The 57,671-nt window shown below is 53.7% G+C and carries 47 protein-coding genes (2 of these 47 cut by a window edge); 21 read left to right on the top strand and 26 right to left on the bottom strand.

The window, feature by feature from the left end:
• Positions 1-773, top strand: partial view of a response regulator gene (locus tag VE954_RS01495; protein WP_324948911.1) — the final stretch only. It extends 1,237 nt beyond the left edge of the window; only the last 773 of its 2,010 coding nucleotides appear in the window; its start codon lies off the left edge, out of view; the stop codon is at positions 771-773.
• Positions 774-808: 35 nt separating this feature from the next.
• Here the strand turns inward: VE954_RS01495 and upp are convergent, their stop codons facing one another.
• Both upp and thrS read right to left on the bottom strand, forming a co-directional pair.
• Positions 809-1,441, bottom strand: a complete 633-nt coding sequence (upp, locus tag VE954_RS01490; protein WP_324948909.1) for a uracil phosphoribosyltransferase — start codon at positions 1,439-1,441, stop codon at positions 809-811.
• Between the two features lie 19 nt (positions 1,442-1,460).
• Entirely contained in the window at positions 1,461-3,272 is a 1,812-nt protein-coding gene (thrS, locus tag VE954_RS01485) for a threonine--tRNA ligase (protein WP_324948907.1), read from the bottom strand.
• A gap of 363 nt (positions 3,273-3,635) precedes the next feature.
• Here thrS and VE954_RS01480 point away from each other — a divergent pair, with 363 nt between their 5' ends.
• The 6 genes from VE954_RS01480 (at position 3,636) to VE954_RS01455 (ending at position 9,870) form a co-directional block, all read left to right on the top strand.
• On the top strand, positions 3,636-4,766 hold the full coding sequence (locus tag VE954_RS01480; protein WP_324948905.1) for a hypothetical protein: 1,131 nt from the start codon (positions 3,636-3,638) through the stop codon (positions 4,764-4,766).
• A 79-nt stretch (positions 4,767-4,845) separates the two neighbouring features.
• A complete protein-coding gene (locus VE954_RS01475) occupies positions 4,846-5,925 on the top strand; it encodes a hypothetical protein (protein WP_324948904.1) in 1,080 nt (359 codons plus the stop codon).
• Positions 5,926-5,989: 64 nt separating this feature from the next.
• A complete protein-coding gene (locus tag VE954_RS01470) occupies positions 5,990-6,958 on the top strand; it encodes a universal stress protein (protein ID WP_324948903.1) in 969 nt (322 codons plus the stop codon).
• Positions 6,959-7,033: 75 nt separating this feature from the next.
• Entirely contained in the window at positions 7,034-8,311 is a 1,278-nt protein-coding gene (locus tag VE954_RS01465; protein ID WP_324948901.1) for an acetyl-CoA hydrolase/transferase family protein, read from the top strand.
• A 36-nt stretch (positions 8,312-8,347) separates the two neighbouring features.
• Positions 8,348-8,776, top strand: coding sequence for a response regulator (locus VE954_RS01460; protein WP_324948899.1), 429 nt, complete (start codon positions 8,348-8,350; stop codon positions 8,774-8,776).
• A 122-nt stretch (positions 8,777-8,898) separates the two neighbouring features.
• Positions 8,899-9,870: a universal stress protein gene (locus VE954_RS01455; protein WP_324948897.1), complete on the top strand. Its 972-nt coding sequence runs from the start codon at positions 8,899-8,901 to the stop codon at positions 9,868-9,870.
• On the opposite strand, the gene VE954_RS01450 is transcribed toward VE954_RS01455, so the two are convergent.
• Complete coding sequence (locus VE954_RS01450) at positions 9,867-11,003, bottom strand: hypothetical protein (protein WP_324948895.1); 1,137 nt, start codon at positions 11,001-11,003, stop codon at positions 9,867-9,869. The two genes, VE954_RS01455 and VE954_RS01450, sit on opposite strands and share 4 nt — an antisense overlap.
• Positions 11,004-11,214: 211 nt before the next feature.
• Between VE954_RS01450 and VE954_RS01445 the strand changes: the two genes are divergently transcribed.
• Together VE954_RS01445 and VE954_RS01440 are read left to right on the top strand one after the other, a co-directional pair.
• The gene (locus VE954_RS01445) at positions 11,215-13,488 is read left to right on the top strand and encodes a ChbG/HpnK family deacetylase (RefSeq protein ID WP_324948893.1); all 2,274 of its coding nucleotides are present in this window, start codon (positions 11,215-11,217) and stop codon (positions 13,486-13,488) included.
• 111 nt (positions 13,489-13,599) lie between these two features.
• A complete protein-coding gene (locus VE954_RS01440; protein ID WP_324948891.1) occupies positions 13,600-14,349 on the top strand; it encodes a DUF72 domain-containing protein in 750 nt (249 codons plus the stop codon).
• A 272-nt stretch (positions 14,350-14,621) separates the two neighbouring features.
• Here the strand turns inward: VE954_RS01440 and VE954_RS01435 are convergent, their stop codons facing one another.
• Positions 14,622-16,088: a hypothetical protein gene (locus VE954_RS01435; RefSeq protein WP_324948889.1), complete on the bottom strand. Its 1,467-nt coding sequence runs from the start codon at positions 16,086-16,088 to the stop codon at positions 14,622-14,624.
• A gap of 216 nt (positions 16,089-16,304) precedes the next feature.
• Here VE954_RS01435 and VE954_RS01430 point away from each other — a divergent pair, with 216 nt between their 5' ends.
• The 3 genes from VE954_RS01430 to VE954_RS01420 all read left to right on the top strand — a co-directional run bounded on the left by VE954_RS01430 (position 16,305) and on the right by VE954_RS01420 (position 19,217).
• Complete coding sequence (locus tag VE954_RS01430; RefSeq protein ID WP_324948887.1) at positions 16,305-17,195, top strand: SDR family oxidoreductase; 891 nt, start codon at positions 16,305-16,307, stop codon at positions 17,193-17,195.
• A 131-nt stretch (positions 17,196-17,326) separates the two neighbouring features.
• The gene (locus VE954_RS01425) at positions 17,327-17,968 is read left to right on the top strand and encodes a hypothetical protein (protein ID WP_324948886.1); all 642 of its coding nucleotides are present in this window, start codon (positions 17,327-17,329) and stop codon (positions 17,966-17,968) included.
• Positions 17,934-19,217 (top strand): phospholipid carrier-dependent glycosyltransferase, encoded by a 1,284-nt coding sequence (locus VE954_RS01420; protein WP_324948884.1) that lies wholly within the window; start codon positions 17,934-17,936, stop codon positions 19,215-19,217. The genes VE954_RS01425 and VE954_RS01420 overlap by 35 nt, the downstream gene beginning before the upstream one ends.
• On the opposite strand, the gene VE954_RS01415 is transcribed toward VE954_RS01420, so the two are convergent.
• Positions 19,218-19,679 (bottom strand): hypothetical protein, encoded by a 462-nt coding sequence (locus tag VE954_RS01415; protein WP_324948882.1) that lies wholly within the window; start codon positions 19,677-19,679, stop codon positions 19,218-19,220. It lies immediately after the preceding gene.
• Between the two features lie 353 nt (positions 19,680-20,032).
• Here VE954_RS01415 and VE954_RS01410 point away from each other — a divergent pair, with 353 nt between their 5' ends.
• Positions 20,033-21,394, top strand: a complete 1,362-nt coding sequence (locus tag VE954_RS01410; protein WP_324948880.1) for a glycoside hydrolase family 5 protein — start codon at positions 20,033-20,035, stop codon at positions 21,392-21,394.
• A gap of 35 nt (positions 21,395-21,429) precedes the next feature.
• Here VE954_RS01410 and VE954_RS01405 read toward each other — a convergent pair whose 3' ends face one another.
• The 4 genes from VE954_RS01405 to VE954_RS01390 all read right to left on the bottom strand — a co-directional run bounded on the left by VE954_RS01405 (position 21,430) and on the right by VE954_RS01390 (position 25,851).
• Positions 21,430-22,893 (bottom strand): aminoacyl-histidine dipeptidase, encoded by a 1,464-nt coding sequence (locus tag VE954_RS01405; RefSeq protein ID WP_324948878.1) that lies wholly within the window; start codon positions 22,891-22,893, stop codon positions 21,430-21,432.
• A 545-nt stretch (positions 22,894-23,438) separates the two neighbouring features.
• Positions 23,439-23,963: a hypothetical protein gene (locus tag VE954_RS01400; protein WP_324948876.1), complete on the bottom strand. Its 525-nt coding sequence runs from the start codon at positions 23,961-23,963 to the stop codon at positions 23,439-23,441.
• Positions 23,964-24,011: 48 nt separating this feature from the next.
• Positions 24,012-25,355, bottom strand: coding sequence for a hypothetical protein (locus VE954_RS01395; protein WP_324948874.1), 1,344 nt, complete (start codon positions 25,353-25,355; stop codon positions 24,012-24,014).
• 283 nt (positions 25,356-25,638) lie between these two features.
• A complete protein-coding gene (locus VE954_RS01390; protein WP_324948872.1) occupies positions 25,639-25,851 on the bottom strand; it encodes a hypothetical protein in 213 nt (70 codons plus the stop codon).
• A 130-nt stretch (positions 25,852-25,981) separates the two neighbouring features.
• Between VE954_RS01390 and VE954_RS01385 the strand changes: the two genes are divergently transcribed.
• Entirely contained in the window at positions 25,982-26,278 is a 297-nt protein-coding gene (locus tag VE954_RS01385; RefSeq protein ID WP_324948870.1) for a hypothetical protein, read from the top strand.
• A 226-nt stretch (positions 26,279-26,504) separates the two neighbouring features.
• On the opposite strand, the gene VE954_RS01380 is transcribed toward VE954_RS01385, so the two are convergent.
• Genes VE954_RS01380 through VE954_RS01370 form a run of 3 tightly spaced genes read right to left on the bottom strand, consistent with a single transcriptional unit; the run spans position 26,505 to position 29,945 of the window.
• Positions 26,505-27,209, bottom strand: coding sequence for a hypothetical protein (locus VE954_RS01380; protein WP_324948868.1), 705 nt, complete (start codon positions 27,207-27,209; stop codon positions 26,505-26,507).
• Positions 27,210-27,226: 17 nt separating this feature from the next.
• Positions 27,227-27,898: a TrkA family potassium uptake protein gene (locus VE954_RS01375; protein WP_324948866.1), complete on the bottom strand. Its 672-nt coding sequence runs from the start codon at positions 27,896-27,898 to the stop codon at positions 27,227-27,229.
• Between the two features lie 28 nt (positions 27,899-27,926).
• Positions 27,927-29,945, bottom strand: a complete 2,019-nt coding sequence (locus VE954_RS01370) for a TrkH family potassium uptake protein (protein ID WP_324948864.1) — start codon at positions 29,943-29,945, stop codon at positions 27,927-27,929.
• Between the two features lie 112 nt (positions 29,946-30,057).
• Between VE954_RS01370 and VE954_RS01365 the strand changes: the two genes are divergently transcribed.
• Complete coding sequence (locus tag VE954_RS01365) at positions 30,058-31,560, top strand: pyridoxal-dependent decarboxylase (protein WP_324948862.1); 1,503 nt, start codon at positions 30,058-30,060, stop codon at positions 31,558-31,560.
• 37 nt (positions 31,561-31,597) lie between these two features.
• Here VE954_RS01365 and leuB read toward each other — a convergent pair whose 3' ends face one another.
• The 10 genes from leuB to VE954_RS01315 form a co-directional block, all read right to left on the bottom strand.
• Complete coding sequence (gene leuB / locus VE954_RS01360) at positions 31,598-32,662, bottom strand: 3-isopropylmalate dehydrogenase (protein WP_324948860.1); 1,065 nt, start codon at positions 32,660-32,662, stop codon at positions 31,598-31,600.
• Complete coding sequence (gene leuD, locus VE954_RS01355; RefSeq protein WP_324948858.1) at positions 32,659-33,234, bottom strand: 3-isopropylmalate dehydratase small subunit; 576 nt, start codon at positions 33,232-33,234, stop codon at positions 32,659-32,661. Before leuD ends, leuB begins: the two co-directional genes overlap by 4 nt.
• 9 nt (positions 33,235-33,243) lie before the next feature.
• Positions 33,244-34,626 (bottom strand): 3-isopropylmalate dehydratase large subunit, encoded by a 1,383-nt coding sequence (gene leuC, locus VE954_RS01350; RefSeq protein WP_324948856.1) that lies wholly within the window; start codon positions 34,624-34,626, stop codon positions 33,244-33,246.
• Entirely contained in the window at positions 34,604-35,587 is a 984-nt protein-coding gene (locus VE954_RS01345; protein ID WP_324948854.1) for a branched-chain amino acid transaminase, read from the bottom strand. The genes leuC and VE954_RS01345 overlap by 23 nt, the downstream gene beginning before the upstream one ends.
• Position 35,588: 1 nt before the next feature.
• A complete protein-coding gene (locus tag VE954_RS01340; protein ID WP_324948852.1) occupies positions 35,589-36,806 on the bottom strand; it encodes a 2-isopropylmalate synthase in 1,218 nt (405 codons plus the stop codon).
• Positions 36,784-37,098, bottom strand: a complete 315-nt coding sequence (gene ilvM, locus VE954_RS01335) for an acetolactate synthase 2 small subunit (RefSeq protein WP_414698958.1) — start codon at positions 37,096-37,098, stop codon at positions 36,784-36,786. The genes VE954_RS01340 and ilvM overlap by 23 nt, the downstream gene beginning before the upstream one ends.
• Positions 37,082-38,746, bottom strand: coding sequence for an acetolactate synthase 2 catalytic subunit (ilvG, locus tag VE954_RS01330; RefSeq protein WP_324948848.1), 1,665 nt, complete (start codon positions 38,744-38,746; stop codon positions 37,082-37,084). Before ilvG ends, ilvM begins: the two co-directional genes overlap by 17 nt.
• Entirely contained in the window at positions 38,721-39,755 is a 1,035-nt protein-coding gene (gene ilvC / locus VE954_RS01325) for a ketol-acid reductoisomerase (RefSeq protein WP_324948846.1), read from the bottom strand. Before ilvC ends, ilvG begins: the two co-directional genes overlap by 26 nt.
• A gap of 111 nt (positions 39,756-39,866) precedes the next feature.
• Complete coding sequence (ilvD, locus tag VE954_RS01320) at positions 39,867-41,513, bottom strand: dihydroxy-acid dehydratase (RefSeq protein ID WP_324948844.1); 1,647 nt, start codon at positions 41,511-41,513, stop codon at positions 39,867-39,869.
• Between the two features lie 518 nt (positions 41,514-42,031).
• Entirely contained in the window at positions 42,032-43,306 is a 1,275-nt protein-coding gene (locus VE954_RS01315) for a pyridoxal phosphate-dependent aminotransferase (protein ID WP_324948842.1), read from the bottom strand.
• 226 nt (positions 43,307-43,532) lie between these two features.
• Here VE954_RS01315 and VE954_RS01310 point away from each other — a divergent pair, with 226 nt between their 5' ends.
• Complete coding sequence (locus tag VE954_RS01310; protein ID WP_324948840.1) at positions 43,533-44,066, top strand: hypothetical protein; 534 nt, start codon at positions 43,533-43,535, stop codon at positions 44,064-44,066.
• A gap of 33 nt (positions 44,067-44,099) precedes the next feature.
• Here VE954_RS01310 and VE954_RS01305 read toward each other — a convergent pair whose 3' ends face one another.
• Entirely contained in the window at positions 44,100-44,621 is a 522-nt protein-coding gene (locus VE954_RS01305; RefSeq protein ID WP_324948838.1) for a hypothetical protein, read from the bottom strand.
• Positions 44,622-44,797: 176 nt separating this feature from the next.
• On the opposite strand from VE954_RS01305, the gene VE954_RS01300 reads away from it, so the two are divergent.
• Complete coding sequence (locus VE954_RS01300; protein WP_324948836.1) at positions 44,798-47,224, top strand: hypothetical protein; 2,427 nt, start codon at positions 44,798-44,800, stop codon at positions 47,222-47,224.
• A 1-nt stretch (position 47,225) separates the two neighbouring features.
• Here the strand turns inward: VE954_RS01300 and VE954_RS01295 are convergent, their stop codons facing one another.
• The gene (locus tag VE954_RS01295) at positions 47,226-47,582 is read right to left on the bottom strand and encodes a cytochrome c (protein ID WP_324948834.1); all 357 of its coding nucleotides are present in this window, start codon (positions 47,580-47,582) and stop codon (positions 47,226-47,228) included.
• A 23-nt stretch (positions 47,583-47,605) separates the two neighbouring features.
• On the bottom strand, positions 47,606-48,361 hold the full coding sequence (locus VE954_RS01290) for a hypothetical protein (protein ID WP_324948832.1): 756 nt from the start codon (positions 48,359-48,361) through the stop codon (positions 47,606-47,608).
• A gap of 338 nt (positions 48,362-48,699) precedes the next feature.
• Here VE954_RS01290 and VE954_RS01285 point away from each other — a divergent pair, with 338 nt between their 5' ends.
• The 3 genes from VE954_RS01285 to VE954_RS01275 all read left to right on the top strand — a co-directional run bounded on the left by VE954_RS01285 (position 48,700) and on the right by VE954_RS01275 (position 54,490).
• Positions 48,700-49,398, top strand: coding sequence for a hypothetical protein (locus VE954_RS01285; protein WP_324948829.1), 699 nt, complete (start codon positions 48,700-48,702; stop codon positions 49,396-49,398).
• Positions 49,399-49,649: 251 nt separating this feature from the next.
• A complete protein-coding gene (locus tag VE954_RS01280; RefSeq protein ID WP_324948827.1) occupies positions 49,650-50,762 on the top strand; it encodes a hypothetical protein in 1,113 nt (370 codons plus the stop codon).
• Positions 50,763-50,800: 38 nt separating this feature from the next.
• Positions 50,801-54,490, top strand: coding sequence for a DUF1566 domain-containing protein (locus VE954_RS01275; protein ID WP_324948825.1), 3,690 nt, complete (start codon positions 50,801-50,803; stop codon positions 54,488-54,490).
• Here VE954_RS01275 and VE954_RS01270 read toward each other — a convergent pair whose 3' ends face one another.
• Positions 54,491-56,170, bottom strand: coding sequence for a hypothetical protein (locus VE954_RS01270; protein WP_324948823.1), 1,680 nt, complete (start codon positions 56,168-56,170; stop codon positions 54,491-54,493). It lies immediately after the preceding gene.
• Between the two features lie 116 nt (positions 56,171-56,286).
• Here VE954_RS01270 and VE954_RS01265 point away from each other — a divergent pair, with 116 nt between their 5' ends.
• On the top strand, positions 56,287-57,671 hold the 5' portion of the coding sequence (locus tag VE954_RS01265; RefSeq protein ID WP_324948821.1) for a PP2C family protein-serine/threonine phosphatase. The gene runs 481 nt beyond the window's last position; 1,385 of the gene's 1,866 nt are visible here — the first part of the coding sequence; the start codon lies at positions 56,287-56,289; its stop codon lies beyond the right edge, outside the window.

Genomic DNA, 57,671 nt, shown 5'->3' with positions numbered 1-57,671 from the left:
TTAAATTTTCCGACAAGGGCACCGTTGAAATGCGGGTCAAAGCTCTGGCCGAGCCGGACAAGCCCCTGCAGCTGGGTTTCCTTATCAGCGATCAGGGCATTGGGATTTCAAAAGAACACCAGGCCCATCTTTTCGAATCCTTCTTTCAGGCGGACCCGTCCGCTACACGACGTCATGGCGGGACAGGCCTGGGCCTCACTCTCTCCAAGCGATTCGCCCAGGTGTTGGGAGGCGACATTCAACTGATCCGAAGCGAGCCCAATCAAGGCAGCGAGTTCCTGCTGACTATTCAGCCCTCAGAATCCACGGGCATGTATGTCGAGGACGCTCATAGCTTTGACGCCTGGCTCGGCGCCTCGGTTATCTTCCTTCCCAACGGTCATCATTTACAAGGCGTGCGCATCCTTCTCGCCGAAGATGCTCCGGACAATCAACTGCTGATCAGCACGTATTTGGAGTCAGCTGGGGCCGAGGTGGAGACTGTCAACAATGGACTCGAAGCCGTTGAAAGACTCACCAGGAATCACATTGATGTCGTGCTGATGGATCTTCAGATGCCCGTAATGAGCGGATTTGAAGCCTTGAGCGAAATCCGGAAGCAGGGTCGTCATCTTCCGGTCATTGCTCTGACAGCTCATACCATGCAGGATGATAAAAAACGGTGTCTGGACGCAGGATTTGACGGTCACGTGGGCAAACCGATCAACCGGAATGAGCTGATCGAACGCATCTCACAGTACATCCGTATCGAACCAGTCCCCCAGTTGCATTGAGGAAAGGTGTCCAGGGGGCTTCCCTGGACCTCGCTTCAATGCCCCAAGGTTCCATAGAGGCGATCACCGGCATCGCCCAGACCAGGCAGAATATAGCCTTTTTCGTTCAACTTCGTATCAATGGAAGCGGTTACGATGCGCACATGCGGAAACGCTTTCTGAACGTTGGCCACGCCCTCAGGACTGGCAAGGAGTGTGACGAGATGGATATGACGAGCCCCGGCCGCTTCCACCTGCTGCAGAGCGTGGATCACGGTATGACCGGTGGCCAGCATGGGATCGAGTACGAACACCTGATCTTCATCCATAATCTTCGGCAGATTCGCGTAATACGATTCAGCTTCCAGCGTTTTCGGATTGCGAGCGAGCCCAAGATAGCCAACCCTCGCCGTCGGCAGGTGGGGCAGGACCCCTTCCAGAAAACCCAGACCGGCGCGCAGTACGGACACCAGCACCAGACCTGTTTTCAGAACTGGGGCCTGCATCGGTTGCAAGGGAGTTTGAATGGTTTCCCGGGACAAGGGTAGCACCCGAGCCGCCTCGTAAAAAAGCATGGAAGCGACGGCTGCCATGTGCTGACGAAAGTCGCCGCTGTCCGTCGATACCCGTCGCATCTCGGTCAATCGATTCTGAACCATCGGATGGTCCACGACCAGAACCTGATTCATCCCGTCCCCTTTATTCCTATTAAAGCAACGAACCCATGGGTTCACGCAGCATCACGCGGCCCTTGATCTCCTGCAGCAGTTGCTCGATAAATTCATCGCGACCTTCGGTCTTCTGCTCCTGAATTCCATAACGCCGGATCGTGACCTGCTTTTGCTCCACTTCCTTAAGGCCGATAATCAGCTGCACGGGGACCTTGCGCATGGTATGCGTACGGATCTTCTTATTGAAGCTATTATCCGATTCGTCGATTTCCGCACGCACCATTTTGCTATGCAGTTCCTCGACCAGGGCGCGACCATAGGCATGGCAGTCTTCGTTCACCGGGACCACCACGACCTGGACCGGAGCGCACCAGGTGGGGAAAGCGCCGCCGTAGTATTCCAAAAGGAAACTGATAAAGCGTTCATGGGTGGACAGGGGTGCGCGATGCAGAATGATCGGCATCTGATCCTGTCCGTGCTCGTCGGTATAGGCAAGGCCGAAATTCGCCGGGCTGAGGAAGTCCACCTGGATGGTCGAAACGGTTTCTTCGCGACCCATCAGGTTTTTAAACTGGAAGTCAATCTTGGGGCCATAGAATGCGGCTTCGCCTTCGCCGCGATAGTATTCCATGCCGGCATCGATCAGGGCTTTTTCCAGCATTTTTTCCGCTTTTTCCCACATCGCATCCGGACCTTTGTACTTGCTGCGATTTTCCGTGCTGCGGATGGACAGGCGTGACCGGAAGTTATTGGTCAGACCAAAGGTGGTATAAAACTCGCGGTACATCTGCAGGAGTTTGCCGAATTCTTCTTCAAACTGATTTTCCCGCAGATAAATATGCGCATCGTTCATGGTCATGCAGCGCACCCGGATCAAACCGGACACTTCACCCGACTGCTCATAGCGATAGCAGGTTCCGTATTCCGCAAGACGCAGCGGCAGTTCCCGGTAGCTGCGTTTACGTGCAGCATAGATCAAATGGTGATGCGGGCAGTTCATGGGCTTCAGATAATATTCGGTCTTCTGGCCTTCGTCCTCGATTACCATGGGTGGGAACATGGAATCCTTGTACGACTCCAAATGCTGGCTCCGCACATACAGATCACCTTTGGTGATATGCGGCGTGGCCACGCGGCTGTAGCCAAATCGGAATTCCATATCCATCGCATAACGTTGGATTTCATCACGAATCACGGTCCCGTTGGGCATCCAGAGAGGCAGGCCTTTGCCGACGATATCCTCGTAATGATAGATATCGAGTTCATTGCCGAGTTTTTTATGATCGAATTCTTCGGCCAGTTTACGGCGCTTCAGGAAGTCGTCCAGCTGAGCCTTATTTTCAAAGGCCAGTGCATAGATACGGGTGAGCATCTTGCGTTTTTCATCGCCGAGCCAATAGGCGCCCGCGATGCGATCGAGTTTGAACGCATCCGGCGGCAGCTGACTGGTTTTTTCCACATGCGGGCCTTCGCACACATCCAGGAACGGACCCGTCTTATAGAACGTGAATTTGGTTTCGCCGCGGTCATGCAGATTCTTCAGGTTTTCCAGCTTATACAGCTCACCGCGGTGTTTCTGCAGAAAATCGACAGCGCCGTCGTAGTCAAACTCAAAGTAATCGAAAGGCTGCGAGGCCCCGATGATTTTTTTCATCGCCTTCTCGATATCCTTCAAATCGGCTTCTGTAATAGGCTCGGCACCGAAATCGAAGTCGTAGAAGAAGCCATGTTCCGTCGGAGGACCAAAGCCCAGCTGCACGTGCGGAAATTTTTGCAGCACCGCCTGGGCCAGGATATGAGCCAGCGAATGGCGGATGCGATAGAGTTTCGGATTATCTTGGAGTTCCATCAAAATACCTCACAAAACGACGGAGCAAACAGCCGGGATTGACCAGGACATCATTCTTATCATGGAAAAAAACAGGCTGCTATTCTTTTGAGGCCTCGTCTTGACGGCCCCGGTTTCGGGCTGACAGCAGGACGTTTACCTGCCAGACTGATTGAGCTGGTCGCAAAAGCATAGCCCTGACGAAGGCCGACACGGGTTGCGTCATTTCACGCACAATACATCCCATTTATCCCTTGGACTTGGAGGCGGTCTGCCAGACCGAGCCTTTAATCGAATGATTACAGGACGGGGACAGGGTAAACTTCTCTATGCATACCTCTTGCAAAGCACGAGATAGCCTGACGTCTCAGATGGAGAAAAAAGATGCGCACGTTGTTTTTAATCCTGGCTTTGGCCGGGGGTGTTCAACCCGCAGCTGCGAAAAATGAAACGACAAAACCCGAGACCGCACCTGCAGCCCGTCCCACCATGCAGAAATACGCCGAGAACGTCGCGATTCTGCTGCAAAATCTTCGGCCCTTTGATGACCAGCCAAGCCAGCAGCAAAAGCAAAGCGTGCAGCAAGCCTTGTCCACATTAAAAAGCTTGTCGCATGATGTGAAGCCGACCCTGGATCTCTATGCCGTCGACCCCATCATGCGCTATCTGTCTCTCGATCTCTCCCATCAGTTTCAGAAGATCAACGACGCGTACACGGCAGGCAACTATCCTTATGCACGGTATGTGCTCAGGCAGACCACTCAATACTGTGTGGGCTGCCATGCAGCGTCCTCGTTAAAACATTCCGCGACCCTGGTATTTAAGGAACCTTCGGGAAGCATGAATGAACTGGAGCGGGCGGAATATTTCACCGCCACGCGTCGCCATGAAGACGCCATGCTCGCCTATGAACGCTTCCTGAGCGATAAAAAGTTTAAGAAGTCGCAACCGGAACTCTGGGAACGAGCGGTGCAAAATCTTATGAGCATCACGATACGCATTCGTCAGGATGCGTCCATGACTCTGGAAATGATCAGCGCCTTGCTCGATGAAGGTGGTTATACGCCGCAGCAGACGGAGATGCTCCAGGTCTGGCGAACCTCAGCGAAGGGTTGGCAGCTGGATCCGCCCGACAAAAAATTAAAGGGAGCTGAGGCTCTTGAAAAAAGTCGTCAGCTTATAAGCAAGGCTCAGAAATTGAGCGAACGCCGTCACACCTTTGGCTTCATTGAATCCATGCGGGCCGCTTCTCTGTTGAATGATGTTGCCCTCGGGGACAGCACGGACGAGGTCAAGGCTGAAGCTTACCTGCTGACGGGTCAGACCAGTGAAAACCTGCGCGATGTCTTTCTCTGGATGCGCCCTGAGGCCTATTACGAAGCATGTATTCGGATCAAACCCAAATCCCCCACGGCCAAGGAATGTGCTAAACAATGGGAATTCTATCAAAAGAATTATCCCACGGAAGCCTGGGACAAGGAGAAGTTTCAGCAGGTCACTGAGCTGACCCGATAGTCGGAAATTTTGGAAAATCTCCCTCTGGCACTTTAATTGCTTCACTCCAGGATTAGCTCCCGCATCCATGGAGGTTTTTATGACTGGCGGCAAAGCTCGATTTTGGCCTATTCTGCTGACCGCCTGGATCGGCGCCTGCGGGGGATCCGACGATCGCCATCCCAGGTTTTATGATACTATCGACCGTTTTCCAGCGTCCGACATTACCGAATTCGACGAGCGCGAACCGGTTCTTGATGAGCTGGAATTTCGCGCGCTCATTCATCGCACCATCGACTCCTACCAGGCGCTGGCTGGACTGCGTCAGGCAAAAATAGCCTTACGTTTGCCTTTGGAAGCCGATGTTGCGGCGGAATGCAAAGGCGTCCTCGATGAAGACAGCATCCTGCGATGCTCCTGGACTTCGGACTTTCGTAACGCCGACGCCGGTCGCAGTCGTCAGGATCCTAATTGGTATCTCGGCTTCGGGGGAGGATTGGCTCGACTTCCTGCGATGACGCCTGAAGGTTTTGCCATGGTCATCTGCCATGAAATTGGCCATCTGTTTGGTGGCTTTCCTTTTGTGCGAGAAGGTTTCACAGGCCTGGCGTTGCCTGTCTCCGTGGATGGGCAGGCGGATTACTTTGCGGCCCAGGTTTGCGTGCGAAAAATATGGGCACAGGATAATAACGCCCTGAACAAGCAAGGCCTGGCCTATCGCCTGATGATTGACACCAGAGCCGTGGCGGCCTGCGATAGCGTCTACCCATCCCAACGCGATCGTGATCTGTGTTACAAGACGATCTTCGCGGGAATGTCATTCGCCAAGGCACTCCATAAAGTCAATGGCGGGGAACCGGCACCTGGAGTCGATACGCCCGACACCAACCAGGTGGGCGTGACCGACAATCGGCATCCGGCCTCCCAGTGTCGTCTGGATACATTTGTTGCCGGCGCGCTCTGTCCTACGGTTTTCAAGGCCGCACGCAATCCCGCCGCCGTATTTTATGATGAAACTCAAATTCCCGGCTATGACATGGCGGCGCCTGGCAGTGAAGCCGCGCGCAATCAATCGATGGCGGCCAGCTGTCATGAAAAGTTCTCACCGCAGGGCACCCGTCCCCGCTGCTGGTTCAGTCCCGAACAGATCGAGGATGGTGGCTGGATGAACGAGCTCTAGGATGCACCGCACGGTCCAAACTTTGCAGGACCTCAACCATCGATGGCATGGGGAGGAACTGGATATGCCGCTATCAAACCAGAATCACGATACCGTTATTGCAGGCGTAAAAAAGGAAGGCGCAAGCCCGGACTTCATACGGAAGATTCGCTCATTCAGCACAAAAACAGAGCAGCCGATCGTGCTGGTTCACGCGATTGAGGAAAAGTTGAAGTTTCCGTCGCTGTACCGGGAGATTCTCGGCAGCTTTGATATCGCCGAACTGGGGCGAACCTTGCCCGAGGTGCATGAAAAGGAAGCTCGCGAGAAAATCGAGAGCCTAAAATCCTCACTCGACGATCAGGAGCTGATCCGCGTGCAGATCGTGCATTCGGAAGACGTGGCCGCGAGTCTGATTGCCGAAGCGCAGCTGACCCGTGCCTCCCTTATCGCGATCGAAGTGAGTGAACATCTTTTTCAGCTGATTCCTCGCGGCCTCTCTGTCGCGTTGAGTCTGATGCAGCACGCGCCCATGCCGGTGCTGATGTTGCGTCAGAATTCGCCCAATCGCTTTGAAGAGAAGGACCAGGTCCTGATCATTGCCGACGACCTTTCCGCCTCGTCGATGGGAGCTGTGCGCAAGGGCATGAATCTCGCCTCTCAGTGGGGCCATACGCACGTGATCCATCTGCATGTGATCGAACAAAACATGCATGGTGTGCTGACCGAACTCTCCGAAATTAGCCGGAAGGTTACGGTCGGCCCGATGGGAACACCGGCCCTGCTGGAATATCTGGAGCACCATATGGAGATTGCCTTGCAAAGGCGCACGATGGAATACCAGGAAGCTCTGAAAAAAGTCGGATCCACTTACGAGGCCGTGGTGCAGGTGGGGCATGTCGCCAGCAAGGTAAGCGCCATGATTCGTGACAGAAAACCCAACCTGACAGTCTTTGGCCGCAGGCAGCGGCTGCATCATGGGCCCTTTGGCTTTGCGCGTGTACCTTTTGCGGCAATGCTGGCTCACTCCGATGCGGTCCTCATTGCACCTTGAGGCCAGACCATGGCAAGGATCTCACTTTCACGGTGGCTGACACCGTCGTCAGAATACCTTCTTCGCGGAGTTTGTGTGCGTTTGATCAAGCTGGACAATGCCCTGGAACTGCTTCAAAAACAAGGCCATCGTATGGTGACAAGTATGGCTGCGGCTGAACCCCAGCTTCTGTTTTCGCGTTTTCATGAGGTGATGACCCAACGTCGGGACCCATTGCGTGTCTATTGTGCCAACCCAGGACGACGTTATCCCTGTTTTACGGAAGAATTCCACAGCAGCCAGACGGAATTCGTGGTGATGTTTCTGACCGAAAGCGTGCGATCGGATCATGGACCTACGGTTCAATATCTGCCGCAGCATCTTTCCCAATGGTTCGCGGGGATCCAACGCAGCGGTGAACCGATTGATATTTTCTGGGGTTCCTGCAGCCTCGCCGATGAACGGGGCTTTGTCAGCCTTGGACCCAGCAACTGCTATGAATCCGAAGCCTTTCGCAACGCGCGCCTGAAGATCCTGGAAGTCAATCCCAACATTCCCATGACCTATGGCTCGACCATCGTACCGGTCGTGGAAGTGGATTATTTTGTCGAATCAAGCGCCCCTTTACCCACGGTGGCCCGGCCTCGAATGGACGGCACGGATCTTAAAATTGCGGATTATGTCGCCGATCTCGTCCCCCATGGCAGCACCCTGCAGCTTGGCATCGGTTCCATCCCCAATGCCATCGGCAAAGCCTTGGAAAACAAAAGGGACCTGGGCGTCCATACGGAGATGATGAACGATACGATGCTTGAACTTTATGAGAAAGGGGTGATTACAGGTCGCCACAAAACCCGTTGGCCCCGGAAAATGATTGCGGCTTTCGCCTATGGGACCGACGAGCTGTACCGCTTTATTAATCGCAACCCTCTGGTGGAGTTCCATCCGGCCAGCGTGGTGAACGATCCGTATCGCATCGGCCTCAATCATCTGATGATATCCATCAACTCGGCGGTGGAGGTGGACTTAACGGGCCAGGTCTGCTCGGAATCCTTAGGCCATAAGGAACTCAGTGGTGTCGGTGGCGCCAGTGACACGCATGTCGGCGCCCAGCGCTCCGTGGGCGGTCGAGGTATCGTGGTGATAAAATCCACAACGCAGAAGGCTGACCATTCCAAAATCGTTTTTGAGTTGAATCCTGGCGCAAAAGTTTCCATCAGTCGCAATGATGTTGATACAATAGTCACAGAATACGGCGTTGCCATGTTAAAAGGCAAAACGGTGTCCGAGCGGGTTCGCCAGATGATAGGCATTGCCCACCCGAATTACCGCGAAGGTTTGCTGTTCGCGGCAAAAAATGCCAAATATCTGTGAAAAATGGGGAGACTTTTCCATGCAGGGTGGCGATTCATGAGTGAGCCTCTGGAGGAAAAGGCCCATGCGGACACCAGCATGCCTTTCCCTGGTATCAAAGCCCTGATCTGCGAAGACGACGAGCTCAATCAAAAAATCATGCAGCGTCTGCTTGCCAAATTCGGTGTCGAGTCCGATTTGGCCTGCGATGGTCGCGAAGGATTCGACAAACTTGCCTGCCAGTCCTACAATATCGTTTTCGTCGATCTTCAGATGCCTGTTCTGGATGGGCCGCAGTTGGCAAAAATGGTGCGTGACAGCAGTAACGAGCGCATCGCCCGAACGCCCCTGGTTGCGGTGACGGGATCCGCCCATTATTTTCAGGATAAGGCTCTGGCTGAAACGGGTTTTGCTGACTACATTATTAAGCCCATCACACCTCACCTTGTTTTGCAGACTCTGGAGCGCCTGCTGGTCAAAAACTAACCACGGCGGCCCTTTCGTCTTCCGCTATCTTTTCCCGCTCTTTTCGTTATAATTCGCCCATATCAATTCATCCCTTTGCCGTCTGGATCAGGACGGCACTGCATCGCCCATGGAGGTCGATCATGAACATCTGGAAAGCGCAAAAAAAACCCATCGTCATGGGTATGCGGCTTGACGACCATGAAGATTTACTGCTGCAAAGCACCATGTCCCTGGCGAAAAAGCTGCAGTCCTCGGTGGAGCTGGTCCACTGCTTTGAGTCAGCCATCGACTATTCCAGCGCGGGCAATGTCCTACCCAAAGCGACCCGCCAGGGCCCGACGATGGTCAACCCTTGGAGCGAAGACAGGGCACAAGCATCGCTCCAAGCGCTCGCCCATGCCTCGGACCCTTCCATTGAAAGCCACGTTCACGTCGAGCGGGGTGATCCAGCCGAAAACCTGTCACAGATCGCCCAGGACGTCGGTGCGGGTCTTATCGTATGTGGGATGCGGGAGCAACCCAAGCCATGGGCCCTCAAGGGCCTGTCGACCGCCCTCTCGTTGGCTTTCTATGCACCCGTTCCCGTGCTTATTCTGCCTTTGCGCATGGCGATTGATTTCCATCAGCCTGTCAGTATTTTGATTGCCGATAGTCTAGGCGGAGAAGGCTGGCAGATCCTCGAGAGCGGTCTCAACCTGGCCCGTTATCTGGACTGCGAGGCCGTCTATCATTCTCATGTTCTGAAAGCCCAACCCTGGGATATCCAGGCGACCGTCAATGATATGGCCGAAACTCGAACCCAAGGCCGTCTGTCATGGGACATCGACCTGACACCGGAATCCTTGCAAACGACTCTGTTGCAAAAGATCAATGAGGAACTGTTCTATCGTTTTCACAATACCTCGTGCGGCAAGGATCTGCTCCATCGCTATCATCAGGTGGCAGCGATCGGGGATATCCATACGGAGTTCAACCGTATGATCGATCAAGGCACGAAGCTCGTGATCATGGGGCGGCACCAGTTTTTTTCGAACAAGAGACTGAATCTGGATCACATCCCGTACCAGGCAATGATGGAACAGAAAGCCGGGCTTTTGGTGATTCCCAGTTAGTAAGCCCAGCGGCCAATCCCGTAGTTCCATGTGACAGCGAGATTCAGAGCCAACCAAAGGGCCAGAGCAGGAAACATGAATGGCCCTCGCCACAGTTTGCCAAGCGCAAAGAAAACAGGCACCAGCACCGTTCCATAACGCAAGGTACCGACCAACTCGCCACTCATGGGTTCAATCAGAACGAAGAGAAAAACATAGAGGCTCAAAAATTTATTCTGACGCCAGAGCAACCCGCCGCCTACCAGCAGAACCAGAAAAAAAACATGATGAATCAGCGTTCCAATGGATAACGCCTGCCAGGGGTTCTGAATCACCAGTCCTTTGAAGTAGGACGCCCAGCTGATATCAGGATGCCACGCGCTTTGCACGTTCAGAAATCGCAAAGGATCACCAGTTTCCAGCCATTGATACAAAGGAAACAAGGCGAAAAAGCTACCTGACACCAGGCCGAACCATAAAAATCGCGTCACTTTTTCAGAAAGGGAAGGCTTCATGGAGGCCACCCAGAGTGCACAGCTCACCGCCAGCAGCACACCCTGATTTTTCGTTAAAGCCGCGAGGCCACAGGCGACGGCAGCCAGGAGCCAGCGCTCATGCACGCAGGCGATCCATGCTGCGAGCGAAAGGCAGAGGTAGAGACTTTCGGTGTGATTCGAATGAAAAGCAAAACTCGCCGGAGAAAATATCAAGAGAAACCAACCTATCTGGCGAGTCGGTAAGAGACCCTGCTTTTCAAAGGCCTCGGCATCACGCATCATGAAGGCAAACAGCGCCAGAATTCCAAAATAGAGTATCGTCGCCAAAAAAGTGCCAAAAATAACCGGATGCAGGCCAAAGCCGTTCAAGAATTTAAGCAGCAAGGGCCAGGCGGGATAGAACGCCCAGGCCTGCCCGGTATAGCCCTCCTGGACAATTTTCAGGTACCATCCCGAGTCCCAACCCGTCAGGAGTTCAGTCCATGAACGACCACGCGTCAGCACGATGCCGGCCCATAGGAGAAAATGCAGACTGATCATGCCCACACTGAGCGCCATCATCAGACGCACACGCGCGTCTCCGAAAATCTTCGCCCCCGGGTAAGTCCCGACTGTCCTTGGTTCGACTGGAATCGTCTCATGAATTTGTGGCTGCACGCGTGCCTCTTCGAATGGATCCTGCGAGCCTAGAGGTTAGCTTAAAGAATCTTCGATCCACAATTGGAATTCGCTCTGGGCCTGGAGGCCATGAGGCTCTTGATGTCAATTCGCCTCACCTCAGGGAGCGGCCAGAGTTCCCCTCGAAATCTTTCTGTTTGTTGGGTAGTATAAAAATTACATATTCACCCGCCTGAGGAGCTAGACTTTCTTGCATAGTGAATCCAAACTCATATCACTGCTTGTCCCAGTCAAGGCAGGTGAGACCGAGATTGAACTGGCCCTTCACCGTCTGGACTCTTTCCTCGCGACGCATTCTCCAGGACCCTACGAAATCATTTTCATCGTGAATGGACATGGCGCCGAGGCCTACGTCGAGCCACTCCGCTTGCATTACCTCAATCAACCTCAGATCCGAATCCTGGCCCTCGCCGAACCTGGCAAAGGTCGAGCCCTCAAACATGGATTTCAAGCCAGTGCCGGCCAATGGATTTTCTTAACGGATATCGATTTACCCTATGATTTAAGTTTTTTCATTCAGGCGATTCAGAAATTGCAGTTGGGTTATGAATTTGTCACTGGGAATCGCCGTTCGCCTGACAGCACCTTCACTTTACCTACGAAGTTGCTGCCGCTCGTCTATAAGCGCCATCGTCTTGGCATTTATTTCAACCGGATCATTGCCAGGACATGTCTGGGTCTGACCAGCGACGATACCCAGGCTGGTATCAAAGCCATGTCGAGGCGTTTTGCCGATGCCGCCTTTTCCAGGCAAAAAAGCCAGGGTTTTCTCGCGGATCTTGAGTTCCATTTGGTCTGTGTGCAAAATCACTTTCGTCACGTCGAACTTCCGATTCATTTTCACCTGCGGGACGAAAAGAGTACCGTTCAACTTTCCAAACAATTTTTCGAAACCCTATTTCTCATTCCGCGTTTGACCCTGGGCCGATGGAACGGGTTTTATCGTTTGCAGCCCAGACACTCGATGAGCCGCCTGAGTCTGTGGAATCGCATTCTGAGATTCGCCTGGGGCCAGCATGCAAATCTGGTCTTTTTTCTGGTGCTCCGCTGGATCCTGACACCCTACTCTGCCATGGAAAAAAGACTGCCCCGGGCCGGCAAGGTTCTGGACCTGGGCTGCGGGCATGGCCTCATGACCACTTTGGTGGCGCTCCTGGATCGCAATCGGCAGGTGGAAGGCTGGGACCACGACACCAAAAGAATCTCCATTGCCGATAAATTGAGGGGTGGTCTCGGTAACCTCACATTCAAGCAGGCCGGCGTGCTTGACCCTATCCAGGAATCCTTCCGGGCCGTTATCATGGTCGATGTCCTCCATTATTTTCGCGAGGATGAACAGCTGCAGGCCTTAGGGCACGCCTGGAACGCTCTGGAGCCGGGCGGGGTTTTGCTCTTTCGCGAAATAAATCCTGCCGCTGGCATGAAGAGTCAATGGAATCGCATTTATGAAAAAATCGCGACCTTCTCAGGATTCACCAAAAGCGAGAATGAGAGCCAGGTTCACCTGCGAACACCTGAGGCCTGGCAAAAACTGGCTGAAGGCCTGGGTTTCAAAGTCTTTTATGAAAAATGCTCATCGTTTCTTTTTGCCGATATCCTGTTTATTGGGCATAAACCCAGGACGGAATCACAAACGCCCCTGCCCTGGCGCATGACAGCTGATGACTGGGGGATGTCACCCGGAATCAACCGCGGCATTTTAGCTCTGGCGCAGGCCGGTATCATCCGCCGCATTTCAGCGATGGCCGATGGGCCTGCACTCCAGGACAACCTCGCAGCATTGAAAGCAGTTGATGGCGTTGAAATCGGGTTGCACTTTTCTTTGAGCAACACGCCGGCCTTAAAAAGTCCTGGGGATTTTTTAAAATGGCACTTCAATCCATTTCAATCGAACACGAAAAAGTTTGCCCTGATCGAAATGGAATTCGAACGTCAATGGCATAAACTCCAGGCCAGTGGCATCGATCCCGCATACCTCGACTCTCACCATCACACGCATGTGTTTCCGAAAGTGGCGACCTGCCTGGCTCGACATGCTGTCGCTCGGAAACACTTCAAAACAATTCGTATTCCCTTGGATAACAATGTCTGGCAGCCTCGCAAGTTCATTCTAGGCCTGCTGGCCCTTTCTGCTCGCGCCAAATACGAAAAACATGGATGGAACATTAAACCCTTTTATTATCCCATGGGCTCCGATCTTTGGAACCCTTTGCATCTGGCCGACCGCTTGTCCCATCTGCCAGCCGATACGGAAGTTATCTTTCACCCTTCCGAGGTCAATGATCTGGCCGAAGCCGGCAGTGACGACGGTTACCGTGAGGCCCGCGTTCAGGAGTTTCAATCCCTCAGCAGGTTATCAGCAGCCCTCACCTATCGACGCGAAATGGATGAATCCGCCCGAGGCCTGGCCCATCGAACTCCTGCCTTGGTGAGGCACCCCCAACTGGACCTGCACCAGCAGTAGGATAAAGTCAGGCACATTTTTCGCATAAGCCTTGGTGGGGCCGGCCGGCCTGAACCTACGAGGCATGGCGTCTCTTGCAGTCGCCTTTGTCTCTTCATGCAAGAGGCATCCATGAAAAGTTTTTTTATCGGCACTGCCGCCTGGAGCATCCCTCGCACCGCCGTCGGTTTCTTTGCGCCCGCTGGCTCGGTTCTGGAACGCTATGCGAGCCGTTTTCGAGGCGTTGAAATCAATAGTTCCTTTTATCGGGAACATGGCGCGAAAACCTATGAAAAATGGGCCGCGATGACCCCAGATGATTTTCGTTTCGCGGTGAAGCTCTCGCGCGACTATACGCATTCCCGCGACTGGAAAACGACCGATCTTCTGCACACCCTGGATGGCTATCTGCATTTGGGTCCTAAGCTCGGCGTGCTGCTCGTGCAGCTGGCGCCGCGTCATGAATTTGATCTGGAGGCCGATCGCGCACTTTTTACAGCTATCCGACGCGTCTATGAGGGTCCCGTGGTGGTAGAACCGCGGCATCGTAGCTGGGCCAGTCATGAGGCCCATGTCCTCATGCATGATATGCAGGTCGGCAAGGTGCACGCCGATCCTGAGCGTTGCCCGGATTTGAAACCCGAATTTGACAGCCCCATCAGTTACTGGCGTCTGCATGGTTCGCCGGAAATTTATGCCAGTGACTATCCGTACACCTATCTGCAGCAACTGGCAGAAAAGCTGCAGAAAGAAAAGGCCACCGGCCAGGCCTCGTGGGTTATTTTTGACAACACGAAATTTGGCCGCGCGACGCATAATGCATTGGAACTGGTGAATATTTTGGAGCGTCCCGGTTTGGAGTCAGCAGGGGACACAAGGTGATGTTTTTGACCTGCACTCCCGTCTGCCTCTTTTCGCGGCGTGTGATTGGATAATCAGGGATTTACGGTTTGGTATGAATCCTGAAAGTGTTGCATAAGCCGGACAGGTTCCGGCATATGTCCAACGCAGGAGAGACATCAGAGCAGGACAAAGACATGGATCGTGTGAACGATCTGAGCTTTGCTCCCGGTACTTCAGCCGAACCCATTGATGGATGAGTTGCAGGGAGGTTTTCGATGGACCATCGGAAACCTCCTCTTTCATGAGGGGAATTACAGGACGTAAAGGAAGGCCAGGAGGTCTTTCTTCTCAGCTTCGGTCAGACGCAACTGGAGCACGATATTGAAAAATTCCACGGTGTCATCCAGTGTCAGGAGGCGACCGTCATGCAGGTAGGGCGGCGAATGCCGGATGCCGCGCAGGGGGAAGGTTTTGATCGGCCCCACAGACGTCATCAAACGGCCATTGATCTTCTGCGGGTTAAAGAAACGCTCGACTTTCAGATCATGCATACTGTTGTCGGTGAAATAAGGGCCGGCATGACAGCTCGCGCAGGCGGCCTTATTATTAAACAGCTGCTCCCCACGCAGCTCGGCTGGGGTTGCCAGGTCCGCGATGAGTTTGCCGTTGATATCAAGTTTGGGAGCGGGTGGAAAATCCAGGATGGATTGAAATTCTGCCATGTGAGCCACCTGCAGAGCCCGATCGAGTTTGTTGAAACCTTTTTTGGCCACCGTGACATGGTCGCCATCGAAATAAGCACCCAGCTGTTCGAATTCGGTGAAGTCCTCCACCGTTTTCATCGCGCGTTGACTGCCGAAGAGCCGTTGAACATTCAGGCCGCGTAGGGTGGGAACATCCAAGCGTCGGCGATTTTCCTGCGGACGGGTCACGGGATCGAGGTGAACGGCTCCATTGGTGTGGCCGTTGGCGTGACAGTCGAAGCATGAAATTCCCAGCTCCGCTTCATCGGTCCGTCGATCGGTTGTCAGATTGAATTGCTGCTGAGCAAATGGCGTCAGGAGCAGACGCAGGCCATCGAGCTGTCTTGGAGTGAGAACACCATCAAAAATGGGGAAGAAGTTTTTGGTGGTCAGCAAAACACCCTGCGAAACATCGCCCAGATCAGGACGTGTGGTGAGAAAGATGGGCGGGGGAAATTCCGGAAGGAAATGATCGGGAATATCGTGCTCGACATCAAAGCGTAAAAGATTGCGCTCTTCGGCAGCTTGAATTTCATCGATATGAAATTGAGGCAGCACCTGCCCACCCTCGTCATGCCGGGGATGCGGCAGCGGCATGAAGCCGCCTGGAAAAGCATTCTGCTGGCGAATCTCTTCCGGTTTCATTTGAGCCAGTTTATCCCAGGTCATGTTAGGGGCAAGACGCGCGCGAACCCCGGTCTGGACAGGCTTGCCACGTGACATTGTCACCCCCGCCTCGGACCTTTGGCTCATGTCATAACGCTGATTCAAAAGATCATTTTGCAACTTTTCGGCATCACCCTTGCCAGCGATCAGACGCGAGCGCATGTCGGCAAAAGATTCCGTAAGCGCCACCGGGTGATAACTCGTATCACCTGGCTGTCCAGGGGTCCCCGTCGAAGGCGGTGAAGGCGGTTGCTGGTTGGGGCTTGGGACTGGACTCGCCGCTCGGTCCTTCCTATTCATCAAATCGCTTTTTTGATGACACGCATAGAGACTGGTGGCTAGTACAGCCACCACCGAAATTTTCCTCATGGCAAGACTCCCTTAAGGTCTGGATTGGAAATATGGATCGACTCTTCCAGCCACAGTAAAAAGAGTGGCGCGCGGTGGCTCCTGGGAATATTCCGCAATTTCTACAGTTTTTTTCGATGAGCTTTCCGATCGGTAGGAACTGCAGGAAATGCTGTCAACGCTGGAACGGAATCTGCATTTTAAAACTGCATCCGTCATTTTAATCAGGAGGGCCCGATGCAATACAACAACAACGAAACGGAAATGGAACGCCCCACCCCGCCGTTCCCCGCCAAGAGAATTCCCAAGCCAGGCCTGGAAAAGGACCTGGATCCACGTCCTCAGTATCAAGGACTTGAATATCGCGGTTCCGGTAAACTCGAAGGCAAGGTCGCACTCATTACGGGAGGCGATTCAGGTATAGGCCGAGCCGTTGCCGTCTTCTATGCCAAGGAAGGAGCCGATGTCGCCATCGTCCATCTGCCCGAGGAACAGGAGGATGCCGAGGAAACGATGGAAGTGATTCGCGCTTTGGGTCGTGGCGCGATCAGCCTACCGGGTGATGTCGGTGATCCTGAATTCTGCCGCAATGCTGTGAAGACCACCGTCAAGACCTGGGGTCATCTCGATATCCTCGTAAATAATGCGGCTCGGCAAAAGCATATTAAAGACATTCAGGATTTGGAGGAAAAGGAATTCGAGCACACCTTCCGCACCAATATCTTCGGCTACTTTTATATGGCCAAGGCGGCCATTCCCGAATTACCGGAAGGCGGAGCCATCATCAATACAGGCTCGATTACAGGCCTGGAAGGCAGCCCCGAACTGCTGGATTACTCGGCGACCAAAGGGGCCATCCACGCCTTCACCAAATCCCTGGCGAAAAACCTGGTGAGTAAAAGAATCCGAGTGAACTGCGTGGCGCCTGGTCCCGTGTGGACACCGCTGAATCCTGCGGAAAACAAGCCGGAAGAAATTGCGCGTTTCGGTGAAAAAACTCCGTACGGTCGCCCCGCTCAACCTGAGGAGATTGCCCCAGCCTTTGTCTTCTTTGCGTCCAATCTCGATTCCAGTTACATCACGGGCGAAGTCCTGTCCTTGCTCGGCGGTGATACCACCGCAGGCTGACAGCAGACAGCGCGATCCATCCGCATGACCAGAGGTCAAACTCTGGTCATTTGCTTTATGGGCTCCTTGGCTTTATGCTAGGGAGCGTCATGCCCTATCCATGCTTACGTTAACCTTGGCGGGAGATCACCATGAAAATTCTTTTCGGGCTCGTGATGTTCGCGTGGACCGTGACCCTGACCGCAGTGGAAAATAAAGTAACCGTCGTCACCGACCCTGCGGACAGCTGGCCGACCAACACCCAGACCATTATGGAAAAGGCAGCGCGTCTGGTCTTTGATCGCATCAATGATCACGATGTGGCCCAGTGTGTCTATCGTCATGCTTTCCGCGAAAATGTCGAAAAAGTGCGTCGGCAGTGGAGCTCGCAAATCACCGTGTTGAATAAAAATCCAGAAGTCACACTCCGGGTCTTGAAGAAAAAGCTCGACCGATCCATTCTGGGTCTGGCGCAACTCAACAAGGCCCAGGTGGAACCGGAATTTTTTCGCATTCATCAGCTCGAAATTATTCTGAACGAAACCAATCTGAATCAGTTTGCCGAGAAATATCCGGCTGCGGCAGGCGACCAGGAACTGGGCATCTGGGTCAACACCATAGCCCATGAGCTGGCGCATAATTTTGGTTACAAACATGGGCGCAGCGGTGTGTGGGTCCAGGATTATCCCGGCTATTTTCCCACCGAACTTGGATTTTGCGTGATGACGAATGGTAAATATGGCAGCGATTTGGGGGACTATGAACTTCGCAGAAAATTCAAGGACGCACGTTAGAATCGGCATTCTCGCTCTCTCTGCCATGATCCTGGTCCTGGGCCTGGCCCTGCGATGGATGAATCTGGATCAAATCGCCGAACCCATTTTTGACGAAGTGCATTACGTGCCGGCGGCTAAGGTCCTGGTGGGTTTGAAAGATCACCCTGGGATGGGCCTATGGGCCTCGCATCCACTTTTAGGGAAAGCACCCGCACCGAATTTTGAGCATCCGCTGCTGGGCAAATTTCTAATCGGCCTGGGCATGAAAGCTTTCGGCCCTGATGCCTGGGGATGGCGGTTTTTTCCCGCAGTGTTTGGCAGTCTCAGTCTTGTCCTCATGGGCCTCTTGGCCTGGCGATTTTTTCAAAATTCAGTACTGGCTGTTTTAGCTCTATGTTTACTGAGTTTTGATAGCATGCATCTCTTGCATTCAAGGATGGCCATGCTGGATATTTTTCTGGTCACGGCCTTAATTGGTTTATTGCTCAGCAGCTATCGCCTGATCCAAAACCCGGAGCTATGGCGCTGGCGCATCGCGTGCGCAGTTTGGATTGCGGCAGGCCTGTCCAGCAAGTGGGTGTTTGCCTTTGCCATACTAGGCTTTTGCTGGTGTGTCCTTGCCCTCGGCCGCGGCCACTGGATGAAGCGAGGTCAGACCTTGGTCATGGTGGGGCTCATGGCTCTCGGCCTTTATCATCTCTGGTTTTTCTACTATGCAGCGCACGGATTTTCCTATGGGGAGTGGCTCGGTTTTCAGTGGGTGGCCAATTCTGTGACAACCGGAAAACTCACGCAGCATCCTTATGGGGCCACCGCTTTCTCCATGCTGCTGAACAGCCGGAATATCTGGTATTACTTCAAACAGGTCCCGGATCAGGGAACCATGGGTCTGGTGGGTTTGATCAATCCATGGCTGATTTTTTCAGTCCTGCCTGCGCTTTCTGTGCTCATCGTTCATTATCGCCGGCATAGGCAGTTGAAGGATGCGTTTATCCTGGGCTGGTTTGCCTGCTGCTATCTACCCTTCCATCTCGTGCTGATGCAAAGACAGGGTTTTCTGTATTATATGCTGCTGGTGCTGCCGATCATAATTCTGGCCGTGTGCCGCATGCTGGAGATCGCGGCGCAGAAGATCCGGCTGGAAACGGTGGCTTGCCTTTATGCTCTGCCATTTCTCGCGCTCACGGGCTTTTTTCTGCCCGTGGTTCTCGCCTGGCCCATGTCGCAGGATTACTATCTTTGGATTATTCGTTGGACGGGAGTCTGACTATTTATAATTGTTATCCATCCAGGCCTGGACCGCCGCCTTAAGGTTGGCAGGCTTGGTGCTGTTTTTAACGAACCGCTCCGCCCAGCCGTTGGGTCCCACCCACGTGCGATTCAAAACCATATCCGTTGGCAACAGCCCAGGGCTGGCTCCATTCTTCGGCGCGGGGACACCATAATCACCCTGAGCTTCATCCTTATGATGACAGGAGCTGCACAAAAGCCCATCGTCACGGCCTGCTTTTTGGCTGGTGATAACTTCCGCCAGTGATTTCCCATCAATATTGGGGTTGGGAGCGAGCCCTAGCCTGATGGAAGAGATAGGTTCATTCCAACCCACCAGGACCTTTTTCTTGACGGCATTGCCGCTCTCCATCTGTTTCATGACTTTGGTGGCTGCCGGTTCCTCATTCGCGCATCCAATGAGGAGGTTCAGTAAAATAAGCCCTAACAATCGCAACAAGGGATCGTCCTCCAAAAAAACTGAAATAGTCTCGGTGTGAGTATAAAAACTTGAGTATCCGATTATGGATTTTTTTTAGATCAAAACTAAAAATTGTTGGTTTGCAGTAAGCAAAATTGAGGCCAACGCGTAAGGTGGCCAAACTTCAGCAGACCGGCTGTGGAAAGCGCGTATTATCACGCAGCACCTTGTAAATTCTGAGCGATCTCACAAGCCTTGGGGCAGGCGACCATCGATATCCAAATCAATCACAGAAAAAATCCTTTGCTACATTAAGAACGTTGAGCCCCGACCTGGGGGCTGACATCCGAAGCTGAGCTGAGTTTTTCTGTTGCCTGATTGCGGAGTCATCGATGAAAGTCCTTAAGTTATTACCCATCCTCGCTTTTTCCAGCGTCTTAATTGTGAGCTGCCGCGTCGATCGTCCGGCTATTGAGGGCCAACCTTCGCAGGTTTCAGACGTGGCCATCGGTAACCTGGATAAACCCAGCTGGACCGCATTCGATCTTAAGCTCGAACGCTTGCAACCTAACTCTGAAATCATTCAACGCACTTATAAGAAATCGGGCGATCAACCGGTGACAGACGCCACCGTGCAAGTCAACTACGGTGTCTATAAGATTCTGCTTACCTATCACGATAGCCAAGGCAAGGTTCTGCATGAATCCTGTCCCGATGAGAAGGCCAAGGAGCATGACATCAAAATCCCCCGGTATGCCGTTGAAATCAAGATCTGCAACGTTGACGATTCAGACCCTGTTGGGGTGGTGAAACCGGACGAAGCGGATGTTTCGATCAAGCCGGTGGTGGTGCCGCCAGCAGCCGCGGGCTCGTTTGTCGAGCAGCATGGGCTTCTGACCGTCGCCAACGGCCGTATTGTGGACAAGAATAAGCAGCCCATTCAATTGAAAGGCATGAGCCTTTTCTGGAGCCAATGGTCGAGCGCGTTTTGGAACAAGGACGTCGTGGCCACTTTAAAAACCGACTGGAAATCAACTGTCATTCGCGCGGCTATGGCCGTTGAAGAAGGTGGGTATTTATCTCAGCCCGCGGCCGAAAAAGAACGTGTGAAAACCATTGTCGAAGCAGCGATCAGCCAGGGCATCTATGTAATCATCGACTGGCACGATCACAATGCCACGCAGCATACCGCGCAGGCGGTGGAATTTTTTAGCGAGATGGCTCGCCTTTACGGCAATAATCCTCATGTTATCTTTGAAGTCTTCAACGAACCGACCAGTGTCAGCTGGGAGGACGTGAAAGCCTATTCCGAAACCGTCATTCAAGCCATTCGGGCCAAAAACGCCAAAAACCTTGTGATCGTTGGCAGCCCCACCTGGTCCCAGCGCGTGGACCTGGCTGCGGATAATCCCGTTCGTGATAGCAACGTGGCTTATACCCTGCATTTTTATGCGGGCACCCACCGCCAGGATTTGCGCGATAAGGCCACCTATGCCTTGAACAAAGGCCTGGCTCTCTTTGTGACCGAGTTTGGCGTCTGTGATGCCTCGGGTAACGGCAACATCGATCTTGAAGAAACCAATCGTTGGATGGAATTCATGAACAAACACAAGATCAGTTGGGCCAACTGGTCTTTGAATGACAAAGAGGAAAGTGCGTCAGCCCTAAAAAAAGGAGCCAATCCACGTGGCGGCTGGTCTGAGAATGACCTGACCACGTCGGGTGCTTATATCAGGAAGAAAATTCTGGAATAAGGACGAGGGCAGGCCGACCTGCCCCTGACCTTGCCTCAGGATGCGACCGACAGCCGGTCCAACATGCGCAAAAGATACCGATAGAAGTGATCCACACTAGCGATTTCCACACTTTCGTCCGGGGAATGGGCGTTTGCGATGGTCGGCCCAAAGGAAACCATGTCAATCCCCGGAATTTTTTCACCAATAATCCCACATTCCAAACCCGCATGAATCGCTTTCACCGCAGGATCGCGTTGATAGAGATCCTTGAACGTGGCCTGGGCGAGCTTCAGAACCGGTGAATCGAGATTCGGTTTCCAGCCGGGATAACCCGTACCGACATCGACCTTGGCCCCGCCAAGTTGCAGACAGGCGGCCGCACTGTAGGCGATATCGGCCATCTCTGACGTCACCGAACTCCGCTGGCTGCTGGAGATCACCACTTCATTCTTGGAGCTCCGCACCACGCCCAGGTTGCTGGAGGTCTGCACGAGGCCTTTAATATCCGCACTCATTTTCGTCACGCCATGAGGAATAGCCGCGACGGTGGCGAGGATCTTATTTTGCAAAGCGCGCGCCCAGACTTTACCCCGTCGCGTTTTAACGGTGGCCAACGAAACTTTGACTCCGGGATCCGAGGCCTGAAGTTCCGCTTGAATGACCTCCTGAAACCGTTCGACCAGCTGGACGGATTCCTCCCACTGCACCTGCGGCAGGTAAAGAGTGATCTCAGCTTCACGCGGTATGGCATTGCGTTTATTACCGCCGTTGAAGGCTGAGACCCGGGCTCCACGCGCGGTGAGGAGCACAGCCGCACGGGCCGCGATTTTAATGGCGTTGCCCCGCTGCTTGTCGATATCAAGTCCAGAATGCCCACCACGCAATCCTTTGACGCTGATACGTACGATCAGACTGCGCGCCGGTGCTTTGTCCCAGGCCAGCTTCCAGCTGCCGTTGGTATCACGGCCACCGGAGCAACCGACGTACAGAGCGCCCTCTTCCTCGCTGTCCAGATTCAAGAGAATACGCGATGAAATCAGATTCGGGTCCAGGAGCTTGGCTCCCGTCAGGCCGGTCTCTTCATCAATCGTTAAAAGAAACTCCAAAGGTCCATGCTGAACCGTCTCATCCTCCATCAAAGCCAGACTTGTCGCTACGGCAATCCCGTTGTCAGCGCCCAGCGTGGTGCCTGCGGCCTTGATATGAGCACCGTCTCTCTGCAGACGGATGGGGTCTTTATTAAAGTCGTGAGCCGTCTCCGCATTCTTTTCACAAACCATATCGAGGTGACCCTGGAGACAAATGGAAGGCGCGCCTTCCCGCCCCGGAGTCGCTGGTTTCCGAATGAGGAGATTGCCTACTGCGTCCCGATCCACGCTGCAGCCCGTGCGTTGAGCGGTTTCAATGACATAACGGGCAACAGCCGCCTCGCTTTTGGATGGACGAGGGATGGAGGATATAGCGGCGAAGTGCTTCCAGAGTAGTGCGGGTTCCAGACCCGAGACTGCTTCAGACATGATGGCAAAGCTCCTTTGTGCAGGCGGCGATGATTCGCCTGAGGACGAGTATTCGATCCCTACACTAAGGGACGGAACAGGAAGATATCAAGAAATTTAACAGACTTGGCCCAACCTACCACCTGGGAGCAATCCTGCAAACAGGCAGTGGATAGCTGGTTAGCGAATTTTTGTGACTTTTCAAACGCAATAAAAGCGCGTTACCATCGTCTTGTGAAATACCCGAATGGTCGGGCTTACAAGAAAGGTTGTTATGGAAAAGAAAAAATCCCGCAAAACCAGCAAATGGGCCCAGGACCTCCTGTCCCGCCTGGCCGCTGGTGCCCTGTTCAGCTCTCTCATGAGCTGAACCCCCCTTTTTTCCTCGTTCCGTCCTCAAAGCAGTGAAATCCCACGATAATTTCAAACACACCCGGAAATTTGACTGATTAAGCTGATGCGACAGCTCCATTTCCCGTCCCCGAAAGGGAATAGGAAGGGAAGCTCAAAATCCTTCCATCGGACTTTGAACCCCCTCCCTGGAATGGAGTCAGAAGCGGAACAGATTAACGAGTTTGCGAATTAGGGTTACAGCTGTTGAATGTTACACCGGTTGCTTCTTCGATTTGAATGCTTGGATCAGCAGTTACGCGCTCATCAATGGCTGGACCGCAGAGGTCAGTCAGTTTCTGAACGGCCTGGAGGCCAGCGCAATCAAGTTCGATATCAACAGCTGGAACAGTCAGTTTATATTGCTCAAGCACAGTACAAGCGGCAGTGGCGGGACCTACTTCCACGTCTTCAGCTTGGAAAGGTACAGCGTAGCCTTTCAGGCTGAAAGATGCGCCGATTTGTTTCGTGTTCTGCACTTCAACGCTTGGAGCTTCAGCTGCTGGGCGCCATTCGGTCGAAACTTGCTTACAGGTTACGACGGCTTTGAATGGTTTCAGCTGCTCGTTAGCCGACAGCTCCGTACATTTGTTTTTCAGGCCTTCCAGAGTCATTTGAGACTGGCTGCCGCCTTGAGCAGCAAAACCTGAAGCAGAAGCCACGAGACCGAACGCGAGGACAGACATGGAGAATGTTTTCATCGAAGTAATCCTTATGCAAAGATGGTGTTATATTAAACAGCTGGACGGTCAGGGTTTGAACATCCCTGCCTTATCCAGAAGTTTTCGGATATCGGCATTGTGCTTTTTCATTTCCGGATTGAGCTGGTCTTTGTTGTCTTTGCCTTGGGGCAGGAAGACCATATCAGGGTGGAAGTTCAAGCTCCCATTGATCCACTCGCCGGCAATAATTTTCAATTTGCCGTCGGCCGTGGGGGTGGCGTCGTAATAAAGGCGATATTCATAAGTGGGCGCCGCCAGATCATTGGCCAGACTTGTGGGTGAATTATCCACATCAGCGCGTTGACGTGTCATCCAAGGATAAGCTTTCACCAAAAGGGCCTGGGGCTTGCTTGGATCTTTCATAATGTTCACAGCGACGCGGAAGACCGGTTTGGACCAAATTTCTGGACCTGGATCCTCGTCGATGATGATCGGCTTTTTATTCTTACCGATATACTCTTCCATCAAACGATGGAACGCTTCGGGACGCAAATCCTGGATCAAACCGTCTGTGGCGGCCAGACCCTGGTAACGGCGACCATAAACTTTGGGTTTATAGCCCTCATAATACTTGATAGTCAGCGCTTTCAAATCACTCGGTGTGAAGGTGACGCCGTCGACAGTCACGTCCTTTTTCGGTTCCAGCGTCATGACCGAAGCCATGGCCCAGGCATCACAGAGACCTTCCCATTCCGCAGCCGCGACATCAAAATTATCCAGTTCCCACTCGACAATCTTGCTTTTCTTGTCCTGAGCGTTCAGCCAGGTATCAAGTTTACGCAGCGGAGCGCTTTCGGCTTCGTACATGCTCTTATTGCGTTTGGGATACCAGTAAGCGGCCCATGGCGTTCCTGATTCCTGGGCGTTAAAGGTCACCGTTTTGGTTTTATCGTTGGCGATTTCCGACACAACCGCAGGATCGATGGTGAGTTCACCCAGCGCATCAAAAACTTCACGTACGGCGGCGAGTTCATCTTTTTGATAGGTCACGGCATTCAGGGTGTCCGTGTCAGCGGGTTTGGCATCCAGCATCTGACGAAGCGATTGGTAGCGGCTTTGAATGGCCGTGACATCGCTATTGCCTTTTTCATAGGAACTCTGAATCTCCATCAACTCATTGAGATCCAGCTGGGCCCTGTACAAGGCAACCGTATCACCGCTGTCAATCAGCGTTTTGATTTCTTCCTGTTTTGCATCGATTCGAGTTTGGAGTTCACTACATAGGGCTTGTAAATCAGCCTGGCAGCCGGGGTTCTCAACGAGGTTACCTTGAGAGTCCACATAACGATACTCGGTTTTGTTTTCTTTTTCCTGGCAAGCTACGGGAATCAGCAAAGGCAGAATAAGCGCTAACTTCTGACAACAATGCATGGTGTATCCTATCTACATAACGTTTTCGTGAGCTTGATGAGCTCTGTGTTCTGACAGGACCCCTTTTGCAGAAGTCGTTCCAAAATGAGGAAGCCGTGAGAACAGGCTCTGGAAGAATTTTTTTCGATGAAAACGATGGAGTGTCTGTAGCGGGGATAGTACAGCGGTGATTGCTTTTCCATCCATGCAATCCACGCCGCATGGGGATTTCCATGAAAGGCGAACGTGAATAAACACTGTCGCCAAATTTTTTTTAACGCTCGTAACTAAGTCCTGTTTTGATTTACGACGCGACATGAGCGAGAAGTGCCGCCAGTTGCGGGCTTTCCGGGTTAATAAACTGTGCGACCGGCGTCGCGGAATCAAGCGCCGGCTCCTGCAGATCGATGCCGGTTGTATGCTGAACCGCAAACCACACGCCTTCCATGCCTTGCCAGCTTTTGCGTTCGCGTGTGGATCGAATCACGCCCGGTGGAGTCAAAGGATGCTGGAACATACGTGCTCGCAAGAAGGCGTGCAGATGCTTACATCCGGCGCGAGGCCCAACTTGTAAAAACATCGGTTCGATGACCAGCTTGAAAAAGACTTCCAGGTTTCCATTCATCCCGTACATAAATGGGATCGTCATGAATCACGTTACGTGTATGGAAATCGTGATAACTGTGCAGGAGACGATGAAGACCTTGGGCTCCATGCAGATCGGCTACCCATATTTTACTATGCTGTGGCTCAGCAACCACAACCCCATGATGATAAGGCCTGTGATGGCCTGTCGCTGTTTGCAAAAACATCACTGCATTCTATTTCTCCATACGAAGAATGAGTCGCTGACCGCTCGATCATGCGTTCAACATCGTCTGGCAAGCCGACGTTTGCATGGCATCGGCGCGAGTGATGCCAATGCCTGCAGAGAACTCGAGTGAAAGGGAATCACCCAAGTATTCTCCGAGACAAAGAATGGTTGGCCGTTGGAGACAGAGTTCCTTCATAAGGAAAGATACAAAGGATGATTCACAGGACGGAAGAATTGAGCGCCAAAGAACCACGGCATTTCAGTGATCCACGATCGTTTCACGAGCTTCGAAAAGATCAATATCGCAGCCGGAGTCCTAGGGCCATGCTGTGGCGAGCCCGCCCACGGTCTGTCGGCTAGGTATCCTGCTCGCTGAAGTGACGTTCAACGGGAGTCATGACCTTGAGCGGTCGATGTTCATCCAAACATCGATTCAGGATATCCAGGGAGCGTTGCACGTTGGGGTCAAGACCCGCGACGGAACAGCGGCGCAGGCGATTCCCCTGTTTCCAGTCGATGAGGCATTGACAGATTTCGCGCAAGGGCACCAGCAGGTATCGTTTGATTTGGCTGTGCACGTAAGCAAGACCGACAAAACCCATCAAGGATAAAAGCGTAACTGACCACGCTCCGCCAATGACGGTCAGCCGGAAGGCTTTTTGAGTTTGGGTCCAGTGACTATCATAAGCTTTGGCCAGGTTCATTATAATGAGTTCAGCCTGTTTCCGAACGGCCACGTCCTGATGTAGGGTCCGACTATCCAATTTGGAAAGCGTCAGGAACAGGGTGACCGGATGATGGGCTTCGTGAAGCAGCTGCCCCGTTTCCGTGAGACCCTTGCTCCACTGCAGATTCCATACGGTGAAATCAGCCTCAGAACTCTGCAAACTTGTCATCAGCGTATTCATGCTCCGACGCAACCCAAGGTCGACCTCAACCGGGACGCGCTGTTTGTCCTGGACCATTCTCTCCAACAGATAGATGGTAAAAAAGCTGAGGATGACCTGGATGACCAGGAGAGTCACCATGCCTCGGTGAAAGCGCCGTTCAAAAGCAAACATACGTCGTTCCTTTGTCCTTAATCCCGTCCTCTGCATTCCGCCAGGAGACGCGATACGCTGCCCATTGTCGACACGACAACCAGAATATCGTCACGATGCAAAACCTCCTCAGGCTGCGCCAGCTTCACTTGACCGTTCTGAGCCGAACGGATGGCCACCACCGTCATTTCATAACGTCGGCGCAGGTTCAGTTCGAGTAGCGATTTGCTGGCGAAGGCACCCGGCGTTTTAAACTCGGTCACAACCAAATCCGATCCCAGCGACATTTCCTCCAGGATGGCTTCGTCAATCACGCGGTTGGCAAAACGTTCTCCGAAGGCCCATTCAGGGTTGATGACCTCATCCGCTCCGACAAGGCTCAGGATCCTGGCATGCAGCTCATCATTGGCGCGTGCAATCACGCGTCGCGCCCCCATTTGCTTCAGAAGTGCCGTACATATGATCGCGGCCTCCTTGGACTGGTCGCCTGTGGCACAGATACAGACATCGCGTGAGGCTGGATTCAGCTGCCGTAGCGTATCTTCATCGGTCGCATCACAGCAGAGGACCTGAGCTGCATAGGTCGACGCGGCCTGAACCTTCTTTTGATCCATATCGATGGCAATGACTTCGGCATTTTTTTTCGCCAGGGTTTTAATCAGACCCATTCCGAACTGCCCGAGTCCGATGACCATGATTTGTTTTTTCATAGGAACTCCCACTTTCCATTGGATAAGACTAGCTGACCACAACATCCTCACTGGGCAAGGTCCAGCGCGGGCGTATGGGTTGCTCCAACATAAAGATAAAGATCGACAGGGCACCGACCCTACCGAAAAACATGCATGCCATGATTACTATTTTTCCAAATGAATCCAGCTGAGGCGTGATGCCTAGGGACAGGCCCGTCGTTGCCAGTGCCGATATCACTTCAAACAGAAGAGGTTCGCTGGCCAGAGGCTGCGACAGGATCAATAACAGAAACGCCAGCGTCGCCACCCCCATGGCCAGGAGTGTGACGGTAAACGCCCGATAAACCGTCGTGTGTTTCAGATGACGCCCAAACATGGTGACTTCCAGCCGACCGCGAATAATGTTGGCGGCCGTAAAAATCAGGACCATAAACGTTGTGGTCTTAATACCACCGGCTGTCCCTCCTGGGCTCCCTCCGACGAACATAAGCAGCATTATGACGTAAATTGAAGGTTTGCTGAGAGTGCTCATGTCAGTCGCATTAAATCCCGCCGTTCGGGTGCTGACTGAGAGAAACCAACTATTATGGAATTTGTCGATGACCGAGAGGTCTTTAAGGCTGGCACTCCATTCCGTTCCTAAAAGGATAACCGTTCCACCCAAAAGCAGAGCCACCGTCGCGATCAAAACCAGCCTATACTGGATAGGAATAGGGCCTTCCCGACCCAGGCGCGGCATGGCCATAACGAATGCAGGTGAAAGTCCACCGATGATGATCAGGGCGGCCACGGTGTGCAAAACCAGCGGATGGTTTTGCCAGGGAATCAGATTGGCACTTTCCAAGGCAAACCCGGCGTTACAAAAAGCGGCGATTGCGGTGAAGACGCCCTTCCAGAGGGAGACGGTCCAAGGCTGACCCGCCTTGGCAAAGGCCATGGTTAAGACAAACGCGCCCACCATTTCGACCAGAAGAGTGAATAACAAAATGCGACCCAAAGTATGCCGCACTTCGGTTTTAAGCTTTTTTTGCCCAATGACGCCAACCAGTGCAGCTTCCTGCGTCACACTCATTCTCTGTCCCATCAGGAACAAAGCCAGCGAAGAGAGAGTCATGATCCCGAGGCCACCTATCTGAATCAGAATGAGAATAATCACCTGATCGATGCGACTGAAATCCTTGACCGTATCCAAAACCGTGAGTCCCGTCACGCACACTGCGCTCACAGCCGTAAAAGCAGCATCAATCAAGGCAATTCCGCCACCTTCCGCACCGCGGAACGGAAAGGCTAGAGCCAGAGTCCCTATCGCGCAAAACCCTATGAAAAAGGTGATGACAACGCCATCCGGATGAAAAAAAAGTCCTTCTACGAGCCTCGTGAATCGTCGCCGGACCCCATGACGAAAACGAAAGGTGGGAGCGCAGGCCAGGAGCCCCAGGAGGGTCATGCGACTCGCGGCCACCAAATAGTCTTCCGACATGAAGAGCGGCACAATCCCGATACAGACAGCTCCGGCCGCCAACCACAGAGTTTCTTTCTTCACAATTTTGCCGGTAAAGAAGCGATCAATTATGGAAAACAGCAAACAGAGCCACGTGGAAAAAACCAGCCACGTTTGAGCTGTCGTATCGTCAGTGACCCGAAAAAGCTGCACGAGCATCCAGTTCAATGCCGTCATGAGGAGGACGCTCTTGATTATATCATGACGAAAAATGTCCGGTCGGCAACGTTCCCGGGTGACCACACCAGATAGCAGATAGGCACTCAGCATCAAAAGGCAGAGCACGAAATAAGCACGCGCGGGCATCATAAAGAGATAGAACAATGACACCACTGTAGCGGACACAAGTCCCGCGCCCATGAGCCATTGAGCTTTACGCCCGTCCACAAAGAATAGAAAACTGATCAGGCTCAGTCCAAGACTGACCAAAAGTCCTGGTTCCATGTGCCATTGATGGCCCTGGTCCAACTGTTGGTGACCGGCGCTGAGAACAATGGCAAAGCTGGTCCCAAGGGTCAGGAAGTAGCCCAGCTTCAACGGATTCAGATAAAGGAACTTCAACATAACGCCCGTCCAGAAATTTCGAAGACCTGCCAGGGATTTTAGCATAGGATGTCGGCAGAGTTACCCAGAATATCAGACGCGGGCAACCTCGGTCAGGAAGGATGATGAAGACATGAAGCAAAATATAGACCACGGCACGCCCTCGTATCGTTTGAACCCCAGAGAATTGGAGCAGGACATCAGCCGGATGCTGGCTGTGATCGGCGATCACCTGGGCCACCTCAAGGACCAACCGGTAAAACCTGATCTTAAGCCCGGAGCCGTGGCCGCAGGATTTCCCAAAGAGGCCCCTCAGACAGCCACGAATGTCGAGAGTTTACTGTCCATTATTCAACAGAACATCCTGCCCGCGATCACGCACTGGCAGCATCCTCGCTTTTTTGCCTACTATCCCGCGACGACCTCCATTCCTGCTATTCTAAGTGAGCTTTTAATCGCAGCCCTGGGTTCGGTCGGTCTGCAATGGAGTGCGAATCCCGCTGCGACCGAGCTGGAATGCGTGGTCATGGATTGGGTCATGCGCATGCTGCATGCTCCGGACGACTCGCCCTTTCTGCATCAGTCTCGTCAGGGTGGGGGTCTTATCCAAAACACGGCAGGAGAAGCCATGGCCGTGGTCATGGTCGCAGCCCGAGTGCATAAACATTTGCAAGAGGATGCGGGCGTTCACGCGCTCGAAGACATCTACTGGCAGGATTCCTCGTCGCTCGTTGTTTATATGTCCGACCAAACTCACTTTTCAGGTCCCAAGGCAGTCCGTGTCGCTGGCATGCGTTTGCACAAGATTAGCGCCAAACGCCTCTCGCACGGTAATTATGGGATCACAGCGGACCAGGTGCGCGAGGCCATGAATGAAGATCGAGCGCAGGGTTTAACGCCTTGCTGTGTTCTGCTCAATTATGGTTCGACCAATACCAGCGGCTATGATGAACTCGAATCCTTCCGAGGATTCCATGAGCAGGAGCAGATATGGGTGCATGTGGATGCCGCCTATGCCGGAGCCTCTTTGATCTTGCCGGAGTATCGTGAACGCGCGCGATGCATCCAGGACCTTGCGACCTCATTTAATTTCAATGGCTCGAAGTGGTTGCTCTGCGGATTCGATTCGGCCTTTTTATTTATTCGCGATCGGCAGCTCCTCAAAGCCGTCTATGCCGCAGGCGGCGAGTACCTGGCGCAAACCAGCGAGGAAGAGATTTATAACCCTGAGTTTAAAGACTGGTCCATTCCACTCGGTCGACGGTTCCGCGCGCTCCGTATTTGGATGGTGCTGTCTTATTATGGAGTGGAAGGTCTCCAGCAATACCTTCGGCAATCGATTCAACAGGCCACGTGGGTACGCGATAAGATCGATCGCTCCGGAATTTTCAAACAGGTGGTACGTACCGAATGGGGACTCGTTTGTTTTCAGCTGGCTACCGAGGATACGGCAAAAAACGAGAGATTCCTGGAGCGCTTGAATCAACTCAGTGAGGATGGCAAAAAATTTTTGGTCTATCCATCCCAACTCGAGGGACAGCGTTTTGTTCGCCTCGCTCTCGGGAGTGTGCACACGCTGTCCGAGGATTTGGAATTATTTTGGCAAACCTGTTTGCAGGCTGCGCGTGAGGCTTGAAAAAAGGTGGAACCGAAGTTCCACCTTTCTCCCTGCACTATTCCGCGCCCAAGGCGGAACACACGCGAGTGGTGAGTTCCCGCGTATGACTGGGATGAGTTCGTTCCAGATCGGGGGTCAGAGGTCCGGTGGCCAGGACTTTCTCGACAGCCCTTTCCACGGCATCAGCAATCTCCGGTTGATGCAGAGAAAGCCGCAGCATCATCGCCACACTCAAAATGGTTCCGATCGGGTTGGCAATGCCGCGACCGGCAATATCCGGAGCGGAGCCATGAATGGGCTCATAGAGGCCTCGATGCCGATCACCGATCGAAGCGGAAGGCAGAAGACCCAGCGAACCGGCGAGTGTGCTCGTTTGATCCGACAGGATATCACCGAACATATTTTCGGTGAGCAGCACATCAAATTGCGCCGGCTTTTGCGTTAAATACATGGCCGCCGCATCCACCAGAATATGGGTCAGCTGCACATCAGGGAATTCCCGCTCCATGACCTCGGTCACGACCTGGCGCCATAGGCGCGAGGTTTCCATCACATTGGCTTTATCAATGGAACACAGCTTTTTTCGCCGCTTTTGCGCCAGGCGTCCGGCGACCCGTGTGATGCGTTCGATTTCCTCGCGCTGATAGCTGCAGACGTCAAAAGCCGAGTCGGGCGTCCGACCTTTTTCACCAAAATAAATGCCGCCGGTCAGCTCCCGTACCATGAGCAGGTCCACACCCTCAAGGATCTCCGGTCGGTAGGGTGTAAACGGCGCCAGGGAAGGACGCGTCACCACGGGCCGCAGGTTGGCATAAACGCCCATCTCTTTGCGCAGCTGGAGCAGGCCCGCTTCAGGCCGCAGATGTCCTGGATTTTTTTCCCACTTCGGTCCGCCTACCGCACCTAACAGGACGGCATGCGCCTGCTTACAGGCCTCCAGGGTCTCGGGAAATATAGGTTCGCCGCAAAGATCCAAGGCGGCGCCACCGATCCAGCCATGTTCCAAACGAAGATCAATGGAGCCTAAAAGAGCCGCCCGCTGCAGCACCAGGATCGCGCTTTCCAGTACCTCGGGCCCGATCCCATCACCGGGCAATATAACGATATGCGCATCGGTCACAGGGCTCTCCTTTCAAAACTGCCTATAGCCTCGTCCATTCCCACCAGATAACCCAGTTGATCCACGCCCTTCAAAAGGCAGAGCCGCGCAAACGAATCGATGGAAAAAGTTTGAATTTCACCCGAAGCCAGCTTGACTTCCTGTTTTTCGAGGTCGATGAAAAGCGCTCCGACCTCCTGAGCCCGAATGCGCTCATAAAAAGGTGCGTCCACTTCAATCGGCAAAAGACCATTTTTCAGCGCATTGCTTTTGAAGATATCACCGATGGACGGACTGATGATCACGCGAAAACCATAACCTTGCAAAGCCCACACTGCGTGCTCCCGCGAGGAACCGCAGCCAAAATTCCGACCGGCGACTAAAATTTCATAGTCCTGGCCGGCCTTTTGATTCAGGACCTGATCCGGTTTAGGCTGGCCATTGGCCTCATAGCGCCAATCATAAAAGAGGGCTTCCCCCAAACCTTCGCGGTGGGTTTGCTTGAGAAAGCGAGCGGGAATAATCTGATCGGTGTCGATATTTTCCATCGGCAGCGTGATAAATGCAGAACAGAGTTTATGGAAGGCTTGCATGCAAAACTCCTAAAGCAAAAAAACCCGCGGATCGGTCAGATGCCCTGTGACCGCTGACGCTGCTGCTGTTAAAGGGCTCGCCAGAATGGTCCGTGAGCCTTTGCCCTGGCGACCGGCAAAATTGCGGTTGCTGGTACTGACCGCAAGCTGACCCGGTTGCAACTGATCCCCATTCATCGCGATGCACATCGAACAACCTGGTTCGCGCCACTCGGCTCCCGCCTCCAGAAAAATTTTGGCCAGGCCTTCGACTTCAGCCTGCCTTTTCACTTCAACGGAACCCGGCACAATCATCAGGCGCAGCCCCGGCGCGGCATGACGACCTTTAAGGATTTTGGCCGCGGCACGGAGGTCGGTGATACGGGAATTCGTACAGCTGCCGATAAAGACGACATCAATCGGCACGCCTTCAACTTTCTGCCCCGGCTGCCACCGCATATACTGCAAGGCGCCTTGAAGGTGATCATCAGTAGGAACATGATCCTGAATGCCCACCGATTGATCCGGCGAAGTGCCGAAGGTGACCATCGGGGCAATCGCATGCGCATCCATATAAATCTCGCGATCGAAGACCGCTCCCACATCACTTCTTAACTGGCGCCAGGCGGTGACCGCTCCCTCCCATGCAGACTCGGCTGGGGCGTAACGCCGGGACCTGAGCCAGGCAAATGTTCGTTCATCCGGGGCAATCAAACCTGCCTTCGCTCCGGCTTCGATACTCATATTGCATAGCGTCATGCGCGCTTCCATATCGAGCGCTTCAATCGCGGGACCGCGGTATTCGAGTACGTAACCCGTCCCCCCACCAGACCCGAGCTTCTGGATGATGGCCAGAATCAAATCCTTGGCTGTGACCCCACGTCCGAGCTGACCTTCCACATGAACGGCGAGTGTTTTAGGCTTTTTTTGCAGAAGACACTGGGTGGCAAGGACATGACCGACTTCACTCGTTCCAATACCAAAAGCCAGGGCTCCGAAGGCACCATGCGTGCTGGTATGCGAGTCACCACACACTATGGTTTGTCCAGGAAGGGTCAGTCCCAACTCGGGAGCAATCACATGGATAATGCCCTGGGTGGATGACCCGAGATCAAAGAGTTCAACCCCGAAGTCCCGGCAGTTGCGCCGGAGCGTTTCGACCTGAAGCCGGGCCTGATCATCCACATAGGCTTCACGCCGGGCATCGGTGGGAATGGAATGGTCGAGCGTGGCAAAGGTTTTATCCGGGCGCCTCACCCGAAGGCCCCGTTGCCGAAGCTCGGTAAAGGCCTGGGGCGAGGTCACCTCGTGAACGAGGTGACGATCGATATAAAGGATGGCGGGATGGTCGGCGGACTCCGCCGCCACCTCATGCGCACTCCAAATTTTGTCAAGAAGGGTCCGGGGATGCATAGGAAGCCTCCAGGATTTGCGGAGGGGCCTCGAATTTTTTCAAAGGTTCGAGCCAGCCCCAACGATCTTCAGTTTCACCTTGGAAAAGACCAAAGAAGGTTTTTTGCAAGGCCCTGGTGATGGGACCAGGCTTGCCATCCTTCACTTTGCGACCGTCGACGCTGCGAATCGGTACGATTTCCGCGGCCGTTCCCGTGAAGAAAAGTTCATCGGCGAGATAAAGGAGTTCGCGCGGATAAGTGCCTTCCTCCAGCTCATAGCCGAGGTGTTTGGCAATCTGCATGACCGTATCGCGCGTGATGCCTTCCAGGATCGAGCAGTGAATGGAAGGTGTATAGATCTTGCCATTACGCACGATAAAAAGGTTTTCACCCGGACCTTCACTCAAAAAGCCTTGGCTGTTCAAAGCAATGGCTTCGGTATAACCGTGGCGCCTCGCTTCATCGACCATAAAAAACGAGGCCAGATAATTGCCGCCGGCTTTGGCCAGCTGCGGGTGCGTGTTAGGCGCCGCGCGCTGCCACGATGTAACGCAGGTATCAATGCCTTCTTCCAGACCTTTGGCGCCGAGGTAAGCGCCCCATTCAAAAGCGGCGATCGACATTTCAAGGCGCGTGACGCTGGTCGGCATAACGCCGATGCTGCCATAGCCGTAGAAAATAATCGGCCGAATATAAGCTCCGTCGAGTCCATTCACCGCAACAACTTTGTGAATGGCCTCGCAGATTTGACTTTCATCATACGTCACCGGCATCTTGTAAATGGATGCCGATTCAAGCAGACGTTTCGCGTGCTCGCGCAATCGGAAAAAGGCCGGACCCTTGTTCGTGTTGTAACAGCGGATCCCTTCGAAAACACTGGTTCCATAGTGCAGCGCGTGCGACAGCACATGCACAGTGGCCTCTTCCCAAGGGACCAGGGTTCCACGATGCCAAATCCAATTGCTGGGCTTAATAGACATGTTACACTCCTCGTAGGGAATAGTTGGCGAGCACAGGGGACGTATGGCCCGCAGTGTGCACGATATCCCTTACGATGGCCAGCAATTCATGCTCCTGCGGCTCTTTTTTCTGATCACAGAGTCTTTTAAAGGCGTTGAAAGCCTCTTCGAACTGCATCTCTGTGCAGTGGATATCCCGCTCCTCCATCCAGTAATGAAACGCATGCCGACCGGAATGTTTACCGAGCACCATACTATTGCCGGCACGACCAACGTCTTCCGGACGCATAATCTCATACGTCGAAGGATGCATAAGCACACCATGCTGATGAATGCCTGCTTCATGAGCAAAAGCATTCAGTCCCACTACGGCCTTGTTGCGCGAAACAGGCAAGCCTGTGATACGGGTCAGCATGGTGCTGGCGTATACCAGGTTCTGGGTGTTGATCCCGGTGTCAACTCCGTAATAATCCCGGCGGGTTTTCAGAGCCATCACAAGCTCCTCGAGCGAGCTGTTGCCCGCCCGTTCCCCGATGCCGTTGATGGTACATTCCACCTGACGCGCACCGGCCTCGATAGCAGCCAGACTGTTGGCGACCGCCAGACCAAGATCATTGTGGCAATGCACGCTGAGCACGGCCTTGTTAATATTCGGAACCTTGACTTTCAGATAGCGGATCAAATTACCGAATTGCTGCGGCACGGCATAGCCGACCGTATCGGGAATATTAATAATCGTGGCCCCAGCCTCGATGGCTTCATACACCGCTTCGGCTAGGAATTCCGGCTCGGTGCGGGCTGCATCTTCGGCGGAAAATTCCACCTCGTCAAAGAGGTCGCGAGCGAGGGTCAGACCTTCCCGCAGGCATTGCAGGACTTCACCACGACTCATGCGCAGTTTATAGGTCCGATGAATCTCGCTGGTGGCGAGGAAAATATGAGCCCGGCTGCGTTTCGCCGAACGCAAAGCGACTTCGGTGCGCACGATATCATCGCGACGACAGCGGGACAAACCAGCCAGCGTGGGCCCGTCCACGGAATCCGCAATGGCCCGAACGGCCGCAAAATCGCCTTCGGAACTGGCGGGAAAGCCGCATTCAATGACATCCACATTGAGCTGCGCCAGGACTTCTGCCATCTGAACCTTTTCTTCGAGGTTCATTGAAGCCCCAGGGGATTGCTCCCCGTCCCGCAGCGTGGTATCGAAAATTTGTACTCTATCCTCGGCTGGTACTTGCATAGACTGGCCTCCTCATCACCTGATTCAATCCCCGGCTTTCGAATTTCGGCAGCACAGCGGGGAGTGATCCCACTGTCACGTCGATGACCTCACAGAGTTTTTCAATCTGAACGGAGAGCTGTGTCAGAGGGCGTTCACTTTCTCCTTCGATCTCAATGTGAATCAGATTTTGCTCCTGATCACAGGTGGCGCGCAGCGTCCGCGTGCCGAACCCACGGTGACGAAAAACTCTCAGGATCCTTTCCATGACCCCTTCTTCATCTCTGGCGAGTATCTCAGCGTGATACAGCATAGGGTGTGCCCTCCATCATATTGATATTCGATTTACCGGGTGGAACCAGTGGCCAAACATTTTCCAAGGGATCGATCCGCACGTGCAGCAGACAAGGACCGGGATGATTGATCAGATAATCAATGCCAGGCATTTCATCCATGCGATCCTGAATCATCATGCCGTCGATGCCAAACGATCGAGCCAGGGCCACGAAGTCAGGATTGTCGGACAGATCCACCGCACTGTAACGTTCCTGAAAGAACAGCTCCTGCCATTGCCGGACCATGCCCAGTCTTTGATTATCAAAGAGCAGGATCTTGACCGGCAGACTGTAGCGATTGATGGTGGCCAGTTCCTGAATATTCATCATGATGGAACCGTCGCCGCTGCAGCAGATGACCAGCGCATCGGGATTGCCGAGTTGCGCGCCGATCGCGGCGGGCATGCCATAACCCATGGTGCCGAGGCCGCCGCTGGTCAAGTGATCCGCTGGATGCTGCAAGGCAAAATGCTGCGCCAGCCACATCTGATGCTGCCCGACATCGGCGGTCACGATCGTGCGACGCGGCACAAGGCGTGACAGCAGCTGCAGAAAACGGGGCGCATAGATGCCTTCACCGGGGGCTTCGTAGTTCCAGCGATATTCATCCTTCCAAACCAGACATTGTTCCAGCCATTCGACTTTTTCCAGCGGGATCGTCAGGGCCTTCAGATTGGGTTCCAAGGCGCCGCATAGGGAAACCTCGGGGGCCCGGTTTTTGCCGATTTCACAAGGATCAATGTCCATGTGAATGACTTTGGCTCCGGGTGCGAATTCCTGCAGTTTGCCCGTAGCCCGATCATCGAAGCGGGCTCCGATCGCGATCAGAAGATCACAGTTCTCCACGGCATAATTTGCGGCCTTCATCCCATGCATGCCCAGCATGCCCAGGAACAAAGGATGTTCGGTTTCGATGGATCCCAAACCCTTTAAGGTGGACACCACCGGCATGCGGGTCGTGTTCACAAAGCTACGGAAGGCTCGGACCGCATTCGCAATCCCCACGCCGCCGCCCACATAAATCAAGGGCCGCTGGGCCTCTTGAATCAATTGTTCGGCCCGATACAACGCAGACTCGGACACATGGCGCGTACGGGTTTGCAGCGGCTCCCACGCGGTCAGGGTTTCGACATTATGGATCGAAATGTCCTTGGGCAGATCGATGAGCACCGGACCAGGTCGACCGCTCCGGGCAACTTCAAAGGCGCGCCGCACCATTCCATAAAGATCATTGGCATCACGCGCCACGAAACTATGTTTGACGACGCCGAGGCACATGCCGAAAATATCCACTTCCTGGAAGGCATCGGTGCCCATCATGGGCGTGGCCACCTGACCGGTGATGCAAACAATCGGTACGGAATCCAAAAATGCATTGGCGATTCCCGTCACCAGGTTGGTGGCACCGGGACCCGAGGTGGCAATGCAAACGCCGACCCTGCCCGTGGCGCGGGCGTATCCGTCCGCGGCCAGTGATGCACCCTGTTCATGCCGAACCAGGATGGTTTTGAACCCAGCGTCCAGCAAGCGATCAAAAACGGGCATGATCGCGCCGCCTGGATATCCAAAGACCAGGTCCGTGCCCTCGTGTTCGAGAGCCTTAATGATTGCGTCGGCTCCGATCATCGGCCTTATCTCCTGCTTGTTGAATCCAACTCATCTGCGAGCGCAGACGCTTCCCGGTTGATTCGATGTCATGCCGCAGCTCTTCCTGCAGTTGGGAGCGATAATTCTTCAGTCCTGTGTCGTATTCCTTCACCCACCGTGCTGCAAACGTGCCGTCCTGGATTTCTTCCAGAATCCTCTGCATGTTGCGGCGGGCATGGGCATCGATGACCCGACGACCGCTCACGAGTGTTCCGTATTTGGCCGTATCACTGATGAATTGATGCATTTTAGCGAGGCCACCTTCATACAGAAGGTCCACGATCAATTTCAGCTCATGCAGGACTTCAAAGTACGCGAGTTCCGGCTGATAACCTGCCGACACCAGAGTTTCAAAACCGGCCTTCACCAGTTCCGTGGCGCCACCGCAAAGAACGGCCTGCTCACCGAAGAGGTCGGTTTCGGTTTCTTCTTTAAAGGTCGTTTCCAAAACACCGGCGCGGGTTCCGCCGATTTTATGAGCGTATTGCAACGCCTTCTGTTTGGCCTGACCTGATGGGTTCGCCTGCACCGCGATCAAACAAGGCACCCCACGGCCTTCTTCATACTGACGACGCACCAGAGCGCCAGGACCCTTGGGAGCACAGAGGATCACATCATGCCCGGGACCAGGTTCGATGCGGCCATAATGCACCGAGAATCCATGAGCAAAGAGGAGGGTCGCATCCTGTTTCATATGCGGCTTCACGTCCTCTTCATAAATCGCTTTTTGCGGCATATCAGGAGTCAGGAAGCAAATCAGGTCGGCGTCACGCACAGCGGTCGCCACACTTTGCACCTGCCAGCCATCGACCAACGCCTGTTCATAACTGGGACCCCCTTCCCGCAACCCCAGTTGCACTTTGCAGCCGCTGTCGCGCAGGTTGAGAGCATGGGCCCGCCCCTGGCTGCCGTAGCCAAGTACGGCGATGGTTAGACCATCGATAAGGGTGGTGTCGAGATCCTGCTGGGCGAAGAATGCTGCGCTCATCTGTGTGTCTCCTATAAAGTTGGCAAAGCGCTGCCACGACCCTTGCATATGCAAGGATTTTTTAACGACTCATCTGTTCCAGGCCATCACCCCCGGGCGTAGGGGCGAAGATTAAAAGGGCTGCGTGCTCGCTCCTGTTGCGGCCGAGCCGACCTCCCGAATGTATTTACCAAACACGCCACGTTCAAAGCGGGGCGCGGGAGCTTTCCATTGCAAACGTCGACGATCAAGGTTCGCATCGACATTCAAAGTGCGGGACGGAACATCGATGGTGATACGGTCACCGTCCTGAATCATGGCAATCGGACCACCGACATGAGCTTCAGGCGCAATGTGCCCAATGCAAAGCCCATGAGTGGCGCCACTGAAACGACCATCGGTGAGCAGAGCCACCTTATCACCCAGGCCGGCACCGACCAGAGCGGCAGTCACGGCGAGCATCTCGGGCATGCCAGGAGCCCCTTTGGGTCCCATATAGCGAATAACCACCACATCACCCGCTGCAATTTTTCCGTCCTGGCAGGCCGTGAAAACATCCTGCTCGGTATCGAAGACGCGAGCCGGTCCTTCAAAACGCTGGATATCCTTGCCCGAGAGTTTCAAGACGCAACCCTCGGGGGCCAGATCGCCTTTCAAGATCGCAAAGGCGCCGCGTGATTTGAGCGGTTTATTCACATTCAGGATCACATCCTGATCAGGACGTTCCTTCACGTCATCGGCTTCTTCTTTCAAAGTACGGCCGATCACATTGGGGGCATCGGCCAGCATACCGGCCGCGAATAATTTGCGCGCGACCAGAGCCACCCCACCCTCGCGTTCCAGATCCGTGGCCATATACCGGCCAAAGGGTTTCAAATCCGCAATCAAAGGCACTTCCGCAGCGATCTGATCGAACATTTCGATCGGCAGTTCGACGTTCGCCTCCCTGGCCAAGGCCAGAAGATGCAAAACAGCATTGGTGGAACCACCCGTGGCGCAGACAGCTACAATTGCATTACGGAAAGCAAGCGGCGTGAGAAAGTGGCGAGCGGAGCGGTTTTCCTGCAGGTTTTTCATCACGATTTCCCCACAGCGGAAGGCGGCGTGATCTTTTCGAGGGTCAAGGGCTGGCACTTCACTGAGTCCGATCGGTGACAGCCCCATGACCGAGAAGGCCATGGCCATCGTGTTGGCGGTGAATTGCCCACCGCAGGCTCCCGCACCCGGACAGGCGCGATTTTCCAGACTCGTTAAGTCATCGTCGGCCATGGTGCCGGCGTTATGCGCGCCAACCGCTTCAAACACGTCCTGAATCGTGACGCTCTTGCCACGCCATTGACCAGGAGCGATCGAACCTCCATAGAATAAGACAGAAGGAAGATCGACCCGCGCCATCGCCATCGCGGCGCCAGGGATCGTTTTATCGCAGCCGACGATGGCCACCAGACCATCGAACAGGTGCGATTCCACCATGAGTTCAATCGAATCAGCAATCACTTCGCGTGAAACCAGGGAACCGCGCATGCCCTGAGTCCCCATGGTGATGCCATCCGAAACCGCGATGGTATTGAATTCTATCGGTGTGCCGCCACGCGCCCGAATCCCTTCTTTCACTTTCTGCGCGAGGCGGCGCAGATGAAAATTGCAAGGCGTGACTTCGGTCCAGGTATTGGCAATACCGATCAAGGGTTTATCCAAATCCTCATCCGTAAGACCGGTTGCCTTCAACATGGCCCGTGCGGGCGGGCGCGATGTGATTTCCTTGCTCCGATAGTGCATAAAGTCCTCTGCATGGCGGTTAAAATCAAAAGCCCCCAACACTTTGTGGGTGTTGGGGGCTCCGTCTTTCGCTTGTAAGCTTTACGGTGGGCCCCCGTTGGCAATAAGAAGGAGTACAATGCCAAGAAGCACGAAAATAAGAGAAATAAGTCGCACGGATACGCCGCTGATCACGACAGCTTGTACCGGAACGTTTTGTGAAATGTGCAACTTCATATTTTTCTCTTCAGCGTTACGTTCAGTTCTGACCCTAATCTCCTCCTCACTGGCTGCAAAGTCAACAAGCCCCGATTGAAAGTTTTGAATCGCCTCACCAAAAAGTAACTTCCGGGCCGTGATTGATTTGTACGTGCGGGGAATCGTAGGGGAATTTCGGAGCATAGAGCGCATTCTTCCAGCTGCGGAAGAAATTAAATTCTCTCAAATGAATTTTTTGCGGGAGGGATTCATGGTGAAGGCAACGGCTCAAGACATTCATGGAGCACCCTCGCCTCGGGCCAGGGTGCTTCGCCTTACAACTATTCGCCCTTGGCGGCAGCCTCAGCGATGACTTCCTTAAGACGCGAGAGACCGCGCTCCACTTCAGTCATGCTGGGCCCAAAGCTAAAACGAACATACTTGTTCAGGCGTGAGGGAATATGCCCGCGACGATTGCCCGGATTCACATCAAAGAATTTCCCAGGCACACTGATCACCTGCTTCTGCAAGGCCGCTTCAAAGAACTGCATACCATCCTGGAGTGAGGACGGAAGTTTGTCCAAACCAACGAAGCAGTAAAAACCTGCAAGGGGCGGCGCCGGCAAACGGAAACCCAAATTGATGAGCGAGCGCATCATCAACTCGCGTTTTTTGGTGAATTCCTTTTGAATGATCATGGCCTGCTCATCGGCTATTCGAATATCAACCAGCGGGATGGCCGCCTTTTGCAGCGGATGGGCCGCTCCGCCATCCAAAAAGGATCCGGCCGAGGCGATTCTTTGAATGATGGCCTTGGGACCGATAGTCCAGGAAATACGCAGCCCAGGATAACGCCAATTCTTGGTGAGGCCGTCGACCACGAGCACCATTTCCTTGTTGACGTCTTCCACGTAGCGAGCCGACGAGAGCGAGACCGATTCCAGCGCGACGGCACCATAGAGATAGTGTGAATAGAACTCATCGAAGATCAAAGCGCAGCGTTGCCGCCGGCCGACCTCGACATAACGTTCCAGTTCCGCCCCATGAATCACCTGGCCCGTGGGGTTATTAGGATTGGAGAGCAGCACCGCACCCAGACCGCGGCTCACGATTTCCTCTTCGAGCTGGCTCGCCGTGGCGCGAAACTGATGCTTTTCCGAGAGCACGATGGGAATGGGGACGAAACCTTTGAAGGCATCAAAGAGCTCTTCGTAAGCGGTATAATCCGGGAGATAGTGACCCAGGTGAACCCGGCCAAGCGAGGCGGCGACGCGGGCCAGACCCGTGCGGCCGCCCGACGAGATGGCCACGTTTTCGTAGGTGTACTGGGACTTCAAACCGCGTCGATAGCGCTTGTTATAGAGCTCCGCGACCGCTTCCCTCAGCTCCTTATGGCCCGCCACGGGACTGTATTCACTCGATGTCGCGTCAATCGCCACAACTTCCAGACGATTTTCCCCCGCCGCCAATGGACCTGTTTCGGGCGCACCCTGCCCGAGGTTGGCCCAGTCCGCTGCACCGTAGTGAAATCCGGCCTGCTGGGCTTTGGTCATGACATAAATCACGCCCGTATTGGGCACTTCGCGAAAACTGGGGAACTGATCCGGCGACATCATTGCGTCCCTATTCCTTGCAATTAGGTAAATGACTCTTATTCCATCATAGGTGCTTTGCACCTTTTTGGCCAAGAGAGCTGCCAAGGGCAGGGCCTCAGTATGCGGGACAGGAGCTTCACGAGCCAACTAAAAATCTGGTACGACCCTTGCTTTTGCCCTTAAGGATGTCGCCTCTGGGCGAAAAAACTCATTCTGGTTGAAAAGTTTGCCACAAGGGAGAACCACTATGCATCTCGAAAACGACCCTCTGAACACCCTGCCCCATGAATCCGGCCTGACGGGTGACCTGCGCGAATCCATTCAGGATACGGCCGAAAAATTGAAATCCCTGGGTGAGCAATTACGAGTCAAACTTCACCTGGCAGGCATGGAAGTCAAGGATCTCAAATCCGACCTGGTCGATACTGTTGACGGTCTGAGCCGTCGCCTGTCTGATTATGCCAGCACCCTTGAGAAAACCAAGGAATCCGCTGAACTGCAGATGCATCTGGGACTGATGGATGCCAGGAAGATTTGGGAGGGAGCCAAAGAACAGGCCGACCACGCGCTGAATGCCATCAAAGGGGACAAGGATAAAGCGCTGTCCTTCCTACAGGACATGAACCTGCAGGCCCACCTGGCCAAAGCCGAAACCAGTGATGCCCTTGAGGATACCAAAACCGAAGTATCAGACAATTTGAAAGAGATCAGCCGGCAGGGAGCAGCCGCTCTGAAGCGCATGAATAAAAGCGTAGGCGACTTTCTGCACAGTCTTTCCTAAAAGGGAAGGGAGCGCCCTTCCCTTCTCCTGCCCTTAGGCTCCAAACATGCAAATCTGATAAAAATGCTTGAGCACAGGACGGAACCGGAGCCACCAGCCGGCTCGTTCGGCTTCCTTGATAATCGTCGGACAAGCCACTTCCAGAGCCTTGGCTTTGGCTTGATCAAGGACCGTTTGGGTCAGGACCTTGATATCTTCAAGATCAATGCGGCCATTGATATTGCTATCCGCCAGCAGCATGAAAACCGACTGCATGGTTTCCTTAAAGTTATCCAGCTCAGGACCATGGTCGATCCGGCCATTTTCATTCGCATCGAACTGATCCACGATCTGATCCTGCAACTCCTCGAGTTGTTGCACCAACCCTTCGAGGTCTTTGAAGACGTCGCCAATGCCGGCCAGGCGAGGCGTTTCGGCCCCAGCTTCCTGCATATGCGAAAGATGAATCAGGGCCATGGCCTGGAGGTCCAGTTCCGTCTGCGCATCATGCACAGCACCAAAGGATACGGTACTTGAAAGTAAAAGTCCGACAACTCCGCTAACAACTGTTTTCATATGTGGGCTCCTTGGATTGAAGTGGACGCAGCTTAACGCAAGGCTTTCGGCTTGTCATGAAAATTTTTTACATTGGGTGACATCTCCCCAGGGTCTTGTCGAAGCCACGTAGATCAGGCATGAATAGGGTTCGACGTGGACAACTGAGAACCAACGACATCACAAGGACGACAGCCATGCTTTCCATACTGCTCGGGAGTCAACTCATGAGTGCTGTTCACTTCTCTGCGCAACCGCTGACGGGTGATCGAAAAGCCTACGAACACAGCTCAACGCAGCCGCAAAGGGATCGTCCGCCCCAATCGGTTTATACAAGGCGGTATGAGGAACCGGCGAACCAACCCTACCTGCGTTCCGGATCGACCGGCCTGGATGCGCTCTTTGCCCTGACCATGACCGAGATTCAAGAAAATTCCGTAGCCACGATTCGCGATGGAGCTTTTCAGAATGGACAGCCGCTCCCCTGCGCCTGTTTCGAAACGGGGGAACTTTGGCACTATGTTTGGACGCGGGATAGTGCCTATGCCATCGATCTGGGATTGGGGTGGCTTGATCCCCTCCGCAGTCGTGAAACGCTGCTTTTTAAGCTATCCAAGGCTCGCCAGGATTCACGTTTCGGCTCGGGCGTGGAAATTGTCCAGGATACCGGAAGTGGTGGCAGCTGGCCGATCAGCACCGATCGGGTCGTTTGGGGTCTGGGCGCGGATCGGTTGCTTCCCCTCCTGCCTGCCCTGGCCCAGGAAAGTTTCAGGGCTCAAGCCTATGAAGCCTTAAAAAATACCGTGGAAACCGACCGGCTGGTGATCTTTGATCGCGAGCATGGACTCTATCGAGGCGAACAATCCTTTTTGGATTGGCGCGAGCAAACCTATCCGAGCTGGACTCGGGAGGATGTGAAAGCCATTGGTCAGAGCTTTGCACTTTCCACCAATGTCCTGCACCTGCAGGCTTTGCGTCAGGCATCGCGTTATGCTGCAGTCTGGGGTGAAACAGACCGCCAGGAGCGTTATCAGGCATGGGCCGAGGCGCTGGCGTCCACGATTCGTAACTTTTTTTGGATACCCGAAAAAGGATTGTTGGCTTCGATGAGCAGCGCCTCTGATGCTGCTTTTCCCTTAGCGAAATTCGATTTGCTGGGTCAGTCCCTGGCGGTGCTGGCCGGTTTGCTTTCCCCAGAGGAGGGGCGACGCATCTTTTCCCAATATCCCCTGCATAAGGCCGGCCCTCCAGTCATTTATCCGCAGCTGCCCGCGACCGCCATCTATCATAATCGCGCCGTCTGGCCTTTTGTAACAGCTTATGCGATCAAGGCCGCAGCCAGGGTCGGTCATGCGCCTTTTGTTTCCGAATCGATGCAGAGTCTATGGAACGGGGCCGCACTGAATCTTTCCCACATGGAAAACCTGGAGTTTCTGTCCGGGCTTCCTTATGTCGCGGACGGCACCAACTCCGGCCCCGTGGTGAATTCACGGCGGCAGCTTTGGTCGGTTGCGGCCTTTGTATCGATGATCATCGATACGATGTTTGGTCTGGAGGCTACCGCTGATGATCTCCACATTCACCCATTTTTGACGCAAAAAATCGCCGAACAATGGATGCCCGAGGGTCGCATCACGCTGCACGATTTAAGCTGGCGCGGCAAACGTTTACAGATAACCATGCAGTGGCCAAAGACCACGGGATCGCAGGACGGATTTTTTCGAGTGAGGCGACTGCTCTTCAATGGACAAGAGATATCGGGTTTCTCGATAAACTTTTCTCAATTGAATGCAGATAATCAAGTGCAGATTGATCTCGCAGCCGATGCGGAACGCTGGCCGTTAACTGTGCATCAACCGAAGGTGGGGCTGGGACCAGCGCTGAGTCCTGACGAGTATAAAAAAGTTTTTGCGCCGATGGAGCCCCGATTAAAGTGGGTGGATCCCAGCACCATAGGGATAGATCGCCGCGAGATGAACGCGACCCAATGGGACCTCTATCGCAATGGTCGTCTGCTGACCACGAATATCCGCGAGGATACCTGGCGTGTACCGGGCGAGGGCTGTTACCTGTCCATACAAACCTATCTGGATGGTGCGCTGTCTTCCCATCCGTCGCCGGAACTTTGTCAGTTGGGATGGAACCGGGAGTTTTGGGTTCCAGAAGATCTTGTCAGTCTGGATGGTGCTTCACAGAGAAGCGATCACGGACGGATTCATTTTAATGATTGGGGCCGACCCGATCAGGTTTTGCAAATTGCCGACGTCCGAGTGCCGGATGATGGCCATTATCGAGTGGAAGTTGCTTTTGCAAATGCGTTTGGACCTATCAACACCGGCATCACAGCCGCTGTGAAATGGGTGGAGGCCATCGACATCAAGACGGGTGACACACAGGGCACCGCCGTATTCATGCCTCACCAGATCAACTGGGATACATGGTCCTGGTCTTCGTCGGCACGACTCAACTTGAAGTCCGATCGTAGCTATCGCTTGCGTCTGGCCGATGCGCGTAATATGAGCTATTTTGCGCATTTTGAACGCTACACCGCCGGCCCCGGTGGGGTCAACGGTGTGGTCAATCGGGCTAATATCAGTGGTATGCGTCTGCGTCGCGCGGATTAGGTCAAGGTTTGGACCGGCCCTTACCTGGCGGAATTTTGCTGAGAGCACTGACGATGGAATTCACTTGTTCGTCATTAAGTTCCGGCAGGCTTTGCATATTCGGAATATCGAGCAGGGCGTTTTGAATGGCATCAAATGAGGCACGGGCCGCAGTCGAGAGACTCAGCGTCCCGTGACAGGACGCACATAATTTTTCGTAAAGGCCTTTGCCATCCAGAGATATCGCGTTGTCCTGGCTCGCCACCGGACGCACGACGGGAATAGGGGCTTTGGGTTCCACTCGACTCTGCTGACCGATCAGCGGCCCACAGGCGGCCGCGACATAACCAAACACAACGATAAGCAACTCTGCGCGCATACGGTCCCCTTGAATCCGATGTCTTAAGCAGACTGAGCTTCATCGATGGAACCAAGCTTGCCTTTCAGTTCATCCAATTCAGCATGGAGCTTCTCAAGGGATGCCTTCAGCATCTCATGCATCTTATCTTTTTCGGCCTGGACCACGGTCTGACAGGCATTCAATTCTTTTTCGATTTCCTGATTGGTGCTTTCGGCATCAAGGTCATCAGCTGGACCCTGGTTGGCAGAACGTCCCGTACCATCTTTAAGAGCCGTAGGTTCAGCTTCGGCTTCCGGTTTTCCCGCGTCGCCGCTCTTGGAACACGCTGCTTTGATCTTATCCCGCATGTCCTGCTGGGCCGTGCGTATCTCTTCCAGGGTCGCATGGATAGCCGTTTTAATTTGCTGTCCGAGGGCCTCCAGGCCAGCTTTCTTTTCCTCTTCGCTCACGGTGCCGTCCTTATTTTTATCCAAGGACGCTTTCAGCTCCGCACGAAGCTGATCCTTCATTTCTTTCCACTGAGCTTTAAAATCAGTCTTTTCCTGCTCACTCAGTATACCATCGCCATCCTTATCCGCCTTGGCCATAAGTTCCTTGCGAACGTCCGAGAGGGGACGAGCCTCGACGCCGAGGATTTCCTTCTGGACTTCGGCTGACAAACCGAAGTATGCGCTCTCGATATCAGCGGGAGCTTCCTCAGCGGCCTGGGTGGCTGCTGTCTTATTACAAGCAGTACCCCCGATCATGGCACTTACGGCAAGAGCGGCATGGATAACCAGATTAAGTTGTACTTTCATATTCCCCCCCTCCAGGATTTATTTTCGAAACCAGTACAAAATTTATCGGCAGCCAGCGGAGCAAATAAAATTTTTCCGCAGACGAGCATGAATACGACGTGTTGCGTGGGATCATTTTTTTCAGGGGCACGCAGCCCACGGTCAGCTTGTGACAAATCTTGAGACCTACACAGAACCAGGGTCTTTTAATCCATTTTTTTGTGTATAGATCGCTGCAATTAAATAGTCATAACATATTGTTTTTACATGATTTTGCAAGGCACGTTCAATGTTTACCTACATATACCGATAAGTTTTTTGTGTATGCATCAACGAACGTAATTTATAGAGGGGCGTCTATGATCCGCATCAACAGTCAGGTCTTGTTTGCTTTCTCCATTGGATGTTTTATCGCCTTTGCTCTGACTATGACTGGTTGTGGTGCGGAACAGCTGAATCTCCGTTCATTTGGTATTTCCAAGAAAGACAATAGCAATAATGATGCGGCTTCGCTGACAGGGAATGGCGCTCCATCGGGCAAGCATTTCAGCCTGAACCTGATCGGTGTTCCCAAAACCAAAACGGCGACGATTACCAGCGGCAACCGTATTTTCCTGCCTCTGGAAGGAACCGCAAGGGTCAATTTGAGCCAGGGCGCCTTCCAGGTGCTCGATGCGAACGGCACCGACGGAACTGCCGCATTTCAATTGCCAGCCCCTGATGCGGATGGTGACGGCATAACATCTTACTCTGTGTTTGCTCGCGCGCTGGGCAAGCCGAACGGTTCGATCAAAGCCAACACCTGCGCTTCTGATGTTGTCTCAGGCGAGTTGGTCTGCAGCCTGGAAACTCTGGTGCAGGTTCGCACCAAAGGCAAAAGCACCTTTTCCAACGTCTCGCGTGAACTCCTTTCAATCTCGGCTGACATCGATGGTGATGGTGATCTGGATCGCGTTCCCCTGTTCGATTCACGCCTGCAGGACTTCTTCTGGAACTTTGATAACCAGGGCCTGAAACTCCTTCAGTTGCGCTTTGTCGAAGTTCCTACCACGTTCTAAACAATAGAGACCGCTCGGTCATGGTCGCGGCTTCGTTAGCCGAAAGTCGCGATCGTGACCTAAATCATTGATACTTCAGTTAAATGAAATGACTGAAGTATTGCCCATCCCTCAAGATTTAAGGTTCAACACTCGATGAGGAATTGTGCGAATTTTATTGAACCCTTGAATCTTACGCCCTGGCTACACTTGGGATACGCCCCTTAGAGGAAATGTAACCCGACTTGCGAGCCGGAGGGGGCAGTTAAACGATGATGAAGGTTATAACAGTTCTATCCATCTTCGTTCTCAGCGCCTGCCAGGACAACGTAACCGTTGACGTCGTGGATCGCGCTGCCACTCAAACCACAGCTTATAAACCTGGAAGCAAAGTCGTCGTCGATTCCACTCGCGATGCTGAAACTCAAGGGACGTCATACCCCTTGGTTATGCTCGACGCGTCCGAAGTTTGCGAGGGTATCAAGTACTATAATCGAGACGGTATCCTCACCACGGGCGAACGCATATGCGACATGAATTCGTTAAATCTTTTACCCCAAAACATTCGTGCTGGTGTGATCATTGGCGGCGTTACCGGGGTCATGGTGCCTGCAGATACGACCTGTAGCAAAGACGGCGAAGTCGGTTGCGTCACGTCCGCCGATATGCCGGCCGCTTCAGCGCAAAACCTTGCAGCCAAGGTTATGGTCGGCCAAACCGTGGCCGGCATCTCGGGAACCGCAGCAGGTCAGACTTATAGTAACTGTACGACAGACGGCGCCACGAGCTGTGTGGCGACTGCAGCTTTCCCTGCAGCCATGGCCACCGGCTTAGCCTCAAAAGTTGCCGCGGGTCAGACGGTTGCAGGCGTTGTAGGAACGGCACCTGCAGAATCACATGCATTGTGTGCGGCCGATGGTGGGACATCCTGTGTGGTAAGTCTGCCTTATCGTGCGGCTCTTACTACGGGCCTGAGTGATAAGGTTCTTTCGGGTCAGACTGTAGCCGGAGTGAACGGTAACGTGACGCTTCCTGCAGCAGGTCTGGTTTACACAGGAACCAGCTTTGGTATCAATGGAAATAGCGCGATAGGAACCTTGACCTTGCCAACAGCTGCGAACGTTCGTAGCGGCAATGGTGCGTTTGGTGTCGCTGGCTCCAGTATTACTCCCACCCTGGCCAACTGCTCAACCGATGGAGGCGTAGGTTGTGTGGCTGTGGGACCGAATTTTGCGGCTGCTTTAACCACAGGGCTGGCGGCGAAGGTGGTTACGGGTCAATCCGTAGCTGGCATCTCGGGCTCCGCAGCCGCAGAAACACATAATAACTGTTCGGCAGATGGCGCGACCGGTTGCGTGGCAACCTCGACTTATACCGCTGCTTGACCGCAGGCCTTGCTCCGAAAATCGTTACAGGCAATACGGTGGCAGGCGTTGCTGGTTCGGCCACTGCAGAATCCCATAGTAACTGTGCGGCTGATGGTGATGTCGGATGTATCGCAACGGCTGCATACACAGCGGCTGCCACTGCTGCCCTGGCTCCCAAGATTGTCTCAGGTAACACGGTTGCCGGTATTGCGGGTTCAACTCTCTCGGAATCGCAAAACAACTGCTCGGCGGATGGTGCGACCGGTTGCGTGGCCACCTCCACTTATACAGCCGCGTTAACGACAGCCCTGGCTCCGAAGATTGTTTCTGGTAACACAGTAGCCGGCGTTGCTGGTTCTGCGACGGCCGAATCTCATAGCAGCTGTGCCGCAGACGGAGCCACAGGCTGCGTGGCGAATGCTTCCTTTACGGCAGCGGCTACGTCTGGTCTTGCACCAAAAATTGTAACAGGAAATACAGTGGCCGGAGTTAATGGCTCCGCTACAGCCGAATCGCATAACAACTGCTCGGCGGACGGAGCAACAGGCTGCGTCGCCACCTCCACTTATACGGCTGCGCTGACGACCGGTTTGGCGGCAAAAATTGTATCAGGTAACTCGGTTGCTGGAATCTCCGGAACAACCACAGCAGAATCCCATAGCAACTGTGCTGCAGATGGCGCCACAGGCTGTGTGGCTACAGCTTCTTACACAGCGGCCGCCACTTCCGGTCTAGCCCCCAAAATTGTATCGGGTAACACGGTGGCCGGTATCACCGGTTCAACCGCTGCTGAATCGCATAACAGCTGTACAGCGGATGGTGATATTGGTTGTGTAGCAACAGCAGCTTACAGAGCGGCAGCCACTGCTGGCCTGGCACCAAAAATTGTTTCCAGCAATACAGTAGCAGGGGTTACCGGTTCGGCTACCGCCGAGTCGCACAGTAATTGTGCAGCGGATGGAGCCACCAGTTGCGTCGCGACCGCTTCGTATACAGCGGCGGCCACATCGGGCCTGACACCCAAAGTTGTCTCAGGAAATACGGTCGCTGGCATAACCGGTTCAGCGACTGCGGAATCGCATAGCAACTGTTCCGCGGATGGCGCCACAGGTTGCGTGGCAACAGCGGCTTACACGGCGGCTGCCACCTCCGGTTTAGCTCCAAAAATAGTCTCGGGTAACACGGTTGCCGGTATTACCGGTTCAACCACTGCGGAATCCCACAACAGCTGTACAACAGACGGTGCAACAGGTTGCGTGGCAACTTCCACCTATGCTGCAGCTTTGACGACAGGCCTCGCACCGAAAGTTGTATCCGGCAATACGGTGGCCGGAATTTCGGGTTCGGCAACAGCAGAATCGCATAATAGTTGTACGACCGATGGATCCACGGGTTGCGTCGCGACCTCGACTTATACGGCTGCCCTCACAACAGGCTTGGCTGCAAAAATTGTATCCGGTAACACCGTTGCAGGTGTCCCTGGTTCGGCGACAGCTGAGTCCCACGGCAACTGTTCGGCTGATGGCACCACCGGTTGTGTTGCGACATCGACTTATACGGCGGCTTTGACCACAGGTTTGGCTTCCAAAGTTCTCTCGGGGCAAACTGTGGCCGGCACGGCTGGTAACGTAACTCTGCCTGCTACCAATGTCGTTTACACAGGAACAAGTTTTGGTGTCGCAGGCAACGGCAGCACAGGAACATTGACTTTGCCTTCTGCCGCGCAGGTTCGTACGGGTAACGGAGCGTTTGGTATCGGCGGCAGTGGCACGACACCAACTCTGGCTGATTGTGCCAGTGATGGTGCCGCAGGGTGTGTGGCAGTTGGGCCTCTGATGGTGGCTGCGGTGACCACAGGATTGGCTGCGAAAGTCGTTACAGGTCAAACCGTGGCAGGTGTTTCTGGTTCGGCTATTGCCGAATCTCATAGCAACTGCTCTGCAGATGGCGCAACGGGTTGCGTTGCCACTTCATCCTATACAGCTGCTGCTGTCAGTGGGCTGGCTCCTAAAATTGTAAGCGGTAACACAGTCGCTGGTATCCCTGGGTCTGCGACTGCAGAATCACACAGCAACTGTGCGGCGGATGGCGTCACCGGTTGCATCGCAACTTCTTCTTATACAGCTGCGGCCACTTCGGGTTTGGCGGCAAAAATTGTCAGTGGCAATACGGTCGCGGGTATCGCAGGATCCACCGCTGCCGAATCGCATAGCAGCTGTACGGCGGATGGATCCGTAGGTTGCGTGGCGACGTCTTCCTACACAGCAGCTGCAACAAGCGGCCTGGCTCCTAAAATTGTAAGTGGTTTCACAGTAGCGGGAATCGCTGGTTCGGCTACTGCAGAATCACACAGCAACTGTGCTGCGGATGGCGGCACCGGTTGTGTGGCAACGGCTTCGTACACAGCGGCAGCCACCTCGGGTCTTGGCAGCAAAGTTCTTTCCGGTCAAACCGTTGCCGGCATCGGTGGTAATATCACCTTGCCTTCGATCGGTAATGTCTTGAACGGTGTTACCTTCGGTGTCTCAAGCGGCAGCACAGGGACTTTGACATTGCCCACCGCTGGTAACGTTCGAATCGTGAACGGCACCTATGGTGTAAGTGGAACGGGTATAACACCTTCGCTTGCCGATTGCTCGACGAATAATGCGACCGGCTGCGTAACGACAAGCACTTATAAGTCGGCAGACTTTACGAACATAACCGCCGCGAATATTAAAAATGGTGTGGTGGCGGCAGGTGTCACGGGCGCCTATCCGTCTGCAACGTATGCCTTGGCTGGCAGTACAGCAACGGCAGATTTAACCCTGGCAACCTTCGATGCCAAAGTGAAGGCTGCAGCTTCATTCGAATGGTTTGACTCGACAGGTGCACTTCATACTGGGGCAGGCGATACGGATATTATCGCAACAAATATTGCAGGAACGGCGACGATCTTTGGGACGACTGGTTCGATTGCGAACTGTACTGGAGATGGCCTGACCGGATGTTTGACAACAAACACCTATAAGTCGGTGGATACATCCGCGATCTCGGCTTGGGATATACGGTATGGAAAATCTGCTGGCGGTCTCAGTGGCCAGGTCCGCGCCGTTTGCCAGAATCGCATCAATTCCACCCATTATAACCAGGATGGAACAGTCAATGACAATGCTGGCAGCTCTGGCACAATCCTTGATGTCTGGGATACGATCGATAACTGGAATAAAAATCAGGCGACTTTACCACAAACTTATATGCCCGGATGGGGAGCGGAAAGCGTTTGTGATGCCTCGGCTAACATTTGGGCTGATTTTACCAGTGATGGAACATGTAATTCAGACGCCGATGATTGTATTTTCTATAATCGCATGACCCAACAGTACTGGTCTGAATCTTACCCGACGACAGGCGCAGCCCCAAATAATAACGGCGCCACATGGTCGGCTGCCGTAGCTCGGTGCGATTCTCTGAGCTTTGGCGGTTTCACAGACTGGCGACTGCCAACTCAGCATGACCTGCAGACTGCCTCGCTACACGGTATCCGTGACATCTACTTTAAGGGTGGAACAGCTGGGACGAGTTCAAATAACAGTTACTTTGCTCCTGATATAGACGGCAATTACGTATGGTCATCGACAACTGGATCTGCAGATACGACTATGGCTTGGCGCGTGTTCCTTGCAGATGGTACGACTATGTACGGCGGCAAAGCCCAACAATCAGCTGGCGGTTACACAAATACGGTCATTTGTGTGCGTGAATGATCAGTTTTTGTTGTAAAGAATATCCACCTGCATGCCCATGAAATAGGGGTCGAAGTTTCGGATAAAGGCCCGCGCTGCGGAATGTGTCTTGACGAGATTTCGATCCAGCTTCAAAACGCGATCGCCTCGTACATAATAGAGTTCACCACCGCGGCTGGCTTCCTTGTTCAAATCAAAGGAGCCCTTGCCGCCAAGGAAGGCCTGAAAAGACCCCCGATAAACCAGATCGGGGCGCAGCCTCTTAACCAATCCCTTGATATAGCGTTCGTCCGTCATATCCATGGTCGCCACAATACTTTTCCCACGCACGAAATGAACCGGCGCCAATTGCGAAGCCGCCTGCAGGGGTTGAACGGTGAAGGCTCTCGCTCCTCGCACATAGCCTTCCAATTCCGTGAGCATCAAGGGTTCAATCAGGTGTAACCCAATATCTGACTTCGCCAACGCCGGAGTACGGATCCATTGATCAGTGGGCTCCACAAACCTCCACCCATCCAGTTGCAACGTCACCGGTTGCCGATTCTGTAAGCTATGCAGCGAGACCCCGACTTTCCATTCGGACAAGCGTATTTCTTCACTGTCATCTCCGCGCCGTACGAGCCCGCTTTCCACGATCAGGCTCAAGCCATCCAAATCTCTCTGTGGCAGGATACTTTGCAGTTCACGCAAATAAAAGAAAATCCCCAGCGAACCAGGCTCACGCTTTACGACGACACTTTTTTTCGAGCCACGAACACTGATACGCAGAATGGTTTGCCAACGTTCAGGATTGAACACTGCCTTGGGTTGTCCCAGCGGCAGCACCAAAGGAATTTCCAAAGACTCCTCGATGGACTCAACCGACCAAAAACTCAGCTGGGAATCCTTGAGGCGCGGCAAAACCAATTCCTCGGCCGGCTCTTTGACCAACGGCAGAACATCCGGTTCGGGCGTGATTTCCATAACCTCAGGTTCAGGGACGGGGACCGGCACCATCTTCTTCACCGGCGGCACAGGCAAAGGCACGGGCTCAGCCACCACATCAGGTAAAACCTCGATCGGCGCCGGCAAAGGCGCTTCCTGAATCGAATCATCGAGCTGCTGATCCACGGTCGCTCTATCGCTGTCATCCAGTCGAGCCAGGCTGATGGCGCCCTTGGCATTCTGGACGCGAACGGTTTCCGGCTTGGAGGCTTCCGCTCCGGCATTCGCCTGCAGACGGAACTGACCTTCGAGTCGGGACAGGTCCACACTGTATCGATTGGTCTGAATGGTGATGGGTTTGGCGGCAGGTTTGCGTTTTTCCTTCACCGCTTCCACTTTTTTATCAATGTCCCGAATATCCTCGGTCTGAATTTCCAGCCCGCCTTTGATCAGCGAGATGGTCATGCCGGGGATTACGGTTTGAGCCTGAACTTTGATTTGGGTATCTTCGGGCAGGACGATGGTGTCACCGTTTTCGAGCTGCAGTTCCGCACGGCTGTTGGCACCGGTCGCAATCGCGTCCAGTGCGAGCAAATGACTTCCGACCCGAGCCGAGGTCCAGGTAAAGCTGCCCGCCGGTCGAATATGAACATTGCCCTGAATGCTGGCAACGTTAGCCAAAGCCCCTTGCTTATACTCCACCTGATTCGGCCAGACGATCCAGGCGATGGAGAGGGTCATGGCCAAGAGCCAAATCATCAACATGCTACGGGGCATGATGCGTCCTCCCGTTCTCTGTATCGGTAAGAATTGCAGGGTCTGAAGGTATTCAGGATTTTCTTTCTCTTTCCGATGAAGCAGGTAGGAACATCAGGATTATTATGACATTCGGAATGCGACAAAGCTTCGGCGCTAAAATTTTTGTCTTCACCATCGTGCTCGTACTTTTGGTGGTCGGTTCAATCACGTTTAAAAACGGCCAGGCCTTGCGGGAAAACCTCAATCGTCAGTACCAGAGCAGCCTTATCGATGGCACGCAGCTGCTGGGCGAGAAGATTTTTAGCCTTCTGACCCGCTGGGACAACCGCCTCAGCTACCTTGTCCAGTCCGTCCTGACCTTGCCTGAAAAAACTCGTGGTGAAATGATCGACGCCTTCCTTGTCAGTGAAGAGGGTGCACAAAGCCTGCAGATTTTCCGATTGAACAAAACCGGTGAACTGACCACGCTCGTGGAGCGAGTGAACCCCGAATATCCCGCCTTGGGTGGTCCGATCTGGAAAAAGGCCCTCGGCAGCAATGAAGTTCGTATCCTGCATCATCCGCAGATTACCGACGAGGCCGTCCTGATTCGACGATTGGCCATTCGGGGCGCCGACGAAATGGTTTTAGTCGTCCTGAGTTTCGAATTGCGGGTCATTCCCCTGGCGTCATCGGCAGATCGAAAAATTCAAAGTTACCTGCTGGACGAGAGTTTTCGCGACCTGGTCAGCCGGAAAACCTACCGGACCATCGTGCCGGTGAAAAGTTTTGCGAACAAGGCTCAGAAGCTCATGCAGGGTGATTTAGGGGCCGGTTATCTGGGTGAATTGAAAACCAGTCAGGGCAACTTTTTCGTAGCTTACCATCATATCCCAGGCTATCCCATGCAGCTCGTCACGCATCAGGATACTTCGTCGATCGACGAAGCCATTCGTAGCTTCTTGTGGGATATGCTGCGCTGGACAGTTTTGTTTGTCCTGCTCGCCATCTTTGTCTCATCCACGATTATACGCAACCTCCTGACCAACCTGCGGGAACTGTATGCAGCCACGCAGCGTCTCGGTTCGGGCGATTTCGAACACAACGTCAGCGTAAGGTCCCAGGATGAGCTAGGGCAGCTCTCCGCTGCGTTCAACCTGATGACCCGCAAAATTGTAAACCTGCTGGCCGCAGAGCACGAAAAAGCTCGATTGGACCAGGAACTGTCGGTCGCCCAGTCGGTGCAGAATACCTTTTTTAAGGAAAACACCATCCGCAACCGCCAGCTGCTGGTCACAAGCTTCTATCAACCGGCTTCGGAATGCGGCGGGGATTGGTGGGGTCACTATCCCTTGGGATCCAACAGGGAATTGATCGTCATCGGTGATGCCACAGGTCATGGCGTCCCTGCGGCTCTGGTGACCGCGATCGCCTACGCGACGACTCATATCCTTTCGGAACAGATCATGGCGGGTGCGTTTCCTGCCAAGGATCCAGCCGAGATTCTGCGATCCCTGAACACGCTTTTGTATCAAACCCT

The sequence above is a fragment of the Oligoflexus sp. genome (assembly GCF_035638955.1).
In the GTDB taxonomy this organism is placed as follows: domain Bacteria; phylum Bdellovibrionota_B; class Oligoflexia; order Oligoflexales; family Oligoflexaceae; genus Oligoflexus.
This window is presented reverse-complemented; position numbering and strand designations above follow the sequence as displayed.

What these genes read in the sequence shown, in the direction of transcription:
- upp (WP_324948909.1), bottom strand. Translation starts at nt 1,441, where the DNA reads ATGAATCAGGTTCTGGTCGTGGACCATCCGATGGTTCAGAATCGATTG.
- thrS (WP_324948907.1), bottom strand. Translation starts at nt 3,272, where the DNA reads ATGGAACTCCAAGATAATCCGAAACTCTATCGCATCCGCCATTCGCTG.
- VE954_RS01480 (WP_324948905.1), top strand. Translation starts at nt 3,636, where the DNA reads ATGCGCACGTTGTTTTTAATCCTGGCTTTGGCCGGGGGTGTTCAACCC.
- VE954_RS01475 (WP_324948904.1), top strand. Translation starts at nt 4,846, where the DNA reads ATGACTGGCGGCAAAGCTCGATTTTGGCCTATTCTGCTGACCGCCTGG.
- VE954_RS01470 (WP_324948903.1), top strand. Translation starts at nt 5,990, where the DNA reads ATGCCGCTATCAAACCAGAATCACGATACCGTTATTGCAGGCGTAAAA.
- VE954_RS01460 (WP_324948899.1), top strand. Translation starts at nt 8,348, where the DNA reads ATGAGTGAGCCTCTGGAGGAAAAGGCCCATGCGGACACCAGCATGCCT.
- VE954_RS01455 (WP_324948897.1), top strand. Translation starts at nt 8,899, where the DNA reads ATGAACATCTGGAAAGCGCAAAAAAAACCCATCGTCATGGGTATGCGG.
- VE954_RS01440 (WP_324948891.1), top strand. Translation starts at nt 13,600, where the DNA reads ATGAAAAGTTTTTTTATCGGCACTGCCGCCTGGAGCATCCCTCGCACC.
- VE954_RS01435 (WP_324948889.1), bottom strand. Translation starts at nt 16,088, where the DNA reads ATGAGGAAAATTTCGGTGGTGGCTGTACTAGCCACCAGTCTCTATGCG.
- VE954_RS01430 (WP_324948887.1), top strand. Translation starts at nt 16,305, where the DNA reads ATGCAATACAACAACAACGAAACGGAAATGGAACGCCCCACCCCGCCG.
- VE954_RS01425 (WP_324948886.1), top strand. Translation starts at nt 17,327, where the DNA reads ATGAAAATTCTTTTCGGGCTCGTGATGTTCGCGTGGACCGTGACCCTG.
- VE954_RS01420 (WP_324948884.1), top strand. Translation starts at nt 17,934, where the DNA reads ATGAACTTCGCAGAAAATTCAAGGACGCACGTTAGAATCGGCATTCTC.
- VE954_RS01410 (WP_324948880.1), top strand. Translation starts at nt 20,033, where the DNA reads ATGAAAGTCCTTAAGTTATTACCCATCCTCGCTTTTTCCAGCGTCTTA.
- VE954_RS01405 (WP_324948878.1), bottom strand. Translation starts at nt 22,893, where the DNA reads ATGTCTGAAGCAGTCTCGGGTCTGGAACCCGCACTACTCTGGAAGCAC.
- VE954_RS01400 (WP_324948876.1), bottom strand. Translation starts at nt 23,963, where the DNA reads ATGAAAACATTCTCCATGTCTGTCCTCGCGTTCGGTCTCGTGGCTTCT.
- VE954_RS01395 (WP_324948874.1), bottom strand. Translation starts at nt 25,355, where the DNA reads ATGCATTGTTGTCAGAAGTTAGCGCTTATTCTGCCTTTGCTGATTCCC.
- VE954_RS01390 (WP_324948872.1), bottom strand. Translation starts at nt 25,851, where the DNA reads ATGTTCCAGCATCCTTTGACTCCACCGGGCGTGATTCGATCCACACGC.
- VE954_RS01385 (WP_324948870.1), top strand. Translation starts at nt 25,982, where the DNA reads ATGAATCACGTTACGTGTATGGAAATCGTGATAACTGTGCAGGAGACG.
- VE954_RS01380 (WP_324948868.1), bottom strand. Translation starts at nt 27,209, where the DNA reads ATGTTTGCTTTTGAACGGCGCTTTCACCGAGGCATGGTGACTCTCCTG.
- VE954_RS01375 (WP_324948866.1), bottom strand. Translation starts at nt 27,898, where the DNA reads ATGAAAAAACAAATCATGGTCATCGGACTCGGGCAGTTCGGAATGGGT.
- VE954_RS01370 (WP_324948864.1), bottom strand. Translation starts at nt 29,945, where the DNA reads ATGTTGAAGTTCCTTTATCTGAATCCGTTGAAGCTGGGCTACTTCCTG.
- VE954_RS01365 (WP_324948862.1), top strand. Translation starts at nt 30,058, where the DNA reads ATGAAGCAAAATATAGACCACGGCACGCCCTCGTATCGTTTGAACCCC.
- leuD (WP_324948858.1), bottom strand. Translation starts at nt 33,234, where the DNA reads ATGCAAGCCTTCCATAAACTCTGTTCTGCATTTATCACGCTGCCGATG.
- leuC (WP_324948856.1), bottom strand. Translation starts at nt 34,626, where the DNA reads ATGCATCCCCGGACCCTTCTTGACAAAATTTGGAGTGCGCATGAGGTG.
- VE954_RS01345 (WP_324948854.1), bottom strand. Translation starts at nt 35,587, where the DNA reads ATGTCTATTAAGCCCAGCAATTGGATTTGGCATCGTGGAACCCTGGTC.
- VE954_RS01340 (WP_324948852.1), bottom strand. Translation starts at nt 36,806, where the DNA reads ATGCAAGTACCAGCCGAGGATAGAGTACAAATTTTCGATACCACGCTG.
- ilvM (WP_414698958.1), bottom strand. Translation starts at nt 37,098, where the DNA reads ATGCTGTATCACGCTGAGATACTCGCCAGAGATGAAGAAGGGGTCATG.
- ilvG (WP_324948848.1), bottom strand. Translation starts at nt 38,746, where the DNA reads ATGATCGGAGCCGACGCAATCATTAAGGCTCTCGAACACGAGGGCACG.
- ilvC (WP_324948846.1), bottom strand. Translation starts at nt 39,755, where the DNA reads ATGAGCGCAGCATTCTTCGCCCAGCAGGATCTCGACACCACCCTTATC.
- ilvD (WP_324948844.1), bottom strand. Translation starts at nt 41,513, where the DNA reads ATGCACTATCGGAGCAAGGAAATCACATCGCGCCCGCCCGCACGGGCC.
- VE954_RS01315 (WP_324948842.1), bottom strand. Translation starts at nt 43,306, where the DNA reads ATGATGTCGCCGGATCAGTTCCCCAGTTTTCGCGAAGTGCCCAATACG.
- VE954_RS01310 (WP_324948840.1), top strand. Translation starts at nt 43,533, where the DNA reads ATGCATCTCGAAAACGACCCTCTGAACACCCTGCCCCATGAATCCGGC.
- VE954_RS01305 (WP_324948838.1), bottom strand. Translation starts at nt 44,621, where the DNA reads ATGAAAACAGTTGTTAGCGGAGTTGTCGGACTTTTACTTTCAAGTACC.
- VE954_RS01300 (WP_324948836.1), top strand. Translation starts at nt 44,798, where the DNA reads ATGCTTTCCATACTGCTCGGGAGTCAACTCATGAGTGCTGTTCACTTC.
- VE954_RS01295 (WP_324948834.1), bottom strand. Translation starts at nt 47,582, where the DNA reads ATGCGCGCAGAGTTGCTTATCGTTGTGTTTGGTTATGTCGCGGCCGCC.
- VE954_RS01290 (WP_324948832.1), bottom strand. Translation starts at nt 48,361, where the DNA reads ATGAAAGTACAACTTAATCTGGTTATCCATGCCGCTCTTGCCGTAAGT.
- VE954_RS01285 (WP_324948829.1), top strand. Translation starts at nt 48,700, where the DNA reads ATGATCCGCATCAACAGTCAGGTCTTGTTTGCTTTCTCCATTGGATGT.
- VE954_RS01280 (WP_324948827.1), top strand. Translation starts at nt 49,650, where the DNA reads ATGATGAAGGTTATAACAGTTCTATCCATCTTCGTTCTCAGCGCCTGC.
- VE954_RS01270 (WP_324948823.1), bottom strand. Translation starts at nt 56,170, where the DNA reads ATGCCCCGTAGCATGTTGATGATTTGGCTCTTGGCCATGACCCTCTCC.